Annotated in this window: 53 protein-coding genes; 16 read left to right on the forward strand and 37 right to left on the reverse strand. The window is 70.2% G+C overall.

The genetic code is table 11. The features are described 5' to 3' along the window. A partial coding sequence (locus C466_RS14805; protein WP_152420192.1) for a DUF7846 domain-containing protein occupies window positions 1–882 on the forward strand: 882 nt, incomplete at its 5' end. A 181-nt stretch (window positions 883–1,063) separates the two neighbouring features. Next, entirely contained in the window at window positions 1,064–1,345 is a 282-nt protein-coding gene (locus C466_RS14810) for a hypothetical protein (protein WP_004598672.1), read from the forward strand. A 175-nt stretch (window positions 1,346–1,520) separates the two neighbouring features. On the opposite strand, the gene C466_RS14815 is transcribed toward C466_RS14810, so the two are convergent. The 3 genes from C466_RS14815 to C466_RS14825 all read right to left on the reverse strand — a co-directional run bounded on the left by C466_RS14815 (window position 1,521) and on the right by C466_RS14825 (window position 4,593). Beyond that, complete coding sequence (locus tag C466_RS14815; protein WP_239641234.1) at window positions 1,521–2,174, reverse strand: dolichyl-phosphate hexose transferase; 654 nt, start codon at window positions 2,172–2,174, stop codon at window positions 1,521–1,523. A 212-nt stretch (window positions 2,175–2,386) separates the two neighbouring features. Continuing rightward, a complete protein-coding gene (locus C466_RS14820; protein ID WP_004598674.1) occupies window positions 2,387–4,027 on the reverse strand; it encodes a GMC family oxidoreductase in 1,641 nt (546 codons plus the stop codon). Continuing rightward, the gene (locus C466_RS14825; protein ID WP_004598675.1) at window positions 4,024–4,593 is read right to left on the reverse strand and encodes a gluconate 2-dehydrogenase subunit 3 family protein; all 570 of its coding nucleotides are present in this window, start codon (window positions 4,591–4,593) and stop codon (window positions 4,024–4,026) included. The genes C466_RS14820 and C466_RS14825 overlap by 4 nt, the downstream gene beginning before the upstream one ends. A 116-nt stretch (window positions 4,594–4,709) precedes the next feature. On the opposite strand from C466_RS14825, the gene C466_RS14830 reads away from it, so the two are divergent. Continuing rightward, window positions 4,710–6,320: an ABC transporter permease gene (locus C466_RS14830; protein ID WP_004598676.1), complete on the forward strand. Its 1,611-nt coding sequence runs from the start codon at window positions 4,710–4,712 to the stop codon at window positions 6,318–6,320. Window positions 6,321–6,396: 76 nt separating this feature from the next. Here C466_RS14830 and C466_RS14835 read toward each other — a convergent pair whose 3' ends face one another. Both C466_RS14835 and C466_RS17065 read right to left on the reverse strand, forming a co-directional pair. Further along, entirely contained in the window at window positions 6,397–7,455 is a 1,059-nt protein-coding gene (locus C466_RS14835; RefSeq protein WP_004598677.1) for a sulfite exporter TauE/SafE family protein, read from the reverse strand. Further along, window positions 7,445–7,609 carry a DUF7512 family protein gene (locus C466_RS17065; RefSeq protein WP_004598678.1) on the reverse strand — a complete coding sequence of 55 codons (165 nt, stop codon included), beginning with the start codon at window positions 7,607–7,609 and terminating at the stop codon, window positions 7,445–7,447. The genes C466_RS14835 and C466_RS17065 overlap by 11 nt, the downstream gene beginning before the upstream one ends. Window positions 7,610–7,831: 222 nt before the next feature. Between C466_RS17065 and C466_RS14840 the strand changes: the two genes are divergently transcribed. Continuing rightward, entirely contained in the window at window positions 7,832–8,677 is an 846-nt protein-coding gene (locus tag C466_RS14840; protein ID WP_004598679.1) for a universal stress protein, read from the forward strand. A 555-nt stretch (window positions 8,678–9,232) separates the two neighbouring features. Here the strand turns inward: C466_RS14840 and C466_RS14845 are convergent. Genes C466_RS14845 through C466_RS14860 form a run of 4 tightly spaced genes read right to left on the reverse strand, consistent with a single transcriptional unit; the run spans window position 9,233 to window position 12,639 of the window. Then, window positions 9,233–10,408 carry an inorganic phosphate transporter gene (locus C466_RS14845; protein WP_004598680.1) on the reverse strand — a complete coding sequence of 392 codons (1,176 nt, stop codon included), beginning with the start codon at window positions 10,406–10,408 and terminating at the stop codon, window positions 9,233–9,235. A 12-nt stretch (window positions 10,409–10,420) separates the two neighbouring features. Then, a complete protein-coding gene (locus C466_RS14850; RefSeq protein WP_004598681.1) occupies window positions 10,421–10,879 on the reverse strand; it encodes a YeeE/YedE family protein in 459 nt (152 codons plus the stop codon). Then, complete coding sequence (locus C466_RS14855; protein WP_004598682.1) at window positions 10,880–11,437, reverse strand: YeeE/YedE family protein; 558 nt, start codon at window positions 11,435–11,437, stop codon at window positions 10,880–10,882. It abuts the gene before it with no gap. A gap of 8 nt (window positions 11,438–11,445) precedes the next feature. Further along, window positions 11,446–12,639 carry an MBL fold metallo-hydrolase gene (locus C466_RS14860; RefSeq protein ID WP_004598683.1) on the reverse strand — a complete coding sequence of 398 codons (1,194 nt, stop codon included), beginning with the start codon at window positions 12,637–12,639 and terminating at the stop codon, window positions 11,446–11,448. 248 nt (window positions 12,640–12,887) lie between these two features. Here C466_RS14860 and C466_RS14865 point away from each other — a divergent pair, with 248 nt between their 5' ends. Together C466_RS14865 and C466_RS14870 are read left to right on the forward strand one after the other, a co-directional pair. After that, entirely contained in the window at window positions 12,888–13,133 is a 246-nt protein-coding gene (locus C466_RS14865; RefSeq protein WP_004598684.1) for a sulfurtransferase TusA family protein, read from the forward strand. A gap of 2 nt (window positions 13,134–13,135) precedes the next feature. After that, the gene (locus tag C466_RS14870) at window positions 13,136–13,762 is read left to right on the forward strand and encodes a DsrE/DsrF/DrsH-like family protein (protein WP_004598685.1); all 627 of its coding nucleotides are present in this window, start codon (window positions 13,136–13,138) and stop codon (window positions 13,760–13,762) included. 204 nt (window positions 13,763–13,966) lie between these two features. On the opposite strand, the gene C466_RS14875 is transcribed toward C466_RS14870, so the two are convergent. From C466_RS14875 to C466_RS14900, 6 genes are all read right to left on the reverse strand, one after another. Further along, window positions 13,967–14,593, reverse strand: a complete 627-nt coding sequence (locus C466_RS14875) for a DUF1641 domain-containing protein (RefSeq protein ID WP_004598686.1) — start codon at window positions 14,591–14,593, stop codon at window positions 13,967–13,969. 2 nt (window positions 14,594–14,595) lie between these two features. After that, on the reverse strand, window positions 14,596–15,747 hold the full coding sequence (locus C466_RS14880) for an NAD(P)/FAD-dependent oxidoreductase (protein WP_004598687.1): 1,152 nt from the start codon (window positions 15,745–15,747) through the stop codon (window positions 14,596–14,598). Beyond that, window positions 15,744–15,980: a sulfurtransferase TusA family protein gene (locus C466_RS14885; protein ID WP_004598688.1), complete on the reverse strand. Its 237-nt coding sequence runs from the start codon at window positions 15,978–15,980 to the stop codon at window positions 15,744–15,746. The genes C466_RS14880 and C466_RS14885 overlap by 4 nt, the downstream gene beginning before the upstream one ends. Window positions 15,981–16,102: 122 nt before the next feature. Further along, window positions 16,103–16,696 (reverse strand): class I SAM-dependent methyltransferase, encoded by a 594-nt coding sequence (locus C466_RS14890; RefSeq protein WP_004598689.1) that lies wholly within the window; start codon window positions 16,694–16,696, stop codon window positions 16,103–16,105. Window positions 16,697–16,917: 221 nt separating this feature from the next. Further along, on the reverse strand, window positions 16,918–18,201 hold the full coding sequence (locus C466_RS14895) for a M20 family metallopeptidase (protein WP_004598690.1): 1,284 nt from the start codon (window positions 18,199–18,201) through the stop codon (window positions 16,918–16,920). Between the two features lie 105 nt (window positions 18,202–18,306). After that, window positions 18,307–18,723, reverse strand: a complete 417-nt coding sequence (locus tag C466_RS14900; RefSeq protein WP_049908407.1) for a helix-turn-helix domain-containing protein — start codon at window positions 18,721–18,723, stop codon at window positions 18,307–18,309. A gap of 162 nt (window positions 18,724–18,885) precedes the next feature. Between C466_RS14900 and C466_RS14905 the strand changes: the two genes are divergently transcribed. The 4 genes from C466_RS14905 to prf1 all read left to right on the forward strand — a co-directional run bounded on the left by C466_RS14905 (window position 18,886) and on the right by prf1 (window position 24,712). Next, a complete protein-coding gene (locus tag C466_RS14905) occupies window positions 18,886–19,326 on the forward strand; it encodes a DUF302 domain-containing protein (RefSeq protein WP_004598692.1) in 441 nt (146 codons plus the stop codon). A gap of 78 nt (window positions 19,327–19,404) precedes the next feature. Then, window positions 19,405–20,340, forward strand: coding sequence for an NAD-dependent epimerase/dehydratase family protein (locus C466_RS14910; RefSeq protein WP_004598693.1), 936 nt, complete (start codon window positions 19,405–19,407; stop codon window positions 20,338–20,340). Between the two features lie 666 nt (window positions 20,341–21,006). After that, window positions 21,007–22,815, forward strand: a complete 1,809-nt coding sequence (gene argS / locus C466_RS14915; protein WP_004598694.1) for an arginine--tRNA ligase — start codon at window positions 21,007–21,009, stop codon at window positions 22,813–22,815. A 646-nt stretch (window positions 22,816–23,461) separates the two neighbouring features. Further along, complete coding sequence (gene prf1 / locus C466_RS14920; protein ID WP_004598695.1) at window positions 23,462–24,712, forward strand: peptide chain release factor aRF-1; 1,251 nt, start codon at window positions 23,462–23,464, stop codon at window positions 24,710–24,712. Between the two features lie 34 nt (window positions 24,713–24,746). On the opposite strand, the gene C466_RS14925 is transcribed toward prf1, so the two are convergent. The 6 genes from C466_RS14925 to C466_RS14950 form a co-directional block, all read right to left on the reverse strand. Next, window positions 24,747–25,190 (reverse strand): metal-dependent transcriptional regulator, encoded by a 444-nt coding sequence (locus C466_RS14925; protein ID WP_004598696.1) that lies wholly within the window; start codon window positions 25,188–25,190, stop codon window positions 24,747–24,749. 43 nt (window positions 25,191–25,233) lie between these two features. After that, window positions 25,234–25,719, reverse strand: coding sequence for a ferritin family protein (locus C466_RS14930; protein ID WP_004598697.1), 486 nt, complete (start codon window positions 25,717–25,719; stop codon window positions 25,234–25,236). A 143-nt stretch (window positions 25,720–25,862) separates the two neighbouring features. Then, a complete protein-coding gene (gene sufD, locus C466_RS14935; protein ID WP_004598698.1) occupies window positions 25,863–27,077 on the reverse strand; it encodes a Fe-S cluster assembly protein SufD in 1,215 nt (404 codons plus the stop codon). 1 nt (window position 27,078) lies between these two features. After that, entirely contained in the window at window positions 27,079–28,509 is a 1,431-nt protein-coding gene (gene sufB / locus C466_RS14940; RefSeq protein WP_004598699.1) for a Fe-S cluster assembly protein SufB, read from the reverse strand. A gap of 52 nt (window positions 28,510–28,561) precedes the next feature. Next, window positions 28,562–29,479: an ABC transporter ATP-binding protein gene (locus tag C466_RS14945; RefSeq protein WP_004598700.1), complete on the reverse strand. Its 918-nt coding sequence runs from the start codon at window positions 29,477–29,479 to the stop codon at window positions 28,562–28,564. A gap of 146 nt (window positions 29,480–29,625) precedes the next feature. Then, a complete protein-coding gene (locus tag C466_RS14950; protein WP_004598701.1) occupies window positions 29,626–33,654 on the reverse strand; it encodes an intein-containing DNA polymerase II in 4,029 nt (1,342 codons plus the stop codon). Between the two features lie 102 nt (window positions 33,655–33,756). Between C466_RS14950 and C466_RS17070 the strand changes: the two genes are divergently transcribed. The 3 genes from C466_RS17070 (at window position 33,757) to C466_RS14960 (ending at window position 35,009) form a co-directional block, all read left to right on the forward strand. Next, on the forward strand, window positions 33,757–33,930 hold the full coding sequence (locus C466_RS17070) for a DUF7331 family protein (RefSeq protein ID WP_004599863.1): 174 nt from the start codon (window positions 33,757–33,759) through the stop codon (window positions 33,928–33,930). 111 nt (window positions 33,931–34,041) lie between these two features. Further along, a complete protein-coding gene (locus tag C466_RS14955) occupies window positions 34,042–34,512 on the forward strand; it encodes a DUF7322 domain-containing protein (RefSeq protein WP_004598703.1) in 471 nt (156 codons plus the stop codon). A gap of 26 nt (window positions 34,513–34,538) precedes the next feature. Continuing rightward, window positions 34,539–35,009 (forward strand): DUF7346 family protein, encoded by a 471-nt coding sequence (locus C466_RS14960; protein WP_004598704.1) that lies wholly within the window; start codon window positions 34,539–34,541, stop codon window positions 35,007–35,009. Between the two features lie 373 nt (window positions 35,010–35,382). Here C466_RS14960 and rad50 read toward each other — a convergent pair whose 3' ends face one another. The 4 genes from rad50 to C466_RS14980 all read right to left on the reverse strand — a co-directional run bounded on the left by rad50 (window position 35,383) and on the right by C466_RS14980 (window position 40,200). After that, window positions 35,383–38,076 (reverse strand): DNA double-strand break repair ATPase Rad50, encoded by a 2,694-nt coding sequence (gene rad50, locus C466_RS14965; RefSeq protein WP_004598705.1) that lies wholly within the window; start codon window positions 38,074–38,076, stop codon window positions 35,383–35,385. After that, on the reverse strand, window positions 38,073–39,509 hold the full coding sequence (gene mre11 / locus C466_RS14970) for a DNA double-strand break repair protein Mre11 (RefSeq protein ID WP_004598706.1): 1,437 nt from the start codon (window positions 39,507–39,509) through the stop codon (window positions 38,073–38,075). Before mre11 ends, rad50 begins: the two co-directional genes overlap by 4 nt. Continuing rightward, the gene (locus tag C466_RS14975) at window positions 39,506–39,859 is read right to left on the reverse strand and encodes a hypothetical protein (RefSeq protein WP_004599865.1); all 354 of its coding nucleotides are present in this window, start codon (window positions 39,857–39,859) and stop codon (window positions 39,506–39,508) included. Before C466_RS14975 ends, mre11 begins: the two co-directional genes overlap by 4 nt. A 77-nt stretch (window positions 39,860–39,936) precedes the next feature. Continuing rightward, a complete protein-coding gene (locus tag C466_RS14980) occupies window positions 39,937–40,200 on the reverse strand; it encodes a helix-turn-helix domain-containing protein (protein ID WP_004598708.1) in 264 nt (87 codons plus the stop codon). Between the two features lie 193 nt (window positions 40,201–40,393). On the opposite strand from C466_RS14980, the gene C466_RS14985 reads away from it, so the two are divergent. Beyond that, window positions 40,394–41,701, forward strand: a complete 1,308-nt coding sequence (locus C466_RS14985; RefSeq protein WP_004599866.1) for a proteasome-activating nucleotidase — start codon at window positions 40,394–40,396, stop codon at window positions 41,699–41,701. A gap of 57 nt (window positions 41,702–41,758) precedes the next feature. Here the strand turns inward: C466_RS14985 and C466_RS17485 are convergent, their stop codons facing one another. The 12 genes from C466_RS17485 to C466_RS15040 all read right to left on the reverse strand — a co-directional run bounded on the left by C466_RS17485 (window position 41,759) and on the right by C466_RS15040 (window position 54,694). Next, a complete protein-coding gene (locus tag C466_RS17485) occupies window positions 41,759–41,890 on the reverse strand; it encodes a hypothetical protein (protein ID WP_004598711.1) in 132 nt (43 codons plus the stop codon). A gap of 89 nt (window positions 41,891–41,979) precedes the next feature. Beyond that, window positions 41,980–43,155, reverse strand: coding sequence for a DHH family phosphoesterase (locus tag C466_RS14990; protein WP_004598712.1), 1,176 nt, complete (start codon window positions 43,153–43,155; stop codon window positions 41,980–41,982). 125 nt (window positions 43,156–43,280) lie between these two features. Continuing rightward, complete coding sequence (locus C466_RS14995; protein WP_004598713.1) at window positions 43,281–44,183, reverse strand: SDR family oxidoreductase; 903 nt, start codon at window positions 44,181–44,183, stop codon at window positions 43,281–43,283. Next, complete coding sequence (locus tag C466_RS15000; RefSeq protein ID WP_004598714.1) at window positions 44,180–44,632, reverse strand: DUF5791 family protein; 453 nt, start codon at window positions 44,630–44,632, stop codon at window positions 44,180–44,182. The genes C466_RS14995 and C466_RS15000 overlap by 4 nt, the downstream gene beginning before the upstream one ends. An 80-nt stretch (window positions 44,633–44,712) precedes the next feature. Next, window positions 44,713–47,943, reverse strand: coding sequence for a DUF7286 family protein (locus tag C466_RS15005; protein WP_004598715.1), 3,231 nt, complete (start codon window positions 47,941–47,943; stop codon window positions 44,713–44,715). Next, window positions 47,937–48,605: a DUF7284 family protein gene (locus tag C466_RS15010; protein ID WP_004598716.1), complete on the reverse strand. Its 669-nt coding sequence runs from the start codon at window positions 48,603–48,605 to the stop codon at window positions 47,937–47,939. Before C466_RS15010 ends, C466_RS15005 begins: the two co-directional genes overlap by 7 nt. Then, entirely contained in the window at window positions 48,596–49,069 is a 474-nt protein-coding gene (locus C466_RS15015; RefSeq protein WP_004598717.1) for a DUF7285 family protein, read from the reverse strand. The genes C466_RS15010 and C466_RS15015 overlap by 10 nt, the downstream gene beginning before the upstream one ends. Before the next feature lie 6 nt (window positions 49,070–49,075). Further along, window positions 49,076–49,576: a DUF7283 family protein gene (locus C466_RS15020; RefSeq protein ID WP_004598718.1), complete on the reverse strand. Its 501-nt coding sequence runs from the start codon at window positions 49,574–49,576 to the stop codon at window positions 49,076–49,078. A gap of 83 nt (window positions 49,577–49,659) precedes the next feature. Further along, window positions 49,660–51,492 (reverse strand): hypothetical protein, encoded by a 1,833-nt coding sequence (locus C466_RS15025; RefSeq protein WP_004598719.1) that lies wholly within the window; start codon window positions 51,490–51,492, stop codon window positions 49,660–49,662. Then, window positions 51,489–53,429 carry an ATPase, T2SS/T4P/T4SS family gene (locus C466_RS15030; RefSeq protein ID WP_004598720.1) on the reverse strand — a complete coding sequence of 647 codons (1,941 nt, stop codon included), beginning with the start codon at window positions 53,427–53,429 and terminating at the stop codon, window positions 51,489–51,491. Before C466_RS15030 ends, C466_RS15025 begins: the two co-directional genes overlap by 4 nt. Before the next feature lie 73 nt (window positions 53,430–53,502). Beyond that, complete coding sequence (locus C466_RS15035; protein ID WP_004598721.1) at window positions 53,503–53,967, reverse strand: DUF7311 family protein; 465 nt, start codon at window positions 53,965–53,967, stop codon at window positions 53,503–53,505. Window positions 53,968–53,974: 7 nt separating this feature from the next. Continuing rightward, window positions 53,975–54,694 carry a DUF7310 family coiled-coil domain-containing protein gene (locus C466_RS15040; protein WP_004598722.1) on the reverse strand — a complete coding sequence of 240 codons (720 nt, stop codon included), beginning with the start codon at window positions 54,692–54,694 and terminating at the stop codon, window positions 53,975–53,977. A gap of 74 nt (window positions 54,695–54,768) precedes the next feature. On the opposite strand from C466_RS15040, the gene C466_RS15045 reads away from it, so the two are divergent. Then, on the forward strand, window positions 54,769–55,848 hold the full coding sequence (locus C466_RS15045; RefSeq protein WP_004598723.1) for a tubulin/FtsZ family protein: 1,080 nt from the start codon (window positions 54,769–54,771) through the stop codon (window positions 55,846–55,848). Between the two features lie 90 nt (window positions 55,849–55,938). Further along, window positions 55,939–56,646 carry a phosphoglycerol geranylgeranyltransferase gene (locus C466_RS15050; RefSeq protein ID WP_004598724.1) on the forward strand — a complete coding sequence of 236 codons (708 nt, stop codon included), beginning with the start codon at window positions 55,939–55,941 and terminating at the stop codon, window positions 56,644–56,646. The last annotated feature ends 85 nt before the right edge of the window (window positions 56,647–56,731 follow it).

Consider the following 56,731-nt stretch of genomic DNA (forward strand, 5'->3'; position numbering starts at 1 on the left):
TTGCCAGCCCGCTCAGAGATGTGTATAAGAGACAGCGTCGACGCGGCCGCGGACCCGATGGAGCGGAACGCCGCCGTCGACGAGAAACACGAGATGGCGTACGCGCCGTTCGACGAGGCGACGTTCGAGGACGGACTGGTGTTCCTCCCCACGCCATACGGCGAGTGGCAGAACCACCCGTTCCAGTACCTCCGGAACGGGCCGGGGCTCGACGGCGAGGTCGTGTACGCGCTCGACCGCGACCCGGTCGAGAACTTCGCGGTGCTCGACGCGTATCCGAACCGCACCTTGTACCGGTACGGCTACCAGGGTGTCTGGACCGCAGACCCGGAGACCCGCGTCACGCCGAAGCTGGAGGCGCTGGACCGCCGGTCGGGGCCCAGGATCGACGCGGAGACGACCGTCGGCGTCCCCGACCGCGTCGCCCGCGCGCAGGTCCGCGTCGACCCGCGACGCGGCGCTCCGGGCGGTCCCGACCACGCTTCCTACACGGTGAGCGACCTCGGCGACTCGCTCGCGGTCGACTGGGCGGTGACGCCCGAGGGCGTCCGGCTGCCCGGCGCGGCGGCCGCGGGCGACGCCGACGCGGCCGAACCCGTCCCCTTCGACCCCGAGGGCGACGTGGTCGCCGTGACCGTGACGCTCGTCGACCCCGCGGGCGCGACGTTCACCTACCGGCAGGAGGTGACGGTTCGGGTGACCGAGGGCGGCGAGGCCGGAGCCGACGGCGAGCGCGTCGAGGCCGTCTGGCCGCCCGAGCGCTCGACCTGCCGGCTCGTCACGGAGTGCGGCAACGAGGGGACGTACCTTCCGGACGAGCCCGACGCCCACCCCGACTGGGTCGTCTTCGAGACGGCCGCCACAGGGACCGGCGACCGCTGAACCGCCGCTGCTCCTCTGTACGCGGCCAAACCGGCCGCTGACGGGGTGCGAGTATCGGTATCCCTGTCTCGCTCGCGATCGGTCCGGCAACGGACTCCGCCCGTCGCCTGTCACCGCCTCTTCGCGGCAAGTGACACTGGGTTAATTATAAATGGATTCCAGGTATACCGCGAGATGTGTTATGAGAAAACAAGGAAGGGTCCGCGGTGAGTACGAAGGCGTCGTTACCGCCCAACCGTTCAGGGGCGAAATACACGGAGAGGTCTCCGGGGAGTTCGACGGCATCTTCCGGGGCAACGGCGAGATTCAGACGGAGGTCGGCAATGAAGTCCTGGACGGTCAGGAGACACACCTCCGAGGGCAGGTCGAGGGAGTTCTCGAAGGTGAGTTCGAGGGAGAGTTCCGCACCGAGTTCGTCGGAGAGTTAAACGGAGAGATGGACGGGGAGATCCAACCGTTCTAACCCCCGGCCACCCCTCTACCTCGCCTCGCTGTTTTCCGAGACGCGTCTCGACCCGTCTCGTGGCCGCTCTCGGTCCGGCGCAGTTATGACCCCACTCCTGCCGAACCGTCGTGCGGTCCGTTCTTTCCCACCGTCCGGAACCGGCGACGCGCCACTGCGTCCCCGGTTCGGTCCATCAGAAGCGCCGCAGTTGCTCTTCGAGACAGACGGTGACGATCGACTTCGCGATGGCGGCGCCGCCGCCGATCGGGTCGAGCTTCGTCTCGCCGAGGCGCTCGGCGTAGCGGATCGGGCGCTCTCGCACGTCGTAACCCCGCATCAGCGGACGGATGAGGAGTTCCGCGGAGAGGCCAGTGTTCTCGGTCCAGCCGATGTCTTGGACGACGTCGCGGCGGTACGCGCGCATCCCCGTGGTGGTGTCGTGGACGCGCTCGCCCATGAGCAGGCTCGCGAGCGCCGCGAACGCGTGGTTGCCGAAGCGGTTGAACGCCGGCATCGCCTCGGCGCCGTGATAGAGCCGGTCGCCGCTCACCACGTCGGCGCCGTCGTTGACCTCTTCGAGGAACTCCGGCAGCGCCTCCATCGGGTAGGTGTCGTCGCAGTCGGTCGTGACGACGACGGGGCGGTCGGGGGTCAAGATCGCCTCGCTGACGGCGACGCCGTACCCCTGCGGCTCCTGTTCGATGACCCGCGCGCCGTGTTCGCGGGCGATCTCCGGGGTTCGGTCCGAGGAGCCGTCGACGCAGACGACCTCCGCCTTCCCGTCGGTCACCTCGTCGATGTCCTCCAGCACCGTCGCGATCGCCTCCTCCTCGTTGTACGTCCCCATCACGACGCTGAGGTCGTCGAAGGTGTACTCGCCGGTCGCGTCCGTGTCGCCCTCGACGGCCGCCTCGTCCGCCGCGGTCGTCTCGTTCGTTTCGTCGCGCTCCACCGCGGCGGCGGACCCGTTCGTCGCGTGCGCTGAGTCGCTCATTACCCGCATCTCCGTTCGCACGCACTTGAGTTTTTAGGTTTGCCTAAAATAATGGCAGTCGCCCGTCAGGAACCGCCGGCGAGCCAGCTCGCCACGTCGTCGCCGACGCGGAGCGCGAGCGCGGCGATGGTGAGCGTCGGGTTCATCGCGCCGCTCGTCGGGAAGACGGAGCTGGAGGCGATCCAGCAGTTGTCGAGGTCGTGGGTCCGGCAGTCGGCGTCGACGACGCCCGAATCGGGGTCGTCGCTCATCCGCGTCGTCCCCATGTGATGGTAGGCGGGGCCGGTGGCGTCCGGCCCGGCGACCCACTCGACGTCGGCGCCGAGCTCCTCGAGGATCGACACCTGGATCTCGTTGGCGCGTTCGATCGTGTCGAGCGCGCGGTCGCCGACGGTCCACTCGATCCGGGGGACCGGATTCCCGCGGTCGTCGGTCCGGTCGTCGGCGAGCGTCACGCGGCTCTCGGCGTCCGGGAGCTGCTCGACGAGCCCGCCCATCGCGACGTGGTCGCCGTACCCGTCGCGGAGCCGGTCGAGGAGCGCGTCGCCCCAGTCGTCGCCGGTGAGGGCCATCTCCACCGGCGAGGGGCCGGCGTAGTTGAAGAACTCCAGCTTGAACGGCGCCTGCTCGGCGTCGGCCTCGTCGTAGAACTGGTCGCAGGCGCTGGTGTAGAAGCCGACGTGGTTCTGTCTCGTCGGCTCGTCGAGCGTGCCGCCCGCGCCCGCGAACAGGTGGTCCATGAAGAACTCGCCGACGTGGCCGCTCCCGTTCGCGAGCCCGTCGGGGTAGCGGTCGGACGCGGACATGAGGAGGAGCCGCGGCGTCTCCACGCCCCCGGCGGCGACGACGAACGCGTCCGCCTCCTGCCGGTGTCGCTCCCCGTCCGGGGTCGCGTAGACGGCGGCGGTCACCCGGTCGTCGCCGTCGTGTTCGAGGCGCTCTACCGGCGCGCGGTCGATGACCGTCGCGCCCGCGGCCTCGGCGCGCTCGACGTGGACCGTCGCGTCGTACTTCGCGCCGCTCGGGCAGACGGGCTGGCAGGTGCCGTAGCCGACGCAGGGCGACCGGTCGTCGTACGGCTCGGAGTTGCGCGCGTTCGGCACGGAGTGCATGTCGATCCCCAGCTCCTCGCAGGCCTCGGCGAAAAGCGAGTCGCTGTAGGAGGGCTCGAACGCCGGCATCGGGTGGGGTTCCTCGCGCGGCGGGGCGTAGGGGTTGTCCGACGCGCCCGCGACGCCCAGCTCCTTCTCCGCCTCGGCGTAGTACGGCCGGAGGTCCGCGTAGTCGATCGGCCAGTCCGGGCCGACACCGCGGGCCGTCCCGGAGTTGAAGTCGTCCTCGTGGAGCCGCATCACCATTCCCTGCCAGTGCAGCGTCGACCCGCCGACGCCCTTCACGCGGGCGTGGTTGAGGGGGTACGAGCGGTCGCCGGCGTTCTCGTGGGCGTCGCGCGCGCCGCCGACGCCCCAGACGTCCGGCCGCCCGTAGGAGGGCCGGATCGCCCGCTCCTGTCTGGCGAGGCGGTCGGCCGGGTCGAACCGCGGCCCGGCGTCGAGGATCACCACCTCGCGGTCGCCGGCGAGCCGGTCGGCGACGAGCGCTCCCGCGGGCCCGGCACCGACGACGCAGACGTCCGCGTCGGGGACGGGAGTCCGATCGATGTCGGCCGCCGACCGCTCGTCGCCGACGCTCTCGGCGCCGCTCATCGCGGTCCCCGCCGATAGCTCTCCGCGCCCCCCGGGTGGCCCTGCGGGTTCTCGATGCCGACGAGCTCGCCGCCGGTCGGCGAGGAGTACAGCGCGAGCAGCAGCTCGTTCACGACGTAGTAGCGCACCCGCTCCGCGGTCGTTCCGCCGGGATTCTCTCCGGCCACGTCGGCGCCGAGCTCCCGGAGCAGCTCGTCCCGGTCGGCGGGCGGGAGGTCGGCGATCGGCGCGTCGTACCACGACCGCGCCGCCGACTCGGCCTCGGCGACCGCCGCGCGGATCCCCTCGCCGTGGGGCGACCCGTCGAGCCGGCCGTCGAGAAACGCCTCGACGAACGCGTCGATGCCGGAGACTGCGTCCGGGTACACGGTCCGCGCGACCGCGGTCATCGCGGTCCGGACCGCCTCGTCGCCGGGGAGCCCCTCGCCGTCCCACGCGGGGTCGACCTCCTCGCCCCCCGGTCCGCCGCTCCGCTCGTCGGCCGCCCGACGGACGCCGAGCGCGACACCGCCGGTCGCGCCGATCGCGGCCAGCGCGGCCGCCGCGTCGCGTCGCGTCAGTTCCATGGAAGAGTTTAGGTGGCCCTAAATTCATATATCCGTCGGAGCGCGCTCGCCGGGCGATCGGAACCCCTAACGCTCGGCGCGCCCTCGCGTCGACAACTCGACTTCATCCCCGCACAATGTCCCTGCGAACCCGGATCCGCGACCGGCTGACAGACGGCGACGACAGGCTCCCGATCGGGCTCACGCTGCTCTGCGCGGCGATCGCCGCCACACTCGTGTTCCCGCTCGTCTGGCTCGTCATCGAGGCGGTCGCCGTCGAGCGCGAGCGCGCCGTCGACCTCCTCTTCAGCGCCGGGACCGCCGACGTGCTCGTCAACAGCCTCCTCCTGATGGCCGGCGTCACCGGCCTCTCGATCGCGATCGGCGTGCCGCTCGCGTATCTCACCGCCCGGACCGACCTCCCGTTCCGCCGCTTCTGGTCGGTCGCGGCCGCGCTCCCGCTCGTCGTCCCGAGCTACGTCGGCGCCTTCTCGTTCGTCTCCGCGTTCGGGCCGCAGGGAGAGTTCCACGAGGTGCTCGCCCCGCTCGGCGTCGAGCGCGTCCCGGAGGTCTCCGGCCTTTCCGGGTCGATCCTCGTCATCACGCTGTACACGTACCCGTACGTCTACCTGACGACCCGGGCCGCGCTGCTGTCGTTCGACACGACCCTCCTGGAGGCCGCCCGAACGCTGAACCACGGCCGGCTCGCGGCGTTCCGCCGCGTGACTCTCCCGACGATCCGGCCCGCGATCGCCGCGGGCTCGCTGCTCGCCGCGCTGTACGCGGTCTCCGACTTCGGCACCCCGTCGATCATGCGGCTCCCCGTGTTCACCCAGCAGATCTACGTCGAGTACAACGCGTTCGGCCGGGACTACGCCGCGCTGCTCTCCCTCCAGCTGCTCGTCGTGGTGGTCCTCGTGCTCGCCCTGGAGTGGGCGGTCCGCTCGGACCGGGAGACGAGCGGCGACGACGCGGGCCGGACCGAGGACCGGGTGTCGCTCGGGCGGTGGCGGTGGCCGGCGACGCTGCTCCCCGCCGGCGTGTCCGCGTTGGCGCTCTTGGTGCCGCTGTGGATCCTCGGGCTGTGGCTGGTCAACTCGGAGGCCGGGCGTCGCCCCTCGCTCGCGTTCGAGCCGATACAGGTGCTCAACTCGGTGTCGGTCTCGGCGGCCGCCGCGGTCGTCGCCGCGCTCGCCGCCATCCCCATCGCGTACTTCGCCGCGAACCACGACTCGCCGCTCGCGGTCGTCTTCGAGCGCGCGACGTACGTCGGCTTCGCGGTGCCCGGCATCGTGCTGGCGCTCGCGCTGGTGTACTTCGGCTCCGGGTACGCGCCGTGGATCTACCAGACGCTGCCGCTACTGATCTTCGCGTACGTCGTCCGGTTCCTCCCGCAGGCGGTCGGCTCCACTCGGACGTCGATCCTCCAGGTCGACCGACGGCTCGTCGAGGCCGGGCGCACGCTCGGCGAGTCGCCGACCGGCGCGTTCCGCCGCGTCACGTTCCCGCTCACCCGGTCCGGGATCGTCGCCGGGGCCGCGCTCGTGTTCCTCACGACGATGAAGGAGCTCCCCGTCACCCTCGTCCTCCGTCCGTCCGGCTTCGACACGATCGTCACCCAGATCTGGCGCGCGCAGTCGACCGCGCTCTACCAGTACGCGGTCGTGCCGACGCTCATCTTACTCCTCATCTCCGGGCTCTCGATGGTCGTCATCCTCACGCAGGAGGGCGGCGAAGAGGGGCTGTGAGGGACGACGGCGACCGGACTCGCGATACTGTTGTAGAATAAACACAATTCCGCTCTCGCGGACCGAGCGGGACGTTTCAGTCCGCGGTGGACGTCTGCTGTTGCCGCGTCACGCGGAGCGAGGTGACCGTCGTGTAGAGGACCGCGAACGCGACGACGACCGCCGCGCCGATGACGAGCACCAGTCCGATCAGTTCGAGCGTCGGGTTGCCGAGGTACGAGCCCACTTCGCCGATGCCTACGGCGATGGAGCCGACCAGCAGCATCCCGCCGAAGTACACCTTGATCTCGTCGGAGTCGACGACGGCGGTCGCCGCGGAGCCGACCCGCGCGCCGAGGGCGCTTCCGAACAGCAGCGGCGCGACGATGCCGAGGTTCACGCCGCCGCCCTGTCCGTAGAGGTAGCTCCCGAGGCCGCCGGAGAAGACGATCTCGAAGAGGTCGGTCCCGACCGCGACGGGCACCGGGACGCCGATCGCGTAGATCATCGCGGGCATCCGGATGAACCCGCCGCCGACGCCGAGGAATCCGGACAGGACGCCGGTCGAGAAGGCGACGGCCGTGATGACCCACACGGAGACGCTGACGTCGCCGCGGAGCGTCACCATCGGCGGGATCCGGACGGTCCGTTGGATCTTCTTCGCGATCTCGGGGATCTCGTACTCGTCGAGGTCCTTGTCGGCGGCCTCGTGGTCAACGCCGCCCCCGCCGTCGCCCTTGAGGGCGTCGCGGGTGACCATCGCCCCGACGCCGCCGAGCAGGACGACGTAGGCGACGCTGATGACGCCGCCGGCGAGCCCCATCGACTCGAGGTAGTAGACGCTGGCGCGGCCGGCCTCGATGCCGATGGTCGTCCCGGTGATCATGATCACGCCGAGCTTGTAGTCGACCTGCCCGAGGTCGTGGTGTTTCAGCGTCGCGATGACTGCCGTCCCGAAGACGAACGCCATCCCGCTCCCGACCGCGACGGGCGCCGGGTAGTCCAACATGAGCAGGGCCGGCGTGACGAGGAACGACCCTCCCATGCCGAAGAACCCGAACAGGACGCCGACGACGAGGCCGAACCCGGCGAACAGGGCGAGCATCTCGGGGCTCGTCCCCAGGAAGCCGGGGCCGCTGAGGAGGCTACCGAGCACTCGCGTCACCCCCGACGATGATGTCCATTAGGTACGGCCCGACGAGCCGTTCGAGGCCCCCGTAGCCCACGTACAGCACGAACGCTTCGAGGAGGATCGCGCCGATAAGCAGGGCCGTCTCCGGGTCCCAGCTCGGGATCTCTAGTCCTGCCATCGACTCACCCTCCGACTTCCGAACGCGGAAATTCGCTTTTGGCACATTTCTGCTCACTCTCCCCTACCCGCTTCGTGCCTATAACGGTTTTGGGCTGACTGTACAATACTATATTCCGGTAACCTCGGCCGGAGTACCGATAACTTACAGCGAGGTTTTCGAGCGGGCGCATCCGCCGAACCGAGCGCAACCGTGTTGTCGCCGCTCGCCGTAGGCGTCGCCATGAGGGCCCTGTGCGCGACCGACCTGTCGGCCGCCAGCGAGGCGACGATAGCGAACGAGACCTGCCTCGACTGCTTGGGCCGTATCGGCGTTCGGGCGGTCCACCTCGTCACGGTCGTCCCGGCGAACGTCCACACCGGGACACCCGGCGTCGACTTCGAGGCGCGCCGGCGGCGCGGACTCGACAGGTACCGAGCGGTGATCGAGGCCGCGGGGTTCGACGTCGAGACCCACGTCGTCCGCGGGACGCCGCACCGCCGTCTCAACGACATCGCCGAGACCGTCCACGCGGACCTCGCGGTCGTCGGGTCGCGGGGACGGAGCCCGCTGGAGAACCGGGTCATCGGCTCGACCGCGCGCAACCTCGCGCGGACCACCGTCGTCCCGCTGCTGGTCAACCGCGTCGAGCGCGCGGCCGACGACCCCGAGGTCCGCCGCGAGCACCTCTTTCGGCGGATACTCTTCGCGACGGACTTCTCCGAGCACGCCGCGCGCGCGTTCGACGCCTTCTCGTACCTCCGTCACGCGACCGACGAGGCGACGCTCGTCCACGTCCGGTCGCCGAAAGACGCGGGGGCCGACGACGGCGTCGGCCCGGCGGAGCGGCTGGCCGAGCGAGCGCGCACGCTGGAGGAGTGGGGGATCGCAACGCGGACCGAGGTCCGCCGCGGCGACCCCGCCGAGGAGATCCTCGCCGCCGAGGCGGCGGTCACGCCGTCGACGGTCCTCGTCGGGTCGAAGGGGCGGAGCCGCATCCGGCGGCTCCTGCTGGGGAGCGTCTCCGGGGAGATCGTCGCGCGGGCGAGCGGGAACGTCTTCCTCGTCCCGCCGCCCCGAGCAACTTAAAAAAGCACCCGTCTTGATGAGCAGATCGTCACGCCGCGGTGACGCGATCGCTGCCGTGGCGGCTACGTCAGTAGCTCCTGCCGATCGTTTATAAACAGATGCCAGTGAGTCGCCTGCGAACACCGCCACAGAGCCCCAGCCGCTTGTTTATAAATAGTTACTGACGGCTCGGTGACGGACACCTCCAAAGCCCCAGTCGCTCGCTTATAAATCATCAGTGACGAATCAGCGGGGAACACCTCCAAAGCCCCAGCCGCGAGGACTCGCGCGACTCGCTGTGCGCTTCACTCGGTCGCTCACTGCGCTCGCTCCCTCGTTCCAGTGCTTGCGTCGTCGTGCTTCGTCCTCGCGGCTGCCCCTTTGAGTCCCGCCCGGCACAGCACCGCGACCGCACCTCACGCCTCCCCAGCCTCGTCGGCCGCCCTCCGCTTCGCTCCGGGCGCCCGACTCCCTCGCGCGTACTGGCTCGCGGCCGCCGGTGGCGGCCGCTCGCAGGCACGCGCCGCTGCTACCGCTTCGGGTATTATAAAGATACGCCGCCGCGGCGTGGGTCGCTTATAACGCGAGCGCCGCGACGGCGTACGCGAGCGCGAACGAGACGGCGAACGAGCCCGCCCACGCGCCCACCGTCGTCAGGATCTTCTCGGCGTCCACCGCGTCGCGGCCGCCGACGGCCGCGCCGCTCCCGATGATCGCGCTCACGACGATCTCGTTGAACGAGACCGGCACGCCGAGCAGCACGGCCAGCTGCGCGATCAAAAAGGACGGGACGAGCGCGGAGATGGAGCGGCGCGGCCCGAGCGAGGAGTAGTCCTGCGCGAGCGACTTGATCATCCGGGGCGCGCCGGTCCACGAGCCGACCAGCATCCCGAACCCGCCGCCGACGAGGACGGCGGTCGCCGACACCATCTCGACTTCGTCGAGCAGCGGGAGCAGCGGCCCGACCGCCAGCCCGACCTGACTCCCGCCCGCGGAGAAGGCGACGAGCGACCCGAGCGCCAGCAGCACGCGCCGCAGCCCGCCCGCTTCGTCGCGGCTCACGTCCCACCAGACGACGGTCGCGATCGCCAGCGCGGCGAGGCCGGTGATCGCGGCCGCCGCCGCGAGGCCGTCGACCGAGAGGGTCCGCTGCGCGAGGCCGCGGACGGTGCCCGGCGCGGCCCCCTCGCCGAGGAAGCTGAACTGGACGTTCACGAGAACGGCGCTGACGAGGCCCGCGAGCGCCGCGACGCTGTATCGCTCGGGCACCCCGGGCCGCGGGAGGACGCCGGCGATGGCGAACGCGACGCCGCCGCCGACGAACGGGGTCAGGACCCAGACGGCACCGATCTGCTGGTACTTCGCCCAGACCGGCGTCCCGCCGAGCGCGAGGCCGACGCCGATGACGGCGCCGGTCACGGTGAACGCGGTCGCGATCGGGATCCCGGTGGTGATACCGATCGCCATCAGCCCGGCGCCCAGCAAGAGCACGAGGATGACGCCGGCGACCGGCAGGCTGATCCCGCCGACGAGGCCGCTGCCGACGGCCTCCGAGACGTTGCCGCCCTGCGTCACGGCGCCGGCGAAGCCGAAGACGCCGACCAGCAGGGCCGCGCGCATCGTCCCGATGGCGTTCGCGCCGACGGCAGGGGCGAACGGGGTCGCGCCGCTCGACCCGGCGCCGATCACCCACGCCATGAACAGGCTGGCGAGCGCGGCGCCGACGAAGAGGGCGATGAGAGCGGGGTCCATGGAGGGGGCGTGTCAGTCCGCGCCCGCCGGGGCGGCGTCGCGGGCCTCGCTCCGACTCCGCCAGTACCCCTGTGCGTACGCGCCGACGAACATGCCGCCGAGCGCCCAGAGGATGGTGACGTTACCGACCCCGAGGCTGGCGTACGCCGCGCCCGGGCAGATGCCGGAGAGCCCCCAGCCGACGCCGAAGACGGCCCCGCCGATGAGGACGTTCCGATCGAACGGCTTCAGGCGCCGCTCGTAGGGGTCGCCCGTGAGGGGCGCGGCGTCTCGGATCCGGGGCAGCAGCGCGAACGCGATTCCCGAGACGATCGCGGCCCCGAACATCACGAACGGGAGGCCGAGGTCCTCGAACAGGAGGAAGTTCACCACGACCTCCGGCCGCGCCATGTGGCTGAACCCGAGCCCGAACCCGAATATCAGGCCGCCGACGAAGACCAGCGGCTTGAACAGGGGATGTCGGTCTCCCATTTAGGGACTCACCCCCAACGCCGCGACGACCTGCGCGGTCCCGATCGCCACGGTCAGGAACGTCGCGACGCCGACCAGCGACGTCTTCGACGCCGAGCCCACGCCGCAGACGCCGTGGCCGGACGTACACCCCTTGCCGATCCGGGTCCCGATACCGACCAGGATCCCGCCGAAGAACAGCCGCCACGGCTGGACGTCCGTCGTCCAGAGCGTCACGCCGGCGACCTCGTACAGCTGACCGGTCGTCCCGGGCTCGTACAGCGAGGTCGTGACCACGCCGGACTGGACCGTCGCGGCGAACGCGAGCGCGCCCAGGACGATCCCGGCCGTGAACACGAGCCGCCAGTCCCGCGAGCCGACGTACCGCTGGAACCGCGACTGGTCGGAGACGTACGACAGCGTCGACTCGAGGAACGTGCTCGCCCCGGCCGGGATACCGGTCCCGACGTAGATGACGACGGTCCCGAGCCCGACGAGCAGCCCGCCGACGGCGTACCGGCTGATCCCGTTGGGGAAGAGGTCGGCGACGGCCTGAAGCAGTACTGGGTCAGCGACCATGGGCGTCGTCAGTCACCCGCGAGCGAGTCCTGACTGGCGGCGCAGTTGTTCGGCCCGAGCTCGAGGGTGAACGCCTCCTCGTCGTCGACGGCGTTCTGCCCGAGGTTCGTCGCGATGATGTCCTCGTAGTTGGCCGGCCGCGGCGGCATGTCCGAGAGGATCAGGTCGACGAAGTCGTCCTCCTCCATGGTGAGCGCGTCCATCTCCGCGACGAGCTCGCCGATCGGCGCCGTGTAGGTGCCGTCCTCGGCCGGGACGGCCGCGTCGCTGAAGTGCGCGCCGCCGATCAGGGTGTCGTCGGGCAGCGTGAGGACGCGCTCCTGAAGCGACTCGTACAGCATGCGCGCTGCGTCGGGCGCGCCCTCGTCGCCTTCCTCGAGGTCCGGACGGGCGACGCTCTCGATGAACAGCCCGTCGCCGGTCGCGAGGAGGCTCTCGTCGACGAGGTAGGAGGTCATCCCGGTCGTGTGGCCGGGCGTGTGGACGGTCTCGATGGTGGCGTCGCCGACTTCGAAGGTGTCGCCGTCCTCGGCCGTAGTCAGCTCGTCGGCGTAGGTGACGCCGCGGTCGACGGCGGCCTCGGGGATGACGCCCTCCACGCCCTCGGCGTCGAGGTCGCGCACGCCCGAGATGTGGTCGGCGTGGATGTGCGTGTCGATGGCGTACGTCAGGTCGACGCCGAGCTCGTCGGCGTCGTCGAGGTAGCGGTCGGTGAAGGCCCGGAGCGGGTCGATGATCGCGGCCTCGTCGTCGTCGTAGAGGAGGTAGCCGAGACAGCCCGAGGAGGGGCGCTGGTACTGGAGGAGCGTGCCGGCGCCGTCGTAGCGGTCGACCTCGACGGCCTCGTAGATGCTCGCCCAGCCGTTCATCCCGTCCTCGAGGTGGTCGACGTCGTAGCCGCGCTCCGCGAGCGTGCCCGCGACGTACTCGCTGGCGCCGCCCTTCGCGCAGAGGACTGTCACCTCGCGGTCGTCGGGAATCCGATCGAGGACGTCGTCGTCGACCTCGTCCTCGAGGAACTCGAAGTACGGGACGTTGATCGACGTGACGTTCTCGCCGTCGATGCGCCACTCGTCGTAGTCGGACCCCATACGCGTGTCGAGGATCGTGACGTCCTCGCCCGCGTCGATTCGGTCTTTGAGCGATTCCGGGTCGACGGAGTCGACGTCGACGTCCGGAGTCGGGAAGTCGTCGGCATTCATGTTTCGCACTCGGTTGTACCGGGTCGACGCACAAAAGCATTTTCATAGTATTTCCTTTTTTGGACAATACTACTGTCGGCGATATTCGCTCACGAGCCCCCGCTCGACCGAGTATGAGGGTTATAGAACAGCTTAACCGGTTTCGTCTTATACAGTAGTCGGCACTCTCCACAAGAACCGACAATCTTTTACTCGGTCGGGGGGTATTGTGCGATAGCTCCAATACAGACAACCGGAGCAGATATCCAATGAGTGCTGAATTCGACATCGCGGAGACGCTCGACGTGAAAGGCGCATCGTGCCCCATGCCGGTGGTAAAGACGAAGTCTGCCATCGACGGCCTCGCCGCGGGCGAGGTCCTCGAAGTGCTGGCGACGGACCCCGGAAGCATGAGCGACATCGACGGCTGGGCCGACGGCACCGAGGGTGTCGAGCTCGTCGACCAGACCGAGGGCGACGACGTGTACACACACTACGTCCGCAAGACCGAGTAACGATGGGCACGGACACATCCGACGCGTCGGCCGGGGAGGCGCAGACCGAGGACGTGCCGGCCGACGAGGCGTCGGCCGAGGATATGCCGGCCGACGAGGCGCCCTCGCGCGCCGAGCTGGCCGCGCGCGTCGACGAGCTCGAGGACGCCCTCGCCGAGGCCGACGACGGGGGGAAGAAGATGAGCATCATCGCCACGAAGGGGACGCTCGACATGGCGTACCCGCCGCTCATCCTCGCCAGCACCGCGGCCGCGTTCGGCTACGAGGTGACCGTCTTCCACACGTTCTGGGGGCTCGAGATCCTCCACGAGGAGCGCTCGAAGGACCTCAAGCTCAGCTCCGTCGGCAACCCCAACATGCCCGTCCCGAACGCGGTCGCCGCGCTCCCCGGCATGGACCGCGTGACGACGAAGATGATGGAGAAGAAGATCGCGGACAACGACACCGCCACGATCGAGGAGCTCCTCGAAACGAGCCTCGACATGGGCGTCGAGTTCCAGGCCTGTCAGATGACAATCGACCTGATGGGCTACGACGAGGACGACTTCTACGACGGCGTCACCACGGGCGTCGGCGCCGCGACCGCCCTCCAAGACATGGCCGAGGCGGACATCCAGCTCCTCGTCTGACCGCCGAGGAAACGGACCCGTGGGTCGGAATCTCGACCGGCGGGCCCCGACACGGCGGGCGTCGCGCTTCTCGACACGGCGGACGTCGCGCCGGTCGGGACGGCAGACGTCGCTCCGGCTGTCGTCGATACTTTATCAGGTACAAGGGACGGCGATAGCGACCCGTTCGATCGACCGGCGGAGCGGCGCGAACCGCCGCGGGCGCTACTCGGACTCTGCGGCGGTGCGTTCGCGGCCGATCGCGCTCGCCACCGCCAGCAGGTAGCCCAGCCCGTACTGGACCTCCGGGTCGCGCACGCCGCGGAGCAGCCCGACCGCGCCGACCCGCTCGGGCGGTTCGCGCTCCGCCTCGCCGACGCCCTTCAGCAGGGTCTCGACGCCGTCGCGCGTGTCGTCGTCGGCCGCGGTCTGTGCCACCTCGCCGAGCGCGGCGCCCGTCCCGGCCAGCGACGCGACCATCTCGTCGTCGAGGGCCGCGGTCGCCAGCGACCCGACCTCGGCGATCTCGGCCAGCTCGTCGAGGGTGCCGCTCCGCTGGAGCGTGACCAGCGTGTCGAGCGCCGCCCGCAGCTCGTCGCCGTTCTCGCCGACCGCCGCGGCCAGCGCCACGGTCTCGTCGGTCGCGAGGCCGTCGGCGGACTCCGCGAGCGTCGACCCGGTGGCCGAGAGCTCGCGGACCATCTCGTCGGAGAGCGCGCCCTCGCCCAGGGAGAGCACGTCCAGCAGCTCGTTGACCGCGTCGAGCCGCTCCACGAACGCGGCGACCGCCTCCGGGTTCTCCGCGATCGCCGCCTCGAGGTCGGTCGGTTCGGAGGCTTCCGTCTCGGACATGGTCAGAGCAGCCCCCGCGCGGTGAGCCAGTAGGACTCGTTGTACGCCAGCTTCGACCAGTGGAGCTTCTCCGAGGGCGGCGCGGGCGACGGCGGGTTCTCGTAGTCGAACTCGACGAACGAGGCCGAATCCATCCCGGTCTCGATGAAGCACAGGGTCTTGCCGTCGTACGTCGCCGTCGCCGGCCGACCTCGGATCTCGCTCGCGAGGCGCTGCCCGACGACGCCGGCCTGGTAGTGGGCGACGCTGCCCGCGTTCGGGACGCCGGTGTCGGCGGTGTCCCCGAGCGCGTACACGTTCTCCGCGGCCTCGGCCTCGGCCTCCAGCGTGTGCTTGTCGACGTCGACCCAGCCGCCGTCGCCGAGCCCGGCCTCCTCGATCAGGTCGACGCCGCCGTGGGGCGGGATCGACACGAGGAGGTCGTAGTCGAGTTCGGTCCCCTCCATCGACGTGATCGTCTCCGCGTCGGGGTCGACCGACTCCGCGTTGAAGAACGTCTCCACGTTGATGTTGCGCTCCTCCATGATGGGACGGGCCCACTCGGCGATGTGGGGATTCCCGTGGACGCGCTGGATCGGGTACGTGTAGGTGACCTCGACGTCCTCGCGCAGGCCGCGCTCGCGGAACCAGTCGTCGACCATGAAGACGAACTCCAGCGGCGCCGCCGGACACATGTGCGGCGTCCCGATGACGCTCAACACGATCTCGCCCTCGGTGAATTCCAGCAGCTCCTCGCGCAGGGCGGTCGCGCCGGACTCGCTGTAGTAGTCGTGTCCGCCCTCGACGAGCCCGGGGATCTGCTCGGGCTCCAGCGTCGACCCGGTCGCCAACACGAGGTGGTCGTACTCCATCGGCGCTCCGCCGCCGTCGAACCGGAGCCGCCGGGAGTCGGTGTCGATCTCGGACACGCGGTCGATCCGGAGGTCGACCGCGTCGTCGACGAGCTCGTCGAGCGCGCGGCGCCCGTCCGCCGGCTCCCGCTGGCCGAACGGCACGTACAGCCAGACCGGCTTGTACACGTGGTCGGGGCCGTCGTTGATCAGGGTGACCTCGACGTCGCCCGCGTCGAGCTCGGGTTCGAGCCGGTCGGCGAGGTCGTTGGCGAGCACCGACCCGCCGGTCCCGCCGCCCACGATGACGATGCGCTCGGTCATGCTTTCTCCACGTAGAACGCGTTGTGGTCGTCGAGCTCCTCGACGGCGAGCAGCTCGTTGCCGGCCTCCTCGGCCCACTCGGGGACGTCGGTGAGCGACCCCTCGCTGTCGCTCAGGAGTCGGACGACGTCCCCGGACTCGGCGCCTCGGATCGCTCCGATGAGGTCCATCAGGGGGCCGGGGCACGCCGCGCCTCTGGCGTCGACGGTGTTGTCGGGTTCGATCTCGGTCATGGCAGTCTCACACGCGACAGTTGCGGGGGCGGCCTATTAGTCTTGTGCGAGAATTCCACTATTCTAAAATCCGACCGCTGCGAGCGCGTCGGTCGCGACCGCGACGCGAGCGCGCCGGTGCGCTACCGGCGGAACACAAGCGCGTAGTGGTACGGCGGCAGATCGATCCGCCGGTCGAGTTCGAACGCCGCGGCCCGACTGACGGCGCCCTCCGTTTCCTCGGGGGGCATCCGCAGCTCCGTCGGCGGGCCCCGGGGCTCGCCCCCGACGGTCGTCGCCTCGCGCGGGCGGTCGTGCCAGTTGACGACGATCAGGCTGCCGCCGGGCGCGATCGCGTCGAACGCCTCCGCGACGAACGCGGCGCGGTCGTCGACGCCGTGGAAGGTGTTCGCCACGACGAGCGCGTCGACCGGGTCCGGGAGGAGTTCGGTCAGATCTCGGGCGTCGCCGTGGACCGAAACGACGTTTTCGACCGCCTGTCGCTCGGCGAGCGAGCCCAGCTCGTCGAGCAGTGCCTCGTCCAAGTCGACCGCGTACACGGGCGCGGGCTCGACGATCCGAGCGGCGGGGAGCGCGAAGTAGCCGCTCCCGCAGCCGACCTCGGCGACCGACTGCCCGGCCTCGATACCGAGGTCTCGGAGTGTCGCGCCCGGAGTCGGCCAGAGCTTCCCCCACCAGTCCCAGTCGGGCTGGCCGGTGTTCTGAAACCGCTCCATCGTCAGCGGCCACCCGACACGCCGACTCGCGGGGGTCGGTGCGGAACGGCGACTCGGTCGATTCCGCCGACTACGGAACCGCGCTCGTCGCTCCCGCGAGGCCGTTCGTGCGCCGAGTTAGTATTGTTTTTCATGCCCATAAATAACCAATTTTACTATCTAAGCCTTTCTGACCCGCTCCGGGCCGGCGGTGAGCGAGTCCTCCCGCCCGTCGCGGTCCGCTACCGGTCCGTTTCCGCCCGCCACGCCGACGGAAGTCGAGCGTAGACGACCGCGTTGTCGACGAGCGCGTCGACCGGGACGTACTCGTCCGGGGCGTGGAGCGTGTCGGTCCCGAGCGCGAACTCGACGGTCGAGATCCCGGCGTTCCGGAGCTTCTTAGCGTCGCCGCCGCCCGTGGCGCTCCGCCTGAAGATGCGGTCTCCCGTCACGGCCGTCGCCGTCGACGCGACGGCCTCGACGAGCGGGCCGTCCGGGTCCTCCGCGGTGCCGACGCTCCACGAGACGTCGGCGATCGCGACTCCCTCGCAGTCGGCGACGCACTCGCGGATCCGCGCGAGCACGTCGGGCGTGTGGACGCCCGCGGTCAGCCGCACGTCGACCTCGGCGCGCGCGGACCCCGGGACGGCGTTTATCGCGTCGCCCCCTTCGAAGACGCCGAGGTTGATCGACGGGTATCGGAACAGGTCCCGCGCGGTGCTCTCGCCCATCGACGGGGCGTAGTACTCGATCGACTCCTCGACGATCGGCTCCATCTCGGCGTCGACGTCGAGCCGCTCGGAACCGAAGCGTCGGCGCATCGTCTCGATGGCGTCGTAGAGCCGGTCGACGGCGTTGACGCCGAGCGTCGGTCGAGAGCCGTGGGCGCTCTCGCCGCTCGCCTCGAGCGTCAGCCAGATGCTGCCCCGGTCCGCGACCGTGACGGAGTGGCGTCCCTCCTCGCAGGTCGGCTCGCCGATCACGCACGCGTCCGCGTCGAGCGTATCCGCGTCGAGCAGCGCCGGGAGGCCCGCGTCGCCGCCCACCTCCTCGTCGCTCACGAAGGCGAACAGGAGGTCGACGGGCGGCTCCGTCTCGGTCGCGGCGACGGCCCGGATCGCGAACAGCAATGACGCCACGGCGCCCTTCATGTCGGTCGCGCCCCGGCCGTAGACGCGGTCGGCGGCGCGTTCGCCGAGCGGGTCGCGCGTCCACGCGTCGGCGTCGAACGGCACGGTGTCGAGGTGTCCGTTGTACAGCAGCGTGCGGTCTGACGCGCCGGGGACCCGCACGAGCAGGTTCGGCTTCGTCGGGTCGACGGCGAACCGCTCGACCGCGACCGGAAGCGGATCGAGGAACCGCTCGATCTCGGCGACGATCTCCCGCGTGTCGCCGGGCGGATTCGACGTGTCGACCGCGAGCAGATCGAGGGTCAGCGAGACCAGCTCCTCGCGGTTGGCCCGCACGTATTCGGCGGGAGCGTCGTCGGTCGCGGGCGGTCGAGACGCTCCCGTGTCTTCGGCCATACCCGTCCGTTCGATCCCCAGCGATTTATTTATTTGTACGCTTCTCACAATATCGCGGCGGGTTGCGTGGGTACCGCCGCGCCGAGCGGTGCGGTCGCCCGCGCGTCAGGTCCCGGGCCGAATCGGACGGTCCTCGCGTTCGTCCGTCTCTCGGCCGTACCGGTACTCGAACTCCTGAACGAGCTGACCGACGGTCGCGTACCAGCTGTTGAGCAGCCGTTGCATCTCGCGGGCGACCTCCTCGGGCGCTCGCAACCGGTACACGTAGTAGTACCCGCCCTGATCGTAGTTGACTTGCCGTTGGACGACGACGCCGGCCTCGACGAGCCGGGAGATAGACCGGTACGCCGTCGACCGCTCGCAGTCCAGCCGGTCCGCCACGTCGTCGACGGTGAGCCCCTCGTTCTCTCCGTGGAGCGCCTGAAACACCGCCTGATCCCGCTCGTTGAGCCCGTGAACGCACTCTAAGAGCTCGAGGCACTCCATGTCGCGTTCGAGATCGTCACGCACTGACGCGGTCATCGTACCGGACAATAGGGCGGCAGAATGGGTTAAAGTTGTTCCCGAAACGCACAATACTATCGGGGCGCCGGTCGCTCCGATGAGGTTCAACAGGTTGGTTCTCGGCTCTCTCCGCGTGCTATCCGAAGAGCCTTTGTTACGTAGGTCCAAGACAGTACACGAATGACGCTCCCAATCGACCCGAGTCAGATCGACCCGGACGACATCGGCGAACAGCAGACCACCCTCGAGATGGGTCACGAGGAGGCGATCGAACACGTCCGCGAGGTGTTCACCGATGCCGGCTTCGGCGTCCCCGTCGAGTTCTCCCCGTCGGAGATGCTCAACGAGAAGGCCGACGCGGGCCGCGACCCCTACTACGTGCTGGGCGCGTGCAACCCCGAGGTGGCCGACCGCGCGCTCGACGCGACCGACAACACGCTCGGCGCGCTGATGCCGTGTAACGTCGTGGTCTGGGAGGAGGAGCCCGGCGTCCAGCGCGTCTACCACGTCTCCATCATGCGCATCGCCCGGCTCGCGGGCATGGCGCCCGACGACGACGTGATGGCGGACATCGTCGCCGACACCGGCGAGATGGTCGACGAGGCGTTCGAGAGCCTGTAGTCGCGTCCGCTCCGTTCCCGCCCCGCCGCCCTCGCTCCGATTCCACACCTACTTATCCGCGACCGCCGACGGACCGGTATGAACCTCGCCGATTCGCGCGTCCTCGTCACCGGGGGCGCCGGCCTCGTCGGGAGCCACCTCGCCGCCGCGCTGCTCGACCGCGGCGCGACCGTCCGCGTCGCCGACGACCTCTCGAAGGGCACGCGCGACCGGGTCCCCGACGGCGCCGAGTTCGTCGAAGCGGACGTGACCGACTCGGACGACGTCGCCCGCGCGGTCACCGAGGACCTCGACGCCGTCTTCCACTTCGCGGCGTACACCGACACGAACTACGACGACGACCGCGTCCTCTTCGAGGAGAACACCGAGATGACGTACACCGTCTTAGAGCGGATGCGCGAGGTCGGCGTCGACCGCTTCGCGTTCACCTCCTCGTCGACGGTGTACGGCGAGGCGCCGCGGCCGACGGCCGAGGACTACGCGCCGCTCGAACCCATTTCGATCTACGGTTCATCGAAGCTCGCGGACGAGGCGCTGATCTCGACGTTCGCGCACTCGTACGGGGTCCAGTCGTGGGTGTTCCGCTTCGCGAACATCGTCGGCCCGCGCCAGCGCGGCAACGTGATCCCGGACTTCATCGAGAAGCTGGACGAGGACCCGACGGAGCTGGAGATCCTCGGCGACGGCCGCCAGGAGAAGTCGTACATGCACGTCTCCGAGTGCGTCGACGCCATCCAGCACGTCGTCGAACACGCCGACGACGCGTACAACGTGTACAACCTCGGCACGCGGACGACCACCTCCGTCACAGACATCGCCGACATCGTGAGCGAGGAGCTGGGCGTGGAGCCGGAGTACGCCTACACCGGCGGCGACCGCGGCTGGACCGGCGACGTGCCGAAGATGCGGCTGTCGATCGAGAAGCTCGCCGACTTGGGGTGGGAACCCTCGATCGAGAGCGACGCGGCGGTCCGGCGGAGCGCGCGCGAGCTGATCGACGAGATCGTCTCATAAGTAGCGGCTGACGGATGCCGTGACCTCCCGAATTGCCGTTCAGAGTGATTATTTATAAATCGTTGATTGCGGTCGACCGTGGTCGCCTCCGAAACTCCAGCCGGCCGCTTATAAATGGTTGCTGACGGATCGGCGGTGAACAGCTTCAAAGCCCCAGCCGCTTGTTTATAAATAACTGAGAACAGATCGGCGGTGAATGCCTCCAAAGCCCCAGCCGTGAGGACGGCGCACGCTCGTTGCGCGCTTCAGTCGCTCGCGGTGCTCGCTCCCTCCAGTGTGTCCGTCGCCTGCGCTGTCCTCACGGCTGCCCCTTTGAGTCCCGCCCTGCCCCGCCCCGCACCTCACACCTCCCCAGCCTCGTCGCCGGACTACGTCCGGCTGTAAGCGAGAGCTTCGCTCTCGCCCTGTCAGTCGCCTCNCCCCAGCCTCGTCGCCGGACTACGTCCGGCTGTAAGCGAGAGCTTCGCTCTCGCCCTGTCAGTCGCCTCCGCTTCGCTCCGGCGACTGACTCCCTCGCACGGTGCTGACTCGCGGCCGCCCTCGGCGGCCGCTCGCAGGCACGCGCCACCGCAGTCCCGAATGTCTCAACTTCGTCCGTTCGATCCCACGCCTCGCCCGCCGAGCCGCTTCGGAAGGGCCTTTTAACCCGCCCGTCGAACGGACGGTATGTTCAGGCAGTTCCGGTCGGAGGTCGAGGCGGCGCTCGCGGACGCGCTCGGCTCGCTCGACCTCCCGACCGACGACCTCGGCATCGAACGCCCGCCCGACGACATGGACGCGACGCTCGCCTCCAGCGTCGCCTTCCGGCTCGCGGGCGAGGTCGGCGCGCCCCCGCCGCAGGTGGCGGGCGAGGTCGCCGAGGCGGTGTCGGTCGCGGACGCCGACTACGTCGCGAGCGTCGACACCGCGGGGCCGTACGTCAACTTCCACGCGAACGAGCGCTACCTCGCGGACACCCTCGACGCGGCCGCCGTCGACGACGACTACGGTGCGCTCCCCGACCGGGACACCTCGGTCGTGGTCGAGCACACCAGCGCGAACCCGACCGGCCCGGTCCACGTCGGCCGCGCGCGCAACCCCATCGTCGGGGACGCCGTGGCGAACCTCTTGGAGTACGCGGGCTACGACGTCGACCGCCACTACTACGTCAACGACGCGGGCCGGCAGATGGCGGTGTTCACGTGGGCGTACGAGCGGTTCGACGAGTCCGACCTCGACGCCGACCCCGCCCGCGACCGCGCGGAGTACGACCTCGTGCGCTACTACCGGAAGGGGAACGCCTTCTTAGAGGAGGCCGACGCCGACGCGGTCGAGGCCGCGGAGGCGGAGATCCAGTCGATCCTCCAGGGGCTCGAAGCCGGCGACGAGGAGACCTACGAGCGCGTGGGCGAGGTCGTCGACACCGTCCTCGGCGGGATGAAGGATTGTTTGGCGCGCCTCCCCGCCGAGTTCGACGAGTTCGTCAAGGAGACGCGGTTCATGCGCGACGGCTCCACCGACGACATCGCCGGCCGCCTGAAGGAGACCGACCACGCGGTCTACGAGGAGGACGCCTGGCAGCTGGAGCTCGACGAGTGGGGGATCGAGAAGAACCTCGTCTTCCTGCGCTCGGACGACACGAGCCTCTACACCACCCGCGACTTGGCCCACCACGAGTGGAAGTTCGACAACTACGACCGCGCCGTCACCGTCCTCGGCGAGGACCACAAGCTCCAGGCCGACCAGCTGGACGCGACCCTCGAACTGCTCGGCAACGACGCCGACCGGCTCGGCCACGTCATCTACTCGTACGTCAACCTTCCCGACGGGAAGATGTCGACGCGGAAGGGAACGGGCGTGATGCTCGACGACCTGCTCGACGAGGCGATCGACCGCGCCCGCGACGCCGTCGAGTCCCGGATGGACGACCGCATCCGCGACGACGACCTCACCGACGCGGACGTCGAGCGCATCGCCCATCAGGTCGGGATCGGCGCCGTGCGGTACGACATCGTCTCCAAACAGCCCGCGAAGGCGATCACCTTCGAGTGGGAGGACGCGCTCGACTTCGAGGCGCAGTCGGCCCCGTTCGTCCAGTACGTCCACGCGCGCTGCGCCGGCATCCTCGGCGAGGCCGCGGCGGAGGGCGTGGACGTACCCGGCGTGACCGCGGACGCCGACGGCGAGGTCGACCTCGACGCGCTCGACGTGGACGCGGGCGCCCTCGAAACCGACGCAGCCCGCGACCTCCTCCGCGAGGTCGCGCGGTTCCCGGCCGCGATCGAGGCGGCGGCGGACGACCTCGAACCCCACACGATCGCGACGTTCACCCGCGAGTTCGCGGACGCGTACAACGCCTTCTACCGCGAGTGCCCGGTCGTGACCGCCGAGACCGACGAGCTGCGGGACGCCCGGCTCGCGGTCGTCGCGGCCGCGAAGCACACGATGGCGAACGCGCTCGACGTGCTGGGCGTCGAGGCGCCGGAGTCGATGTAGGATCGGTGCCGTCGAGTTCGGCCTTCTTCGGGTACTGACCGGAAATCGGCGGCGAACACCAAAGCCCCAACCGCTCGTTTATAAATAGCTGCTAGCGGACCGGCGGCGAACACCTCCAAAGCCCCAGCCGCGAGGACAGCGCACGCTCGCTGCGGTCCTCGGTCGCTCGCGCTGCTCGCTCCCTGTGGTCCTTGCGTCGCCTGCGCTGTCCTCGCGGCTGCCCCTTTGAGTTCCGCCCCACACAGCACCGCCCCGCACCTCACACCTCCCCAGCCTCGTCGCCGGACTACGTCCGGCTGTAAGCGAGAGCTTCGCTCTCGCCCTGTCAGTCGCCTCNCCCCAGCCTCGTCGCCGGACTACGTCCGGCTGTAAGCGAGAGCTTCGCTCTCGCCCTGTCAGTCGCCTCCGCTTCGCTCCGGCGACTGATTCCAGCGAGAATCGGAGATTCTCTGGCAGCCGGCGCGTAGCGCCGGCGACCTCGCGCGTGCTGTCTCGCGGCCTCCGCTTCGCTCCGGCCGCTCGCAGGCACACGCCACCGCAGTCCATTTATAAACGAACGTGCGTTCGACGACCCGTACGACCCGCTATCGACGCGCCGGCCGGGAGGTCAAAGATTACTTACACGCACGCGACCGTATTTCAGGCAATGAGTAGCGACGCACAGGAGGCGAACGAGGACCGCCGGAAGTACGAGTTCCGCAAGGTCATCGAGGAGCTCAAAGACTTCGAGGGCTCCGGCACCCAGCTCGTCACCATCTACATCCCCGAGGACCGGCAGATCTCCGACGTGGTGGCCCACGTCACGCAGGAACACAGCGAGGCGTCCAACATCAAGTCGAAGCAGACTCGGACCGCCGTCCAGGACGCGCTGACGTCTATCAAGGACCGACTGCGCTACTACGACACCTTCCCGCCCGACAACGGGATCGTGATCTTCTCGGGCGCCATCGACGCGGGCGGCGGCCAGACCGACATGGTCACCCGGACGCTGGAGTCGCCCCCGCAGCCCGTCGAGTCGTTCCGGTACCACTGCGACTCGGAGTTCCTCACCGAGCCGCTCGAACACATGCTCGAAGACTCCGGGCTGTTCGGGCTCATCGTCTTGGACCGCCGCGAGGCGAACGTCGGCTGGCTCAAGGGGAAACGCGTCGAGCCCGTCAAGTCCGCCTCCTCGCTGGTCCCCGGCAAACAGCGGAAGGGGGGGCAGTCCGCACAGCGGTTCGCCCGCCTGCGCCTGGAGGCCATCGACAACTTCTACCAGGAGGTCGCGGGGATGGCCAACGACCTGTTCGTCGACAAGCGCCACGAGCTCGACGGCATCCTCGTCGGCGGTCCCTCGCCGACCAAAGACGAGTTCCTCGACGGCGACTACCTCCACCACGAGCTCCAAGACAAGGTGCTCGGCAAGTTCGACGTCGCCTATACCGACGAGTCCGGGCTGAAGGACCTCGTCGACGCGGGCCAGGAGGCGCTCGCCGACCAGGAGATCGTTCAGGACAAAAACGACATGGAGGAGTTCTTCGAGAAGCTCAACACCGGCCAGGAGGCCACCTACGGGTTCGAACAGACCCGCCGGAACCTGATCATGGGCTCCGTCGACCGGCTGCTCATCTCCGAGGACCTCCGCTCGGACGTCGTCGTCTACGAGTGCCCGAACGGCCACGAGGAGTACGAGGTGGTCGACGCCCGCCACTCGACGCCGGACCACGAGTGTAGCGAGTGCGGCGAGGAGGCGGCCGTCGAGGAGCGCGAGGACGTCATCGAACACCTGATGGCGATCGCGGAGCAGCGCGGCACCGAGACCCGGTTCATCTCCACGGACTTCGAGAAGGGCGAGCAGCTCCTCGACGCGTTCGGCGGAATCGCGGGCATCTTGCGCTACTCCACCGGCGTCTAAGACCGAGAACCCGCTCCGCGACCGTTTACCGTTTTTACTGCTGCTCCGGTTCGACCGGCTCCGGAGCGATCTCTAAGCACGCGCAGGCGTCGGACTCGGGGTCGAAGCAGTCCGGGCACTCCGGCTGGCGGTCGATGATCGTGTCGAGCCGCTCCGCCACCGTGTCGTCGATGACGGCCTCCAGCTCGCGGGCCTCCGCCTGGAAGTCCTCGACCGCGAGGACGTTCGCGAGGAAGCGCTCGATGATACAGTAGGTCTGGAGCGCGTCGCGGGCGCGGACGATACCGTCGTCGGTGAGCGTGACGCCCTTGTACTTCTCGTGCTCCGCGAGGCCGCGCTCTTCGAGCTTGCCGATCATCTCGTTGGCGCTGGCCGGGCTGACGCCGAGCGAGTCGGCGATCGACCCGGTCGAGGCGGGACCGTCTTCGCTGTCCTGTACGACGTATATCGTCTTGAGGTACTGATCTGCGGTGTTCACGGCTGTCCTCCGTCGGCGCTCGTCGGCGACTCGTCTGCCCGGTTCATCGGCGCTCCATGACCTCCGTGACCTCGCGTACTCCCTCGGCCTCCTCGTCGCGGATCGTCGTCAGGGTGGCGAGCAGCTCCCCGCGGTCGATCGAGAACGTCGCTTCGGAGTCCTCGATCGCCTCGATGAGGTCGTCGTAGAACTTGTACGCCGTCTCCTCGTTGCACAGCTGGTCGTACAGCACGTCGTCGAAGTCCTCCGGCCGCGTCCGCCCGTAGCGGGCGTCGACCAGCGATTCGATCTCGCCGAACGGGACGCTGTCGACGCCGAGCCCCTCGACGAGCGACTCAAGCCGCTCGCGGTGGTCGGCGGATTCCTCGGCGGCGTCCGCGAGCAGCGTCTCCACCTCCTCGTCGAGCTCGGCGTCAAGCTGCTGGTAGTGGCGGTGCGTTCGCGCTTCGACGACCTCCTCGAGCACGATTCCGATCTGGAGCAGCCGCGCGAGCTGGTCGTCGGAGGCGACCCGCTGGCTCACACTCACCGCGACCACCCGAGACGGCGCGATACGCGGGTTCGCATACCTCCGACTCGGGCGTCGTCGGTCTTAAGAGATTCCCCTCGCTGGCCGGTCACTCCGCGCCGCGACCACGCCGGAATAAAAAACCGCCAGTCCGCGTCGACGGCCTACTGAAGCCGTTCCAAGACGAGCTCCTCGACGTCGTCGCGGAACTCGTCGACCGCGATCTCTTCGAGGACGGGCACGAAGAAGCCCTCGACGAGCATGTTCCGGGCCGTCCGCGAATCGATCGACCGGCTCTCGAGGTAGAACAGGTCCTCGGCGTCGACCTGCCCGACCGTCGCGGAGTGGGAGGCCTCGGTGTCGTGGTTGTGGATGATCAGCTTCGGCGACGCGTCGGCCTCGGCGTCGTCCGACAGCATCAGCGTGTTCTCGCGCTGGTAGCTGGAGGTGTTCCACGCGTCCTCGCCGACGTCCTGGACCCCCTCGTAGACGGAGCGGGCGACGTCGTCGAGCACGCCGCGGGTGACGAGGTCGGCGGTCGTCTGCTCCGCCTGGTGCCACACGCGGGCGTTGATGTCGAAGTGCTGGTCGTCCGTGCCGAAGAACGTCCCGACGATCTGGCTCTCGGAGCCGTCGCCGTTGAGCTCGGTCTCGATGTCCGAGCGGGTGAGCTTCGACCCGAAGTTGCTCTCGATCCAGTCGACCGTCGCGTACGTGTCGGTCACGCCGCGCTTCAGCGAGTAGGTGTACGCGTCGTCGTCGAGGTTCTGGAGCGAGCCGAACTGGACGTTCGCGTTCTCGCCCGCGACGACCTCGACGAGGTTCGAGAAGTAGCGGTCGTCGGCGACCTCGGCGTCACCCGTCTCGATCGACTCGAGGATCGTCACCGACGACGACTCCTCGGCGACGACGAGCGTCTGACTGAACAGCGAGCGGGAGTTCATCTCCGCGCGCACCGTCACGTCTTCGACGTCGACGCCCTCGGGGACGTAGACGAACGTGCCGGTGGTGAACAGCGCGACCGACAGCGCCGTGAGGTAGTTGTGTTCGGGGTCGAGGACGGAACCGAAGTTCGCCTCGATGACGTCGCCGTACTCGGCGAGCGCCTCGGTGAACGGCAGCACGACGACCTCGTCGTCGCCCGCGGTCCGCTCGGTCTCGTCCGCCTGGTTCAGCGGGTCGACGAGCGACTCGAAGTCCAGCGCCTCGAGGTCGGTCCAGCGACGGCCCGGCGTCTGGATGACGTCGGGCAGCTCGGCCGTCTCCAGCGCGGAGAGCGCGTTCAGGCGGGTCTCCACGAGCCACTCGGGCTCGTCGCGTTCGTCGGCGATGCGTCGTACCGTGTCCTCCGAGAGGCTCTCGATTGCTTGCGTGCTCATGTTATCCGAGCGAACCCTCCATCTCGAGCTCGACGAGCCGGTTCAGCTCGACGGCGTACTCGATCGGCAGCTCCTCCGTGATCGGCTCGATGAACCCGGAGACGATCATCTGCTTGGCGTCGTCGTCGTCGAGACCGCGCGACTGGAGGTAGAAGATGTCCTCGTCGCCGATCTTGCCGACGGTCGCCTCGTGGGCGACGTCGACCTTCGACTCGTTGATCTCCATGTACGGCATCGTGTCCGACGTCGACTCGTTGTCGAACATCAGCGCGTCGCACTCCACGGCCGTCGAGGAGTTCTCGGCGCCGTCCGCGATGTGGACGAGGCCGCGGTAGTTGGTGCGGCCGCCGTCCTTCGCGATCGACTTCGACTCGACGGTGGACTTCGTGTCCGGCGCGTTGTGGTACACCTTCGCGCCGGTGTCGATGTCCTGGCCCTCGCCCGCGAAGGCGATGGTGATGTGGTTGTCGGAGGCGCCGCGGCCCTTCAGGATCGTCGAGGGGTACAGCATCGTCGCCTTCGAGCCCATCGAGCCGGAGATCCACTCCATGCGCCCGCCCTTCTCGGCGATGGCGCGCTTCGTGTTGAGGTTGTACGTGTTCTTCGACCAGTTCTGGACGGTCGAGTACTGGACGTGGGCGTCCTCGCCGACGAACACTTCCACGCCGCCGGAGTGGAGGTTAAACGCCGAGTACTTCGGGGCGGAACAGCCCTCGATGTAGTGGACCTCGGAGCCCTCCTCCGCGATGATGAGCGTGTGCTCGAACTGGCCCATCCCCTCGGAGTTCATCCGGAAGTACGCCTGGACCGGCATCTCCACGGTGGTGTTCTCCGGGACGTAGACGAACGAGCCGCCGGACCAGATGGCGCCGTGAAGCGCCGCGAACTTGTTGTCGCTCGGGGGGACGCACTTCGTCATGAAGTGCTCGCGGACGATCTCCTCGTGCTCTTGGACGGCCTTGTCCATGTCACAGAAGATGACGCCCTTCTCCTCCCACCGCTCCTGCATGTTCTGATAGACGATCTCGGACTCGTACTGCGCGCCGACGCCCGAGAGCGCGTTCTTCTCCGCCTCCGGGATGCCGAGCTTGTCGAAGGTGTCCTGGATCTCCTCCGGGAGGTCCTCCCAGCTGTCGGCGCCGCCGCGCTTGTCGATGTCCGGCCGGATGTACGGCACGATCTCGTTGATGTCGACCTCCGAGAGGTCCGGCTGGCCGGGCCAGTCGGTCGGCATCGGCATCTCTTGGAACTGCTCGAGCGCGCGCAGGCGCCGCTCCAGCATCCACTCCGGTTCGTCCTTGTCCTCCGAGATGACGCGGACCGTCTCCTCGGTGAGACCCTTTTCGCTCTTGAAGGCGGACTTCTCCTCCTTCTTGAACTCGAAGCGGGCCTCGGTGTCTGTCTCCTTAAGATCGTCCTGTTGTGAACTCATAGTGTATTGTTACGGATTCCCGTGTTTACGTGTGTCGCGTGCCCGCATTTGGTTACGCCGCCTCGAAGGCGTCCTCTCGGACCCAGTCGTACCCCTCGTCCTCGAGCTTCTCGGCGAGCTCCGCGCCGCCGCTCTTGACGACTTCGCCGTCGAGCATGACGTGAACGTGGTCGGGCTCGACGTAGTCGAGGATGCGCTGGTAGTGGGTGATCTGGAGGATACCCGTGCCCTGCTCGTCGCGGAGCGCGTTGATCCCCTTCGAGACGTCCTTCAGGCGGTCGATGTCCAGCCCCGAGTCGATCTCGTCGAGCACGGCGACGCTCGGCTCCAACATCGCGGCCTGGAGGACCTCGTTCTGCTTCTTCTCGCCGCCGGAGAAGCCGGCGTTGAGGTAGCGCTGCATGAACTTCTCGTCCATGTCGAGCAGCTCCATCTTCTCGGAGAGGATCTCCTGGAACTCGGCGACGCCGATCTCGCCGTCGTCCGCGGGCCCCTCCATCGGGGAGGTCTCGTAGCCCTCGTCGTCGTCGGCCTCGGCTTCCGCCTCGTCTTCGTCCTCGAACAGCTCCTCTCGCTCGTCCGCCTTCGCGTTGAGGGCCTGGCGGAGGAAGTTCGTCATGGTGACGCCCTCGATCTCGGCGGGGTACTGGAAGCCGAGGAAGATGCCGAGCGCGGCGCGCTCGTTCGGCTCCAACTCGAGCAGCTCCCAGTGATAGTCCTCGTCGTCCAGATCGACGTCGACGTCGGCGACGTCCTCCTCGCTGAGGTGGAGCAGGATCTCGCCGCCGGTGACCTCGTAGGCGGGATGGCCGGCGATGACCTTCGCGAGCGTCGACTTACCGGAGCCGTTCGGCCCCATCAGCGCGTGGATGTCGCCGGACTCGACGGTCAGGTCGACCCCGAGAAGGATGCGTTCGCCGCCCTCTTCCGCCACTCGTGCGTGAAGATCGTTGATTTCGAGAGTAGCCATGTGTATTCTCGTGCCTCGTACGTTGACGGTGGGGGTTGAGGGGGTTAATGGTTACGCATCTCCCCGTCAAAAGTCGCAAATCAACCAAGAAATTTTCTTTCGATCGAAAACTGCTTTCGACGGTCGGCGTTCACCCTCACCGACGGTCACATGAACGAGCCGAGTCCGGTCTGTTCCTGGCCGGTCTTCACCTCCTCCCACGACATCCCCAGCGCCTCTATCACGCGCTCTATCGGTCCTTTGAGCGTCTTGTCCAGCATCTTCTCCCAGTCGACCTCGAACTCCTCGGGGACTTGGTCCGCGTACTCGAAGCAGATCACGTCCGGATCGCGTTTAAACTCCCCGTACAGGTGATCGCGCTGCGGGTCGAGCCCCTCCTCGTCTTCCATCCGCGCCCAGAAGTCGGGGTGGACCTTCTCGATGTACAGCCGCTTCGGCTTCGACCCGCTCCCGAAGTTGGTGCCGAGCATCAGGTTTGCGTACTTTGCCCCCCGGACCTGCGCCGTCGGCGTGTCGTAGGCGTCCAGCTTCTTCCCGATCCCGCCCGGGATCCCGATCTCGTCGAGGTCCATGTCGCCGTCGAGCACCCGCGCGATGACGTCGACGAGGTACTCTTTCACCTCCTCCATGTCCTCGTCGATGTCGTCGCCCGTGACGATCGTCTCGATGACGTTCTGTTGGACCTCCTTCGTGATCCCGGCGATGTCGGAGCGCTTGTACTCGAAGCCGGTGATGTCGATGTCGTCGACGTCTTTCCCCTCCTTCCAGACGATGTGGCCCGCGTACCGCTTCTTCTTGCCCGCCTGGAAGAAGCGCCGGTAGAGCTTCTCGAACTCGATCTCGAAGCGGTGGAACTCGGCGTTGAGTTCGTCGCGCGCGAAGTCGTCATAGCGCTCATTGATGTGGTCCTCTATCTCGAAGGAGGTCTCGATCGCCTCCTCCTTCGCCATGTCAGAAAGGGATAACATAACGCTGTCGGTGTCTCCATAAGATACTTGATAGTTAAGCTCTTCTGCGGCCTCCTCGGTAAAGTCGATGACCTCGCGACCGGTCGCTGTGACGGCTGCTGCGCCCTCTTTGTCGTAAAGCCGGAACCGATCCCATCCCGTAACTCCGTATAGTGATTGGCCGACGAACTGGAACTTCCCGTTCCGCCCCGCGAGGAGCGTGTGATTGTCCTCAACGGTCACGCAGTAGACGCCGTCCTCGGCTTCGCTCCGAGACCCGCTCCGGTGTATCCGAAGCGTGTTCTTCGCGTCTTCCGTGACGTAAATCCGCCAGCTCCCGCTGTCACGGTTGTAGCTCGCGGTGAGCCCGAGGTGAGCACACAGGCGGAGCACGTCGTCCCGAAGCCGTTCGCTCGACGTCGTGTACCTCCACGACCCGGACTGCCGGTCGCCATCGCCGTCGATCAGCGTCTCCAAGAACGCGCGCTTCTGCGTCCTCGTCGCCTCGAAGACGCGGTCCGGGATCCGCTTCTTGAAGCTCCCGTCGCCGCAGCGGTCCCGGATGAGGTCGCCGAGCAGCGCCGAGGTGAACTGATAGCTGCGGTCGTCGACGTAGTAGTCCAGCCCCATCCGATCGAGAAGATCCCCGATCGTCTCGTGGTCGGAGTCGCCGCCGTCCGCCACGGCGTCCTGCGCGATCTGTATCGTGGTCGCGGAGCCGCGGAGATTGTCGCCGAACCGCTTCTCCTCGGAGGTGTACACGTTCCCTTCCGTGACGTACCACGCGAGCAGTTCGAGGAAGTCGTCGCCGTCGAACGTCCGCGGGATCCACTTCCGACCGGACTCGCGGTGGACGAAGCTCGTCTCGCACACCGATTCGACGTACTCGCGGTGTTCCTCGAACTCGGCAGCCGTGAACACGTAGCCGGTCTCGCCGACGTCCGCCTTCGGCACGCGCCGCGGCGTCCAGCCGAGTTCGGCCGTGAACGTGTGACCGTGGACGCTCGGCCGGACCCACACCTCGTACTCGCCGTCGACGAGTTCGGTCAGATCGACCTCATCGATCCGTTCCCCGTCCGGTCCGTCCCAATCGTGAGGCAGTTCGTAGTTCGTCGCCCGGTCGAGGTCGCCCGCCTCCACGAAACTGTACCCGTCTTCGGTGATCCCGTTCGTCTCGTTCTTTCGGACGAGCATCCGGTGGTTCGGCGTCACCCGGAAGTCGATCTTCGACGTTTCGATGTCGACGAGTTCGTCTCGGTAGTCCGGGTACGCGTGGGTCTCTTCGACGGTCTTCAGCTCCATCTCCTCCGTATCGGGATCGAGCGAGTACACGGCGTCGCCGACCTCCAAGTCCGTAATCGACCGAACGCCGTCGGGGGTTACGACCTCGGTGTCCGGCGTGAAGCAGTTCATAATAACCTTCACAGAAGCCTGCTGACGGTCGTACTGTTCGTACGGCTCGGTACCGGGGTCGTGGTCGTTCCGGAGCGCCTTCTTCTCCTCGCGCTCGGAGAGGAGCTCGTCGACCATCTCGCGCATGATCCCGTCCGGCTCCTTCTGGAAGTGGGTCCCGTTGGGCGCGACGTACGTCTCGCCGTCGTACTCGTCGGGGTCGACCTTCGTCTCCGGGCCGGCGTTGATCGTCACCATACACATCGGGTAGAGGCTCTTCAGGTCTTGGACCGTCACCATCTCCTTGACGCCGGTGATCGGGTCGAAGACGGCGCCGCCCTCGAAGTCTTCCGACTCCTGTTGGCCCTTCGTCGGGAGCGCGAACTTCCCGAACGCCTTGTGGAGGACGTACATGTCGACGGTGTCGCCGGGCGTCGGCGCGTCCTCGATCTTACAACCGACGAAGGTGCGCACCTCGTCCCAGAAGGCGATCACGTCCTGTTTCCGGTCGATCTCGACGCACAGCTCCACGTCGCGGATGCTGTACTCCAGCAGGCGCTCGGGGTCCTGCTCCCAGAGGTCGCCGATGTCGCCGGTGTAGCGCTCCTTGCCGACGCCGAGCTCGCGCTCGCCGACCGCGTCGAGGCGGTACGACTCCAGCTCGGTGAACATCGTGCGCTTGTAGGCGTACAGCAGGTCGAAGACGACCCGGCCCTTCACGTCGGGGCCGCCCCAGCCGGAGCGCCACACCTCGCCGATCCGGGAGAGCCGGTCGACGTCGAGGTCGTACTGGCTCCCGTCGTCGAGCACCTCCAGCCGGTCGAGGACGTACGGCGCGTCGAAGTCCTCGAAGTTCCACCCGGTCAGGAGGTCCGGGTCCGTCTCGTCGATGTACTCGACGAACGCGTCGAGCATCGCGGCCTCCTCCTCGAAGGTGCGGACCCGGAAGTCGAGCTCCCCGTCGCCGTCGACGATCCCCTCGTAGTCGGGGAGGTCTTCGGGCGGGGGGATCTCGGCCTCGGGCGCATCGTACAGCCAGACGACGTACTCGTCGTCGTAGGAGTCGTGGCTGGTGAGACAGATGATCGGCTCCTCGCCGTCCTCGGGGAACCCCCGCCGGTCGTCCACCTCGATGTCGAAGGTGTTCACACGGAGGTCGGCGTCGACGTCCGCGGGCTCCAACATCCCCTCGTGGACCTGGATCGTCCCCTCGCCGTCGTCGAGGCGCCGCTCCTCGACGCGGATCCCGCCGTTGATCCCGTTGTCGATCAGGAACCGGTTCGGGAAGAGGATGTCAGCCTCGAAGCTGGTCTCGAAGTCGTCGCGGATGTTCCCCACGTCGCGGGGCGTCCGGGTGACGATCCGGGTGAGCGGCTCGCCGCGGATGCTCTCGTAGGGTTCGCCGTCGGGGTTCTCCTCGCGGGTCCCGATCACCACGTCGTACTCCTCGACCGGGTCGCGGTCGAGGTCGGCCGTGGGGACGTAGAAGTACGGCTCGACGCCCAGGACGCGGAGGTGTTCGACGACGTCGTGGTCGGCGTCCTCGACGTGTGCCGCCGGCCGGCGGCCGAACACGTGGACGACCGGGTACTCGTCGCTGCCGTACCCCTCGACGGCGTAGTCGATCTGCGTGATCATCAGCTCGACGGTCCCGGTCGACTCCGGGAACTTCGCCTCGTCGACGTCGACCACGTCGCTGACGTGGCCGCGTCCGCCGCCGGCGACGGCGGCCGCCTCTTGGGCGGCCAGCTCCTCCCGTTCGGTGTCCGTGTCGCCGTCGGCCCCGTCGCCCGCGTCTCCGGTCGACGAGAAGTCCGACAGCCCCGACTGAGTCATATCCGCCCTTCGGCGTCACCCGGCTAAAAAACTCGGCTTTCGGGTGCGGCGAGGTATCCCGCCACGGAAAGGCATATATTGTGTGACGACTTACCATGGTCTATGTCTTCGGACCCACGTTCCGAACCCCAGGCGGCTCGCCCGGCCGATTCCGACGCGGTCGACGCCGAGGTGGAGGCGTACGAAGACGACGGGAACGTGGTGCTTTTCGACGCCACGAACCCCCTCGCGTGGGTCGAAGCGAGCCGAACCGTGCGGCTCGCCGACGCGGTCTGAAGCGGCTCTCGGCCTCGATCCTCCGTTCCGTCGCAGCGCGCCTGTTCCACCGTAGCCGCGGCGCCGCGTCCGGACGGAACCCCTTTGCCCCGGCGCGGCGTACGCCCGGGCGTGTTCAGCCTCGACGAGGACGACGAGGGCGAGATCTCCGTCGGCGAGAGCTCCGACGCCGAGCGGGAGATGACGCCCGACATCCCGAAGGCGCCCTCGGTGAAGTCGTTCGACGACGGCGGCGACTTCGAGGGCGCGAGCGACGTGGACCAGGGGACCCTCCGCGCGTTCGTCGTCGCCGTCATCTACGCCAACGCCGCCGTCCTCCTCGTCGCGCTCGGCCCGATGGTGTGGTTCTTCGAGGGCTGGTCGCGGATCGGTCCGGCGCTGTTCGTCGGGGGACTCTTGGCGGGCGTCCGGACCTACCAGACGTACCGGGCGTGGCAGCGCTCTCGGGACGAGGCGGACGAAGCCGCCGAGGGCGAAGCAGACGCTGAAGCCGCCGAGGGCGACGAGAACGCCGAGACGGACGGAGACGCCGAACCCGACGAGGACGACTTCGACCCCGACGCGGCGCCCCCGGAAGCGTAATGTCCGCGGGCCTCTCCGCTTCCACTATGCAGACGGTCCGCGACGGCGACGGCGAGACGTACCTCCTCGTGAAACGCTCCGCGGAGTCCAGCCGCGTTCGGGACCCGCTCACCGGCGCGGAGCGGTACGTCGACAACGAGGAGCTCAGCGTCGTGGACGGCGAGTCACCGCTCGCGACCGCGGCCTCCGGCGTGCCGGAACCGGTCCGCCGGACGCTCGGCGCGGTCCGCGACGACCGGTCGCTCGGCCTGCTCGCCGTGGTCGTCGACGAGGGACCGATCGCCGCGATCGACCTCCTCGACGCGGCCGACATGTGCGAGTCCGACCTCCACGGGACGCTCACGGAGTTCCGTGCGGCGGGACTGGTCGACGAGGCCGAGGTCGCCGGGCGACGCGGCTACGAGGCGACCGCGGTCGCGGTCGAGGCGCTCGAACTGTTGCGGGACGGATCGGCGGAGGAGGGCGACGGATCGGCGGAGGAGGGCGACGGCGACTGATACCTCGCTTATAACCGCTATCTGCGGCCGGCTGCGGCTGTTCGTTTATAAATAGTTGATTCTAGATCGACGACGAACAGCTCCAAAGCCCCAGCCTCGCGGCTGCCCCTTTGAGCCCCACCCGACCGCGACCGCACGGCACCTCACGCCTCCCCAGCCTCGTCGGGCGCGTCCGTCGGGCTCCCTTCGGTCGCCCTCNCTCCCTCGCGCGTGCTCCTCGCGGCCGCCAGTGGCGGCCGCTCGCAGGCACGCGCCGACGTGGAGGGGCGGGCTGACGTCGCCGCCGTCCCTCTCAGCGGCGGTGTCCCCGCGGGCTTCCACCGCTCCTGCCGTCGTCGGATATTTATAAAGGAAACAGTCGCATCGGTGGCGCTCAGTCGTCCACGAGTTCGGCGACGTCGAGGTCCGCCGCGTCCTCCCGGCGGACGGTCGAGCGGTTCGAGCGCGGGTCCTTCTCGACGGTGACCAGCTCGTCGGCCGCGCCGACCAGCTCGTCGTCGTGGCTCACGATGACGATCTGGCGCACGCCGAAGCCGCGCATCTCCTCGACGAGCCGGACGAGCCGCGAGACGTGGCCGGAGTCGAGGAACACCGTCGGCTCGTCGAGGATGAGCGGCGGGGTCGGCGCGGCGCCCTCGATCCCCTCCGAGAGCAGCCGGTAGATCGCACAGCGCAGCGAGAGGTTGAACAGAGCGCGCTCACCGCCGGAGAGCTGCTCGGGGTCGAGCGGCTCGCCGTCCTTCTGGTAGACGGTGAGGACGTACTCGCCGTCGAGTTCGATGTGCGAGTAGGCGTCGTTGCCGTAGACGAGCTCGAACGTCTCGTTGAGGGTGCGCTCCAGCTCGGTGACGTTGCGCTGGCGGAGCTCCGCACGCAGGTCGCCGTACATCGACTCCAGCTCGCTCGTCTCCTCGTGGAGCGTTTCGAGCGCTTCGACGCGCTCGCCGAGCGCCTCGCGCTCCTCGCGGAGCGCCTCCAGCTCGCTGAGCTCGCCTTTCACCCCGCCGATCGCGTTCTGAAGCTCCTCCCGCCGTTCGTTGAGACGGTCGAGCTCCTCGGCGACCTGTTCGAGGTACTGCTCGGCGTCGGCTTTCCGCTCCTTCGCGTTCTCGACCGCGTCCTCGTCGACGGCGTCCGCGAGCTCGTCGCGGCGCTCGCGCTTGTCGGCGAGCCGGTCGCGCCGCTCGTCGTTCACCTCGTCGAGGTTCTCCCGCTTCTCGCGGCGGCGCTCGATCTCGTCTTCCGCCTCCGCGATCGCGGACAGGCGCTCCTCGACAGCCGTCACCGCCTCGTGGGCGGCGTCGACCGCCGACAGCGACGCCTCCAGCTCGTCGACGCGCTCCGCGGCCGCCTCCGCCTCCTCGCGCTTCTGGGCGGCGACCTCACGGGTCTCTTCGGCCTCCTCCCTGAGGTCGGCCGCGCGCTCGCGCTTCTCCTCGGCCGTCTCCCGCTTCCGGTCCGCCGCCTCTCGCTTCTCTTCGACCCGCGCTTCGAGGGTCTCGACCCGCTCGTCGATCTCGTCGAGCCGGTCCGCGGCGCTCGCGAGCTCGTCCAGCTCCGCGATCCGCTCGTCGAGGTCGTCCTCGCGCTCGCGGGCGTCCTCCAGCTCCGCTTCGAGCTCCGCGACCCGCTCGCGATCCTCGTCGATCCCGCTGGCGTGCGGCGAGTCCTCGACCGGCTGGCCGCACTCCGGGCACTTTCCCGCCGCGAGCAGCTCCTCGGCCTCTTCGACCCGCTCGCGGGCGTTCTTCAGCTCCGCCGACAGCTCGGCGATCCGCTCGCGGACCTCGCCGCGCCCGTCGCGCAGCGCGTCCCGCTCGTCGGCGACGCCGTCGCGGTCGACGTCCGCGTCGGCGGCCGCGAACCGGTCGTAGAGCCCGTCTGCCTCATCGCGGAGCTCCTCGATCGACGCTTGGGCGTCCTCGGCGTCCTCGGCCGCCGCCTCCGCTTCGTCGGCGAGGTCGTCGGCCTCGGACTCGATCTCCGCGGCGCGCTCGGTCCGATCGTCGGCCTTCCCGGCGAGGTTCGTCGCCTGATTCCGGAACGCCTCGGCGCTCACCCGCTCGTCGTCGAGCTCCTCGCGGACCTCCGCCTCCCGGTCGTCGAGCTCCGCGCGCCGGTCGGCGATCGCTGTCTCGGTCGCCGCGTCGAGCCCGGCGTCGTCGAGCCGGTCGTCGATCGCGGCCTCGATCTCGTCGATCCGCTCGCGCGTCTCGCGGATCGCGTCGCGGTGCTCGTCGCGCTCGCGCTCGGCCTCCCGGATCGACGCCTCGATCGCGTCGATCTCCGACTCCACCGACTCCAACTCCTCCCGCTTCTCGGCGTGGGTCTCGAGCGTCTCGGCGGCCGCGTCGCGCGTCTCTTTCGCCTGCTCCCGCTGCGTCTCGTACCGGTCGATCTCGTCGCTGACGTCGCCCAATTCGCTCTCCAACTCGTTGAGCCGCCCGTGGAGGTCGCGGTCCTCCTTCGCGGCGATCTGCTCGTCGAGCTGGTCGAGCCGCCCGCGACGGTTCTCCAGCACGTCCTCGACGCCGAGCCGAGCGTCGCCGGCGCGATCGCGGTACTCCTCGAGCCTTCCCAGCTGGAGCAGGTCGTCGATCGTGTCCTGCCGCTCCCGCGGGGTGGCGTTGATCAGCTTGTTCACCTCTCCCTGCCGGACGTACGCGCAGTTGACGAACGCCTCGGCGTCCATCCGTAGCAGCTCGGTGACGAACTCGCGGACCGCCCGCGCGCCGTCGCGCGTCACGTCGCTCCCGTCGGTCGACTCGAGCGTACACTGGTGGTCGATCCGGTCGTCGTAGGCTCTGAGCCGCCTCTCGACCCGGTAGGAGACGCCGTCGTGGGTGAACCACAGCTCGACCTCCGTCTCCGCCTCGCCGTTCGTGATGACGTCTTCGAGGGTGCCGTCGAGCGCCTTCGACCCGTACAGCGCGAAGAAACAGGCCTCCAACAGCGACGACTTCCCGCTGCCGTTGAGCCCGTGGATGACCGTCACGCCCTCGGTCAGCCGCAGGTCGGCGTCGCCGTACGGCTTGAAGTTCGCGAGGCGGACGCGGTCGAACTTCACAGGTAGTCCTCCATGGAGACTTGGCCGTCGTTCGACGCCGGATCGGGGTCCGTCGCCTCCACGCGATCGGACTCGGCGTCCGGCTCGTCAGTGGTCGATTCGTCCGGGTCTGTGTCGGCCGCGTCTGATTCGTCCGACTCGGATCCGTCGGCGTCTGCTTCCTCGGTGCCTGCCTCCTCGCCGTCGTCCGCCTCCTCGCCGTCGTCCGCCTCCTCGCCGTCGTTCACCTCTTCGCCGTCGTTCACCTCTTCGCCGTCGTCCGCCTCCTCGCCCTCGACCGCCTCCGCGTCCGACTCGACCGGCTCGAACGCGCCGAGGTCCGCCTCCTCGTCGAGCCGCTCCTCGATCCGCCGCTTCACCGTCTCGCGGACGTTGGCGTCGGGGACCGTGTCCTCTCGGACCGCGCGCTCGACGTCGCGCGCGGCGGTCGACAGCGCCATCTCGTCGAGCCGGTCGCGGACGGCGTCTTCGGGGTCGGCGAAGCTCACGTCCACCTCGCCGTCGGCGTCGACCTCGCGTCTGTCCGTGACGCGCGCGATGAGCGCGCCCTCGTCGGTGGCGAACTCCTCGACGGCCGCGGGCGTCACCGGGTCGCCCTCGCCGGTGATCTCGACGTGGACGACCGCCTCGGCGAGGTCGTACTCGCGCACGCGCTCGCGGACTCGGGACTCGCCTTCGCCCTCGCGCAGTTCGACCGAGACGAAGACGAACGGACGGGTGTCGAGCGCGCGGCGTCGGATCTCGACGCGGTCGTCGCCCCCGGCCGCGTCGGCGTCGAAGACGACGAGGTTGTAGCCGCGCCCCTCACGCTCGCTCGCGCTCGCGCGCTCGGTCGAGCCCGGGTACGTGACCCACGTGTCCGCGACCTCGGCGGTGTCGGGCTTGTGGTTGTCGCCGAGCAGCATGGCGTCGAACGCGACGTCGCTCTCGGTCAGCACGGTCTCCGTGTCCCAGTCGGCGTAGCCGAACGGCTCGAAGAGGCCGTGCGCGACGAGTGCCGCGTACTCGGCGTCGTGGTCGGCGAACGCGTAGTCGAGGTCGTCGCGCCGCGAGACGGGGACGTGGTCGAGGCCGTAGAAGGCGGTGTCGCCCACGACGACCGGCTCGTCGCCGAGCCGGGTCGCGAGGCCGAGGCGCTCGAAGAGGTCGAGCCACTGCCCCCCCCGCGTCGACTCGTGGTTGCCGACGACCGCGAGGAAGGGGATCCCGGCGTCGTCGAGCCGGCGGAGGACGGAGATGGTCCCCATCAGATCGTCGAGTTCGGGCCGGCGGTCGTGGAAGAGGTCGCCGGCGTGGACGACGGCGTCGACGCCGTCGTCGACCGCGTCGTCGACCACGGCCTCGAACGCGTCGAGGAAGTCCTGGCGCCTGACCGGCGAGTGGTACTGCGAGTACCCGATGTGGGTGTCGCCGGTGTGGATCACCCGTGTCATCTGTTCGCGTCTTGGCCGGTGTCCGGCTTAGGGATTCCGGGGCCGGAGCGGAAGTGGTCGGAGTCGCAGTTGTCGCCTTCTTTGACCGCTGCGGCCCGCCGGTACCCTCGGTACGCGGCGAGGGCGTCACGGCCCCGTTCTGCGGTCGCCTCGTCGCCCGCGCGCTCCGCGGCATCGACCGCGTCCGCCAGCCGGTCCAACCCGACGGCGTCGACGAACCCCGCCGCGCGCCGGAGGTCGGCGCGCGCGGCGTCCGCCTCGTCGATCACTGCGGCGTACGGGCGCCTCGCGGTGTCGGTGCGTGTCGCGAGCGCGGCCAGAGCGCGCTTGACGGCGGTAGTCGAGACCACGGGCCCACTGGCGCGGTATCGGATATAAATCGTCGCGGACGGTCGTCTCCGACGCTCAGGTGCCCGGAGTCAGACGCTCAGATGCCCAGCGAGTACAGGCGCTTTCGCGCGTCCGTGAAGGAGAACCGCGAGTCGACGACGCCCTCCTCTTCGAGCCGCGACAGCGCGTAGCGGACGGTCCGGGGCGGGAGCAGCGTCTCCTCGGCCAGTTCGCTCTGGGTCAGCGTGTCGTTGTAATCCAGCACCTTCGCGACCAGCTTCGCGCTCGGGGGGAGGTCGCGAACGGCCGCCCAGCGGTCCGCGGTCCCGTCGTCGGCGGTGACGGCATCGGTCGTGCTCATGCGTGGTCCGATCGTCGTCATGCCGATTAATAATATTTACTATCCATTTTAATTATTTCAGGTTATATCTTGGCGGTCAACGGTATCGATAGTCGCGGGCGCAGACCGCCGTCGCTCGCCGTCTCGCTGGCGGAACGCCCCCATCGTGCCCCCACCCGAAGCCTCTTATCCGCGAGACGCTTTAATAAACACAATGAGCGATACGGTCGACGACGTCGATATGCCCTACGACGAGGGAGCGGCGTCGAAACAAGAGAAAATCGACTCCCTTCAGGAGCGGCTCGACGTCCTCGAGTCCCAAAACGAGGAGATGCGCGACAAGCTCCTCGACGCCAACGCGGAGAACAACAAGTACCAGCAGAAGCTCGAGCGGCTCACCCACGAGAACAAGAAGCTGAAGCAGTCCCCGCTGTTCGTGGCGACGGTACAGGAGATCACGCCCGACGGCGCCGTGATCAAACAGCACGGGAACAACCAGGAGGCGCTCACGGAGATCACCGACGAGATGCGCGAGAAGCTCGACCCCGACGACCGCGTCGCGGTCAACAACTCCCTGTCCGTGGTCAAGAAGCTGGAGAAGGAGACCGACGTCCGCGCCCGCGTGATGCAGGTCGAACACTCCCCGGACGTCACCTACGCCGACATCGGCGGGCTCGAAGACCAGATGCAGGAGGTCCGGGAGACCGTCGAGATGCCGCTGGAACACCCCGACATGTTCGAGGACGTGGGCATCACGCCCCCGAGCGGCGTCCTGCTGTACGGCCCGCCGGGCACCGGGAAGACGATGCTCGCGAAGGCCGTCGCCAACGAGACGGACGCGACGTTCATCAAGATGGCCGGCTCCGAGCTCGTCCACAAGTTCATCGGCGAGGGCGCCAAGCTGGTCCGGGACCTCTTCGAGGTCGCCCGCGAGAACCAGCCCGCCGTCCTCTTCATCGACGAGATCGACGCCATCGCCTCGAAGCGGACGGACTCGAAGACCTCGGGCGACGCCGAGGTCCAGCGGACGATGATGCAGCTGCTCTCCGAGATGGACGGCTTCGACGANTCGAAGCGGACGGACTCGAAGACCTCGGGCGACGCCGAGGTCCAGCGGACGATGATGCAGCTGCTCTCCGAGATGGACGGCTTCGACGAGCGCGGCGAGGTCCGCATCATCGCCGCGACCAACCGCTTCGACATGCTCGACCCCGCCATCCTCCGCCCCGGTCGCTTCGACCGCCTCATCGAGGTTCCCAAGCCGGAGACCGAGGGCCGCGAGATCATCTTCCAGATCCACACCCGCAACATGAACCTCGCCGACGGCGTCGACTTCGCCGAGCTGGCCGAGCTGACCCCGGACGCCTCCGGCGCCGACATCAAGGCGATGTGTACCGAGGCCGGGATGTTCGCCATCCGCGACGACCGCACGGAGGTCACGCTCGACGACTTCCTCGAGGCCCACGAGAAGCTCAGCAAAGACGAGGAGACGAGCGCCGACGACTCGCTGGCGTTCGCCTAATCGGGCCGCGCCCCGATTCGGGAGCCGCCGTCGACTCGCTTTTTCCCGCGACCGTCCTCACAGCGCCGCGACCGCGAGGTACGGGAGCACGAACACGAGCAGGAACACCAGTCCGACCGCGAGCGCGTAGCCGGCGCCGACGCCGGCGAGCGCGAGCCATCCGTCGTCGAGCGCGTCAGCGACGTTCATGTCGGACGCACCGCGGCTCGGAACTTAAATCCGGGCGCTCGCGTCACCGCGGACGCCTGTCGCGCGCGGCCGCACCGCGTCGGCCCCGGTCACACGTCGCCCGCCATCGCCCGGAACAGCCCGTCTGCGAGGGCGTCGCGGTCGACGGTCTCGGGCTCTCCCTCCCCGGTGGGGTCGACGCTCGGTTGGATCGTCCCGCCGCCCATCCGGGAATGGCCCCCGCCGTTCCCGTTGTCGACGTCGTCTAACACCGCCGCAATCGCGTTGCCCATGTGGACCCGATCGTCGCGCGACCGCCCCGAGAGGTGGACGGTCCCGTCGCGCTCGCCGATCACCACGACGGCGCTGACCCCTTCGAGCTGGATCAGCTCGTCCGCCGCCTGCGGGATCGCGTCGACGTTGTTCACGCCGCCGACGTCGGCGACCCCGAACGACCCCTCGATGCGGCGTCCCGCGATCGCCCGCGCCTTCACCTCCAGCACCTCCGCGTCGACCGCGGGGTTCGCGATGCGGTCGAGCCGGTCCTGGTCGACGCCGGGGTAGAGGTAGGCGGCCGCCGCGAAGTCGGGCTCGCTGGCGCCGACGGTGAGGTGCTTCGTGTCGGCCAAGATCCCGTACAGCAGCCCGGTCGCCGTGTCAGTCGACAGCGTCAGGGCACTCGCCGTCTCGCTCGCGTGCTTGTCGGGGGGCACGGGGACGGCGTCGTTGTCTTGGAAGTACTCGGCGACGACCGACGCGGTCGCGCCGTAGTCGGTCCGCACGTCGGTGAACGACTCGCCGGCGCCGTCTCCCGGGTGGTGGTCGACGACCGCCGTCGGCAACACGCCGTCGGCGCCGGCGAACCCCCGCGGCTCGTTGTGGTCGACCAGGACCACCGACTCCGCCGCGAGGTCGCTCACGTGTTCGATCGGCTCCAGTTCGAGGTCGAGAACGGTCCGGAACGCCCGGTTCTCCTGGTGACGGATCTGGCCGGGGTACTGGACGGTCGCGTCGACGTCCACCTGGGCGGCGAGCGAGGCGACCCCGACCGCGGCCGACATCGCGTCCGGGTCCGGGTTCGGGTGCATCAACACCGTTATCTCGTCTTCGTCGGCCAGCAGTCGGCGGAACCGCACCCCCGGCGTCCGCCGGGACCGCAGCACCACCACTCCGGCCGCGACGGCGATCAGGACGACGAGCGCCACGGCGACGGCGAGCTCGGGATTCTCTCGGGCCATGGCCTCCGCCTGCGAGAACCGGTCGCCGACAGCGCTCATCGCTCGCATGGGTTGTGCCGAATCGCTCCCGACACATGAAGGTTCGTTACCGTTCTGACGGAGTGAAATCGACGGAAACCGGCCGCATTCGGGCAACTACCCACCGAACTGACCGACCGTCCGGTCGAGGCGTGCTACTCGGTCCGCGCCCGGTACGCACGCACGGCGTCGCGGTACCCCGACCGGAACGTCGGGTGGACGAGCTCGTAGCCGAGTTCGCGGAGCAGCGCGTTCGAACACCGCTTGCTCGTTCGAATCCGGCGCTCGGCGGCCGCGGAGAGGTCGCCAGCCGCGATCCGCTCCTCTTTCGACAGCTTCTCCGGCCGCGGGACGCCGCAGGCGTCGGCGAGCCAGTCGGCGAACGCGTGTTTGTCGACCGGTTCGTCGTCGACGACGAGGACGACGCGGTCCCGTGCGCGGTCCGTCTCCAAGAGGTGTCGGATCGACCCCGCGGCGTCCGCGCGGTGGACCATGTTCAGGTAGCCGGCCGTCACCGGTCCCTCCACGTACCGCTCCAGTCGGTATCGGTCGGGGCCGTACAACCCCGCGAACCGGACGACGGTCCCGTCCACCCCGGCGTCGCCCGCGCGCTCGGTCGCGATCCGCTCGGCCTCGGCGAGGACGCGGGTCTTCTCGGTGGTCGGCTCGACCGGCGTCTCCTCGTCCACCCAGCCGCCGTCGTGGTCGCCGTACACGCCGGTCGAGGAGGTGTACACCAGCCGGTCCGGCGGCGAGGGGCGCGACCCGTACTCGTCGACGACGTTCGCCAGCCCGTCGACGTACACCTCCCGCGCCGCGTCGGCGCCGCGGCCGCCGGAACTGGCCGCGAAGACGACCGCGTCGGCGTCCGGCAGCGCCGAGAGCGACGCCGGGTCGGTCGCGTCCGCGCGCACGGCCTCGACGTCGGGTGCGACGGCGTCGACCGCGTCGAGCCCGGCGTCCGACCGCCGGACGCCGGTCACCGCGTGGCCGCGGGCGTCGAGTTGGCGTGCCAGCGCCAGCCCCACGTAGCCGCAGCCGACGATGACGACCCTCATGGCTTCCGACGCTCGATGACCGCGAGGATCTCGGCGAGCTGTCCGAGCGTCATCGCGGTCCGTCCTTCCAGTGCCTGCTGGACCTCCTGGCCGGTGAGGTCGGCGTCGATCTTCGCGGCGATCGCGTCGACGTCGAGGACGGCGGTCGCCATCCCCATCAGCAGGTGATCGCGCACCTCCGCCACCATCGCGTCGGCGTCGCGGTCCGGGTTCGCCGCCGCGAGGACGGCCGCTCCGTCCGCGAGCGAGAGCGCCGTGACGTCCCCGTCGTGGACGGCGTTCGCGTCCGCCTCGCTCAGTCCGACCTCGTCGACGAGCGGGTCGGCATCGACGCTCGCCGCCGCATCCGACACCATCGCTTCGAAGGCGGCGAGCAACTCCGGCGCCGTCGGCTCATCGGCGTCGACGTGGGGTCCATCGCCGCGACCGTCGACGACCTCGTGGAACATACCGTCACTCGATCGCCGCGTCTCAAAACGCCTGCGGTCGGCGGCCTTCCGACCGTTCGACGCTTCGATCGACGGGTTCCTCACGCCCCCGTACAGTCGTCGCCCTCCCCCGGAGTCGCGCTCAGGGGACCCGGACACGGCCAGCCGGCGGACGTCTCCTCGCGCGTTCCGTCGACGTCGCCGACGCCCGGCGGCCCGGCGGGGACGGCGACGACGACGACCGTCCGCGTCTCGAACGCGACCGGCTCGGTCCTCCCGAGCGCGACCGACTCGCCGTCCACCTCGACGCTGACCGCGCCGGGTTCTCGGACGTACTCGAACGGGCGGTCTGGCGTCCCGACGTTCGCGCGGAGGGCGAACCGGGGGTACTCGCCGCGCACCTCGACGTTCCACGCGTTGACCGTCGCCACCCAGTAGCCGGGGACGGGCGCGACCGGAAGTCCCGCCCCCACGGTCCGAACTGGCTTCGGGACCCGCTCGTCCGGGACCGACGCGACCGCCTTCTGGGCGCGGGATTCGATCTTCGACTCGACCTTCTTCCGGCGAATCGCACGGGACGCGGCCGTCGTCTCGTCGACGAACCGGGCCGGAACGCGGACCGCGTTCCGCCCCGCCTCCTCGCGCGCCTCGACGCGGAGGTGCGCGGCGAGCCCGAGCCGCTCGGCCGACGAAAGGGAGCCGACCCGCGCCGCCTCGCTCGCGACGCGATCCGGATACCCGCCGTCGCCGACCGCGACGGCCCGCTCGCCGAGCGAGTCGTACTCGGCCGCAGTGTCCTCCAACACCGCGTTCCGCTCTTCGCGCGAGAGGTCGGTCCGCTCCGCGAGCCGGTCAGCCAGCGCGTCGTCGACGCGTCGCAGCGAGGCGTCGACCCGGCCGGCGAGCGCGCGTCGGTCGGCGCGCAGGTCGTCGTCGTCACCCGCCGCGAGCGCCTCGTCGGCCGCGAGGAGCGACCGCCCGGCGACGCCGAGACGGACCGTGTCGTCGGTGCCGAGGATTCGGTCGGCGATGCCGCCAGAGACGTCGCTGTACGGGAGCGTGACGTAGTTCACGTTCCGGGTCGCGAGCGGGCGCGTCGTCGTGCCGTCGACGCCCTCGACGCGCTCACCGTCGACCGCCGTCCGCGGGAGGTACCCGGGCGACCCCTCCGGGGCGAACGTGACGGCGCCGCCCGGCCCCTCGTCGCCGACGCTGTAAGTCCCCGGGTCGCGGGCGGCCTCGCGGCTGGCGATCACCTCGCCGACTGGCGGCCCTCCGAACGCGTCGTTCACGCGTCCGAGAACCCCCTCCGTCGCGGCCTCCCTGTCTTCGGACGCCGATTCGAGCTCCGCGATCACGGCGTCGAGATACGCGACGCGGGCGGCGACGCGCCCCCGGTCGACCGCGCCGTCGTACCTCGGCGGGGCGTCGCGGAGCGCGTCCCGGCGGTCGCGCACGGTCGCGGCGAGGTCTCGGTACGGGGTCGACTTCCCGGCCGCGGTGTCCGCCATCGACGCCTCGGTCTCGATCTCGCGGACGCGCTCCGACAGCGACGAAACGTCCCTCGCGATCCGGTCTACGTCCGCGTCCGACCGGTCGCCGTACACGACCGTCGACCGCGTCTCGTCGCCCCCTTCGACGGCGTCGCGCGCCAGTCGGTCGACGTCGCCGTCGGTTTGGACGTTCAGGGCCGCCCTCGCGGCCGCAGGCGTGTCCGCGAGGTCCGGCCCGTCGACGTCGCCGCCCTCGGCGGCGCCGAACGTCGCCGTCGGCCTGTCGGGCGCGCCGTCGCGGGGCGCGTACGTCCCGGTCACTGACACGCGGACGCGGTATCGGTCCGTCGCCTCGTCGCTCGTCACGGCGCGGTCGACGCGCACGTTCTGTACCGTCCCGTTCGGCCCCCGCTCGACGACTCGCCGCTCCCACGTTGCGGTCGCCTCGCGCTCGACGAGGACCTCCCGCGTCGCGCCGCCGAAAGACACCGACTCGCCGGCCGACACCGTCTCGCCGTCGGTCCCGGTTCGGAGGTCGCTCCCGCCGACCACGCGGACGCGCTCCGTCCGCGACGCGTCGACCCGTTTCCACGGTTCGTCGAGCAGCGATCGGGGGCGGTCCGGCGTCACGGGGCCGCCGTCGGCCACCCGGGTCGTCTCCGTCTCCGCGGTCGCCTCGACCCGGTGGCTCGCCCGAACGATCGATTCGAGGTCGTCGTGGACGCGCGTTGCGGCCCGGTCGGCCGCGTGCCCGACCTCGACCGACGCGGTCTCGCTCGTCGCGTCCGAACCCGGGTCGAAGGCCGCGTCCTCGCTCGCCGTCGCGTCCCCGATCGAGGCCGAGGTTCCCCCCTCGCTGTCCCCCGCCCCCGTCGGCGTCGGCGCTCCGAGGACGGCGTCCGTCCACGAGGCCTCGTGGACGCCGGTCGGCGACAGCAGATCGGTCACGCCGGTCCGGGCGGCCGCGCGGGCGACGCCGCCGCGCGCGTCGGGGTCGCTGGTCCCGAACACGTCCCGCTGGACGCGGACGATCCCGGCGTTTGTCGACAGCTCGACGTGGCGGTTCGCGACGACGTTCTCGACCGGGGCGCCGGCGTACTGGCCGTACCCCCGGGCCCACGCCATCGCGTAGAGGCTGGCGGTGACCTGTCTGCCGAGTCCGGGCCCCTCGACGGGGCCGCGGTTGAGTCGGCGCTCGAACCGTTCGGTTCGCTCGTGAGCGGCCAGGGTCGGCACGGCGACCGTGACCGTCCGCGACCGCGTGCGGTTCACGACGGTCCGGCCGTCCCGCGTCGCGGTCGTCGCGACGCCCTCGAAGGTGACCCGCGTCGCGGTCCCGTTCGCGGCCGGTTCGACGCCGACCCGCTCGCGCGCCGCGACGAGGTCGTCGGCCGAGTCGACCGCCGGGAGCGAGGCGTTCGCCGTCACGCCGCCGACGTCGCTCTCGACCGCGCGCAGCGCCTCCGCCCCGGCGATAGCGAGCCGGACCCGGAACGCGTCCTCGAAGGCGGACCCCTCGCGGACCGCTTCGGCCCCCGGTTTCGTTCCTTCTGGCCCGTGCGTCACCGGCTCCGCGGCCGCGTCGTGAGCGGCTTCTCGGGCCGCGCTCCTGAGCGCGGCGGTGGCGTCGGCCTCGACCCGCTCGACCGCGCGTTCGACGCGGCGGTCCTCCCCGACCAGTCCCTGCTCGGCCAGCCCCGCGGCGTAGGCCGAGCTCGTCACGAGCAACAGCACGCCGACGAGCGCGAAGGGGACTCGCGCCCGCTCGTCGACGGTGAACGTCCGCGAGCGACCCCCGTCCGCGGCCCGACCGCGGCCTCGGTTCCCCACGATCACCACCTCCGGACGACGATCCGAACGACGCCGCCCGACGAGCGGCGCTCGCCCCTATCGCCGTCGAACCGGTCCGGAACCGGCTGTCGGACCACCGCGACGCCGACATCGGCGTTTCGCGGCGGTTCGGGGCCGACGGCGACTGCCACTCCGGCATCGCTCGTATCGTCCGCTCGGTCCCGCCCGCCGCGGCCGTCGACCCCTCCTACCGGAACCGCCTCACCGGCGATCGAGTGCGGAGACGCCGCCGCTCCGCCCCGGGTCCTCGGAGCGCCGGGCGCCCCATGCGATCCGCCGTCTCCCGTGGCGGCGACGGCGTCGTCCGCGTCGCTCTCGCCGCCGCGTCGGACCGTTACGTCGACCCGCGTCCGCGGACCGACTCCCGCGCGGACCGCCTCGACGGCCCCGCGGTCGAACGCCTCGTCCGCGTCACGGACGGCGACGAGCGCGAGCAGCTCCGCGCGGGTCGCGTGGGCGCGCCGCGTGCCGTTCGGGGCGCCCTCGTCGGGGTACGACACGGTCGCGGTCTCGGTGACGAGCCGGTCCGCGGCGTCGGTCGCGGTCGGGCCGTCGGGACCGCCGACGTCGCTCGCGCCGAGCGCGACGACGCTCGCGGAGACGCACAGCAGCAGCACGGTCACGTCGAGGACGGTGCTGGTCACCGCCACACCACCGCCCGGAGGGTCCCGCGCACGTTACGGCCGGGCGCGACGCGGACCGTCACCCGCCGCTCCGCGACCGCGACGGCGTCCGGCGACCGGACCTCCGGCGGTCCCGGTGCGTCCGGGCCCGACGCGGCCAGCCACCGCTCGCCGTCCGCTTCCAGTTCGATCGCGGTCGCGGTCCCCGGCGCCTCGACCCGCCGCATCCGGTTCGGATCGACGACGCCGCCGACGGTGACCGTCTCCTCGACGCGGTCGAGCGCCGCCCTCGCGGCCGATCGGTCGTCGTCGGGGGCAGCGTCTCCGAACGCGCCGGCGTACAGCCCCAACGCGAGTCCGACGACCACCACCGCGACGAGCGCGGCGGTCGGTTCGACGGCGGCACGGTCGGCGGTCGAGAACGTCGCAGTCTGTCGCTTCGACGCCCCCGTCGCATTCGACTCGTCCCGCCTTGCGGAGTCACGTACCACGTGCGATCACCCCACGAGCGTGACGCGGACGTCGCCGTAGTGGACCCGTCGAACCGTGATCCGCTCCGGTGCGGGCGTCCACGTCGCGTCCGCCGCTCGCGCGCGCTCGGCCGCCGCCGCGAGCGCCGCCGGATCGTCGAACGCGGCGTCCGGGGGAGCGCCGGCGAGGACGCGCCGAAGCCGCGCGTCCGTCGTCGCCGCCGGACTCACCCCCGCCGCCGGCCGGATCACCGGCGTGATCCGCGGGGCGTCGAGCGTCGCCCGCGCCGTCGCCCGATCGTCGCCGAGCGAGACGGATCCCTCCGCGAGCCGGAGCCGCTCCGCGGCGATCCCGTGTTCGGCTGTCACCGGGTACTCCCCGTCCGCGACCGAGTCGATCGTGTGCGCCACGCCGTCGGCGTCCGGCGGCGGCGAGGCCGGAAACGATGCGGCCACGCCGACGGCCGCGACGCTCACGACGGCCAGACCGAGCCACGCGTACGTGGCGTCGAGGTGCGTCTCGAACATGGCGCGGCTGGCCGCGGCTTGGCATATAAATGATCGGCGCGGAGGTCGGGTCCGAACGCGACCTCGTTCACCCGCCGGCCGACTCAAAACAGGAGTCCGGCGCCGGCGAACGCGACGAGGAACGTCGCGGTGGCCGTCGGCAGCGCGATGCCGATCCGGTACGCCACCAACGTCCGGTCGAACCCGCGCTCCAGGCCGGTCGCAAGCCCGGTGAGGAGCGCGGCGAGCAGCAGCACGTACGTCCCGACGATCCGTCCGAGGACCGGCACCGAGAGGGTCCCCGCACCGCCGCTCGCCTCCGCCGCGCCGCTCCCGCCGGCCGCACCGCCGGCGCCGGCGGTCGCTCCGCCTCCGGCGCTCAGCCCGCCGCCGCCAAGCGCGTCGGCCCCCGCGGCCGCCCCGGCGCCGAGACTGCCGACGTCGACCGCGTCGATCCCCGTCGCGAGCGCGACGGTCGCCCCGCCGACGAGCGGCGCGAACACCGCGGCGGTGTTCGAGAGCGTCCCCGTGACGGTCGCCAGTTGGCGGCGCGCGTCGCGTTCGAGATCGCGCAGGGACTCCAGTTGGTCCGCGAGCTCCAGCAGGACGTCGCCGGCCGGCCGCCCCTCGCGCGCGGCGACGGCGAGGAGCGCGATCGCGCCCCGGAGCCGGGGCGACGGGACGGCGGCCGCCGGCCCGCCCTGTCCGAGGAACGCCTCGCGGACGCCGACCCGCAGCGTGTCGCTCCGCCGTCCGGCGCGCTCGAACAGCTCGCCGGTCGCGCCGTCCAGCCGCTCGCCGGCGTTCGCGACCGCGGTCTCGACCGCGACGCCCTCCGCCACGTCGCCGCCGATCACGGTCATCGCGTCCGGGAGCCCTCGCTCGACGTCGCGCACGTCCGACAACACGGCCCGACGGGGTCTCGCGACGACGAACAGCGCGCTCCCGACGCCGACGCCGACCCCCGCGACAGGCCACGCCCACGGCGCGACGGCCCGCGCGGCGACGACGGCCGCCGCCGCCCCGAGTGCGCACCCGACGAGGAGGGCGTGGCCGCGTCGCTCCGGCACGTCCGGGTGGTCACCGTTGATTTCCGGCGGCGGGAACGCGACTGGGCGGCGAAAGAGCAGCCACGCCGAGGCGGCCAGCAGTCCGGCGGGAAGCGCGACGAGGTACAGGCCGGCGACGAGGCCGGGGCCGATCGCGACGCCGACGGCGGCGCCCGCGGGAAGCAGCGCGATGAGCGCCAGCGGGAGCAGCACGCCGAACGCGTACAGCGCGGAGACCGGCCCGCGGACCGCGCCGACGAACGACGCGAGTCGGTCGGTCGTCCCCGAGAGCGTCGCGTCGAGTGCGCGGTCCAGACACCGGCCGCGGCGTTCCGGCGGCGCGGTCGCCGCCGTCCGGACGAGCGCCGCGGCGCGGTCGATCGCCGGGAACCAGGGGCGCCACTCGCGGGCGAAGGCCCGAAGTCCGCTCGTCGGGCCGTCCGCGCACCCACGCTCGTGACGGGCGAGCGCCGCGGCCAGCGGCCCGTCCCCCGTCCGCCCGGCGAACCGCACCGCCCGCTCGGTCGAGGGGTCGAGCCGCATCCGCAACACGAGCCGCCCGACGAGCCCCGGCGCCGCGCCGAGCGCCCGCGTCCGCCGAAGCGACGCGAGCCACACGGGCGCCCGGTGGACGGCGTGAACCACGCCGACGAAGGCGGCCAGCCCCGCCGGTGCGGCGGCGACCGCGCCGGCGAGGAGCGCCGCAACAGCGGTGACGACCGCGCCCGCGACGGCGCCGACCCGATACCCCACGGTCACGATCCGCTCGGCGGAGACGTCCCATCCGAGGAACGCGACCGCCCGGCGCAGCTCCTCCGAAGCGGCCGAGTCGTCGTCCCCGGCGGATCGGAGGGTCCCGTCGGACGCTGTCGACCGGTGCTCCGTCATCGGTCGCCTCCGGCGTACCGCGTCGGCGCGATCCGTCCCGTTCGAACCGCGTCCCGGACTCGGTCGCTCCGCCGGTCGACGGCCGCTCGAACCGCCGCGTACGATTCGCTCGATCCCGCGAGGTCCTCGATCAGTCGGCTCTCGCCGCGGTCGATCCGGCCCGTCGCGACGAGTCCCTGCTCGGTCCGCTCGAAGAGCGGATCGAAGCTCACCCCGTCGCCCTGGTCGACGACCTCGACGATCGACTCGACGCGGTGGTCGTCGAGGACCGCGATCAGGTCGGTCGCGGCGAACGACGAGCGGGCGACCCCGAGATCGGTGACGACGCGCTCCTCGACGGCCGCCGGGTCCTCGCCGTGGATCGTTCCGAGAACCGTCTCGCCGGCGGCCCCGACGCGCATCGCCTCGTACAGCGCCCGCGCCTCCTCGCCGCGCACCTCGCCGACGCTTATGGCGCCGCCGCCCATGCGGAGCGCGGTCCGCACGGCGTCCGCGGGCGCGAGTTCGGCGCCGTCTCCGACGCGGAGTCGCTGGGCGTCCCGCCCGGCGTCGGCGAGCGCGTCCACCGGGAGCTCCGGCGTGTCCTCGATGACGATCGCCCGGGTTTCGGCGGGCAGTTCCCACAGCAGCGCCCCGAGCGCGGTCGTCTTGCCGGCCGCCCGGCCACCCGCGACCAGTCCGGTCACGCCGCGCTCGACGGCGACCGACAACAGCCCCGCCGCCGCGGGCGTGAGGGTGTCGACGGACACAAGTCGAGCGAGCGTCCACGCCTCCGGATCGCCGCGCCGGAACGTGAACGAGAGGCCGTCGCTCGCCGGCGCCGTGGCGGCGGCGACCCGGACCCGCCCGGTCTCGGATTCGATCGTCGCGTCCAGCGTCGGCGTCGCCCGCGAGAACGCCCGTCCGCTCTCTCGCCGGAGCCGCGACGCGAGCGTGGCGGCGCCCTCCGGCGGGAGCCGCACGTTCGTCCGGCACCGCTCGCCGTCGAGGACCACGCGGAGCGGGTTCTCCGCGACCGGCGCCGTCACCGTCGCGTCGCTCACCCGGTCGTCCGCGAAGACGTGTTCGAACGCGCCGTAGCCGTGGGTGTGCCGCCGCAGGACCTCGGTCAGGTCCGCGACCGGGTCGTCGCCGTCCGCCACGGCCCGCACCGCACGCCCGGGCGCCCTGTCGCCGCCGCGGGGATCGTCGAGCAGCCGGTCGCGCGCGGCGGCCAGCGTCGCCACGCTCTCGGCGTCTAGGTCGGCGCTCGGCGGCGTGAGGTGGTACGTCCTGAGGGAGCCGTCGCCCTCGTAGAGCCGGACCGTCGCCCCGGTCGAGACCGTCCAGCGGTCGACCAGCGTCGCGCCCGGCGGGGGAGCGGCCGCGACGCGCGCGGTGGCGGCCGTCGGCCCGACGTGCGCCCGCAGGCGCTCGTTCAGGTCGCGATCGCTCTCCGCTTCGTCCGCGTCACCGACGAGCTTCTCGGCGGCCGACAGCAGTCCCGTCTCGCTTGCGATCCGCTTCGCGGGACCCGCGCGTCCGGCCGCTTCCGCCGCCGCGCCGAGCGGGTCGCGGGCGACTCGCTCGGCGAGCCGCTCCTCGTGGAACTCTATCCGCTCGCGGAACCGTCCCGCGGCGATGAGAATCTCGGCTGCGCGGTCGGCGTAGGAGCGCTCTCGCCCGCGGTGTCGAGTCCTGATCACGTCCGCGTCCCGGTCGGTGAGCGTCGTGATAACGGTCGCGAGGCAGTCCGGGCTCGCGGCGAGGTCGCCGCGTCCGGGGCAGCCGTCGGCGTCGACGTCGAGGACGACCCGGTCCTCGACGCCCGTCCCCACGGGCTCGCGGAACGTCGGTTCGCATCGACACCCGCCGGCGTCGGCGTCGACCCACGGGAGCCGTCGGAGCGGCGTCTCGCCGTCGTCGCCGGCGATCCGCTCGTTGAGACCGAGGTTCATGGCGGGCGTGGCCGCGGTTTGGTATATAAATGATCGCTCGAACGTCCGCCCCCTTGAACCCGGTCGATCGGATCTATCCGACGCGACGGACCCGGACCGTCGGACCCCCGTCGTCGACGTACCGGATCCGGATCCGGTTCGTTCCGCCCGGCCGGAGTTCGATCGCTCCGCCGGCGAGGTCGACGGCCGTCTCCGCGGGCCCGGTGTCGACGCGGAGCATGCGTTCCGGCCGATCGTCGATCCGATACGCGAGCGCGAGGCCGCCCGGTCGGTCCGGCGACTCGACGAGCGCGACGCGATCGACGTCCGCTGCGGCGAACCCGGTCGGAACCCGGAGGAGCACCGTCGTCTGCGCCGCCATCGCGGGGTCGCTCACCGGGGTCGACCCGGCGACGACGCCGCCGATCGCCCGCTCCAGTCGGTCCGCCTCCGCGCCGATCCGCTCACCCGTCGTCGCGGTCCGGGCCGTCTCGACCGCGGGCATCGACGCCGCCAGCAGCGCGACCGCCACGAGGACGGTGAGGACCACGCGGATCACGGCGCGCTCACAGTGACTCCCGGAGCCGGTCCAGCGCGTCCGTCGCCCACGCGCCGTCGTCGCCGCCTCCGCCCTCCTCGGCGCTCTCGCTGTCGCCGGTACGCTGTCCGGACGTCGGCCGGTCGTCCGGCAGGGCGGCGTCGAGGGCGCTCTCCGACGGAACCGCATCGTCGGGGCCATCCCGGTCCCTCGCGCCTCGATCGGGCGCGCCGCTCCCGCCGTCTCGCTCGGTCTCGCCGCTGGCGCCCCGGCCGGCCCCGTCGCTGGCGCCCCGGCCGGCCCCGTTGCCGCCGCGGTCTCGCCCGCTCTCCCGTCCGGCCTCCGTCGCCCGCGCGAGCGCCAGATCGGCCCGTCGCTCGACCTCGCGGTTGACGGCCCTGACCGCCCCCGCGTAGCCGCGGATCGCCTGCGTCGCCGCCTCGAGCTCCGCGACGCGCTCCTCGAGGTCGTCGAGCCGCGATTCGAGCCGCTCGCGCTCGGCGGTCGCCTCCGCCCCCGCGGCGGCGTCCGCCGGGCGCGCGTCGCTCCCGGTCACCGCGCGCTCGACGGCGCTGAGGCGGGCCTCGATCCGGTCGTCCGCTTCGCTCGTCTCGGTCGTCGCCTCGTTCGCTCCGGTCGTCGCCTCGTTTGCCGCCGCCGTCCGCGTCACCTCCGTTCCCGCGCTCGGCGGCTCCGGGTTCGGCGGCTCCACGCTCGGCGGCTCCGCACCCCGCGTGTTGTCGGTCATGCGCGCCGTTGCCCGCGGCTCCACTCTTAAACCTCGGGGAAAGGGTATTGTCGCGGGGAGTGATACGTCCTCGCATGAAAGCAGTCCTCCTCGGCGTCGGACAGGCGGGCGGCAAGCTGACGACCGCCATCGCGGAGTTCGACGCCGACGCCGGCTACGGCGCGGTCCTCGACGCGCTCGCCGTCAACACGGCCGCGGCCGACCTCGACCCGCTCCCGCTCGAAACGGTCCTCGTCGGGCAGTCGCGCGTTAACGGCCACGGCGTCGGCGGCGACAACGAACTGGGCGCGGAAGTGATGGACGAGGACGCGGTCGAGGTGCTCGACGCGCTCGCGCCGAAGGTCACCGCGGAGGCCGAGGCCGTGTTCGTCGTCGCGGGCCTCGGCGGCGGAACTGGCTCCGGCGGCGCGCCGGTCCTCGTCCGCGAGCTGAACCGGGTCTACGACGTGCCCGTCTACGCGATCGGAATCTTACCGGGTCGCGACGAGGGCACGATGTACCAGGTGAACGCCGGGCGGTCGCTGAAGACCCTGGTCCGCGAGGCGGACGCGACGATCCTGCTGGACAACGACGCGTGGCGCTCTTCGGGGGAATCCATGGAGGGCGGCTACGAGGCGATCAACGCCTCGATGGCGAAGCGGATCGGCCTCATCTTGGCCGCCGGCGAGGCGGTCGAGGGCGTCGGCGAGTCCGTCGTCGACACGAGCGAGGTGATCAACACGCTCCGCGCGGGCGGGATGGCCGCGGTCGGGTTCGCCTCCGCGCCCGCGGCCGATGACCCGCAGGAGAACGTCACCACGGTGACGAGCGCGGTCCGCAGCGCGGTGATGACGGGCCTCTCGCTGCCGAGCGCCACCGACGCCGACGCCGCCCTCGTCGCGGTCGCCGGCGACCCGGACCGGATCTCGCGGAAGGGCGCGGAGAAGGCCCGGAAGTGGCTCCAAGAGGAGACAGGCTCGATGCAGGTCCGCGGCGGCGACTTCCCGCTCGACTCCGACCGGATCGCCGCCTTGGTCCTCCTCGCGGGCGTCGAGCGCTCGCAGCGCGTCGAGGCGTTCTTGGAGCGCGCCAGGCAGGCGGTCCGCGACGAGCGCGAGGAGAAGCCCGACCCGGCGGCCGCGTTCGAGAACGACGAGATCGACGACCTGCTCTGAGCGCGCTCCGCCGTCCGGAACCGGGCGACGCGCCCGGCCGACGGGACAGGTTCCGCACCTTTTTGTTCTCGCCCGGTGGAGTCTCGCCCGATGACCAACCCGTGGGACGACTGGGACCACGTGCTGAAGGTCGACCCCGACAAGGACCTCCGGCCGGGCGAGACCTTCGAGGACGTCTGCCGGACCGGGACGGACGCGATCGAGATCGGCGGCACCCTCGACGTCACCGCGGAGAAGATGACGCGCGTCGTCGACGCGGCCGCGGAGTACGACGTGCCGCTGTACCAGGAACCGTCGAACCCCGGGGTCGTGATCGACTCCCCGGCGCTCGACGGCTACCTGATCCCCACCGTGTTCAACGCGGGCGGCCCCTTCTGGATCACGGGCGCGCACAAGGAGTGGGTCCGCATCGACGACCTCGACTGGAGTCGGACCCACACCGAGGCGTACATCGTGCTGAACCCCGAGGCGTCGGTCGCTCAGCTGACGGAGGCCGACTGCGACCTCGCCGCGGACGACGTGGGGGCGTACGCGAAGATCGCGGAGCGCATGTTCGGCCAGGAGATCGTCTACGTCGAGTACTCGGGCACCTTCGGCGACACGGAGAAGGTCGCGGCCGCCCACGACGCCTTGGACGACGCGACCCTCTTCTACGGCGGCGGCATCCACGACTACGAGTCGGCCAACGAGATGGCCGCCCACAGCGACGTGATCGTCGTCGGCGACCTGCTCCACGACGAGGGCGTCGACGCCGTCCGCGAGACGGTGAAGGGCGCGAAGGACGCGCACGACGACTGACCACCTTTTTCTCGTCGGGTTCCCCCGCTCACTTCGTTCGCTCCGGGAACCGCTCGTTTCGCTCGCGGATGCTCTCTACGGGGAA

Origin of the sequence: Halorubrum distributum JCM 10118, assembly GCF_000337335.1 — an archaeon.
Taxonomy (GTDB): domain Archaea; phylum Halobacteriota; class Halobacteria; order Halobacteriales; family Haloferacaceae; genus Halorubrum; species Halorubrum distributum.

Excerpts from the sequence above, each read along its gene's own strand:
- C466_RS14960 (WP_004598704.1), top strand. The coding sequence starts at position 34,539 with ATGCAGACGGTCCGCGACGGCGACGGCGAGACGTACCTCCTCGTGAAA.
- sufD (WP_004598698.1), bottom strand. The coding sequence starts at position 27,077 with ATGAGCACGCAAGCAATCGAGAGCCTCTCGGAGGACACGGTACGACGC.
- C466_RS14875 (WP_004598686.1), bottom strand. The coding sequence starts at position 14,593 with ATGTCCGAGACGGAAGCCTCCGAACCGACCGACCTCGAGGCGGCGATC.
- C466_RS14855 (WP_004598682.1), bottom strand. The coding sequence starts at position 11,437 with ATGGTCGCTGACCCAGTACTGCTTCAGGCCGTCGCCGACCTCTTCCCC.
- C466_RS14860 (WP_004598683.1), bottom strand. The coding sequence starts at position 12,639 with ATGAATGCCGACGACTTCCCGACTCCGGACGTCGACGTCGACTCCGTC.
- prf1 (WP_004598695.1), top strand. The coding sequence starts at position 23,462 with ATGAGTAGCGACGCACAGGAGGCGAACGAGGACCGCCGGAAGTACGAG.
- C466_RS14825 (WP_004598675.1), bottom strand. The coding sequence starts at position 4,593 with ATGGAACTGACGCGACGCGACGCGGCGGCCGCGCTGGCCGCGATCGGC.
- argS (WP_004598694.1), top strand. The coding sequence starts at position 21,007 with ATGTTCAGGCAGTTCCGGTCGGAGGTCGAGGCGGCGCTCGCGGACGCG.
- C466_RS14950 (WP_004598701.1), bottom strand. The coding sequence starts at position 33,654 with ATGACTCAGTCGGGGCTGTCGGACTTCTCGTCGACCGGAGACGCGGGC.
- C466_RS15030 (WP_004598720.1), bottom strand. The coding sequence starts at position 53,429 with ATGAACCTCGGTCTCAACGAGCGGATCGCCGGCGACGACGGCGAGACG.
- mre11 (WP_004598706.1), bottom strand. The coding sequence starts at position 39,509 with ATGACACGGGTGATCCACACCGGCGACACCCACATCGGGTACTCGCAG.
- C466_RS14820 (WP_004598674.1), bottom strand. The coding sequence starts at position 4,027 with ATGAGCGGCGCCGAGAGCGTCGGCGACGAGCGGTCGGCGGCCGACATC.
- C466_RS14870 (WP_004598685.1), top strand. The coding sequence starts at position 13,136 with ATGGGCACGGACACATCCGACGCGTCGGCCGGGGAGGCGCAGACCGAG.
- C466_RS14810 (WP_004598672.1), top strand. The coding sequence starts at position 1,064 with ATGAGAAAACAAGGAAGGGTCCGCGGTGAGTACGAAGGCGTCGTTACC.
- C466_RS14895 (WP_004598690.1), bottom strand. The coding sequence starts at position 18,201 with ATGGCCGAAGACACGGGAGCGTCTCGACCGCCCGCGACCGACGACGCT.
- C466_RS14945 (WP_004598700.1), bottom strand. The coding sequence starts at position 29,479 with ATGGCTACTCTCGAAATCAACGATCTTCACGCACGAGTGGCGGAAGAG.
- C466_RS14980 (WP_004598708.1), bottom strand. The coding sequence starts at position 40,200 with ATGAGCACGACCGATGCCGTCACCGCCGACGACGGGACCGCGGACCGC.
- C466_RS15000 (WP_004598714.1), bottom strand. The coding sequence starts at position 44,632 with ATGTTCCACGAGGTCGTCGACGGTCGCGGCGATGGACCCCACGTCGAC.
- C466_RS17070 (WP_004599863.1), top strand. The coding sequence starts at position 33,757 with ATGTCTTCGGACCCACGTTCCGAACCCCAGGCGGCTCGCCCGGCCGAT.
- C466_RS14910 (WP_004598693.1), top strand. The coding sequence starts at position 19,405 with ATGAACCTCGCCGATTCGCGCGTCCTCGTCACCGGGGGCGCCGGCCTC.
- C466_RS14890 (WP_004598689.1), bottom strand. The coding sequence starts at position 16,696 with ATGGAGCGGTTTCAGAACACCGGCCAGCCCGACTGGGACTGGTGGGGG.
- C466_RS17065 (WP_004598678.1), bottom strand. The coding sequence starts at position 7,609 with ATGGCAGGACTAGAGATCCCGAGCTGGGACCCGGAGACGGCCCTGCTT.
- C466_RS14885 (WP_004598688.1), bottom strand. The coding sequence starts at position 15,980 with ATGACCGAGATCGAACCCGACAACACCGTCGACGCCAGAGGCGCGGCG.
- C466_RS14815 (WP_239641234.1), bottom strand. The coding sequence starts at position 2,174 with ATGGGGACGTACAACGAGGAGGAGGCGATCGCGACGGTGCTGGAGGAC.
- C466_RS14865 (WP_004598684.1), top strand. The coding sequence starts at position 12,888 with ATGAGTGCTGAATTCGACATCGCGGAGACGCTCGACGTGAAAGGCGCA.
- C466_RS14880 (WP_004598687.1), bottom strand. The coding sequence starts at position 15,747 with ATGACCGAGCGCATCGTCATCGTGGGCGGCGGGACCGGCGGGTCGGTG.
- C466_RS15025 (WP_004598719.1), bottom strand. The coding sequence starts at position 51,492 with ATGACGGAGCACCGGTCGACAGCGTCCGACGGGACCCTCCGATCCGCC.
- C466_RS15050 (WP_004598724.1), top strand. The coding sequence starts at position 55,939 with ATGACCAACCCGTGGGACGACTGGGACCACGTGCTGAAGGTCGACCCC.
- C466_RS15045 (WP_004598723.1), top strand. The coding sequence starts at position 54,769 with ATGAAAGCAGTCCTCCTCGGCGTCGGACAGGCGGGCGGCAAGCTGACG.
- C466_RS14845 (WP_004598680.1), bottom strand. The coding sequence starts at position 10,408 with ATGGACCCCGCTCTCATCGCCCTCTTCGTCGGCGCCGCGCTCGCCAGC.
- C466_RS14995 (WP_004598713.1), bottom strand. The coding sequence starts at position 44,183 with ATGAGGGTCGTCATCGTCGGCTGCGGCTACGTGGGGCTGGCGCTGGCA.
- C466_RS17485 (WP_004598711.1), bottom strand. The coding sequence starts at position 41,890 with ATGAACGTCGCTGACGCGCTCGACGACGGATGGCTCGCGCTCGCCGGC.
- sufB (WP_004598699.1), bottom strand. The coding sequence starts at position 28,509 with ATGAGTTCACAACAGGACGATCTTAAGGAGACAGACACCGAGGCCCGC.
- C466_RS14840 (WP_004598679.1), top strand. The coding sequence starts at position 7,832 with ATGAGGGCCCTGTGCGCGACCGACCTGTCGGCCGCCAGCGAGGCGACG.
- C466_RS14830 (WP_004598676.1), top strand. The coding sequence starts at position 4,710 with ATGTCCCTGCGAACCCGGATCCGCGACCGGCTGACAGACGGCGACGAC.
- C466_RS15020 (WP_004598718.1), bottom strand. The coding sequence starts at position 49,576 with ATGTTCGAGACGCACCTCGACGCCACGTACGCGTGGCTCGGTCTGGCC.
- C466_RS14990 (WP_004598712.1), bottom strand. The coding sequence starts at position 43,155 with ATGCGAGCGATGAGCGCTGTCGGCGACCGGTTCTCGCAGGCGGAGGCC.
- C466_RS14905 (WP_004598692.1), top strand. The coding sequence starts at position 18,886 with ATGACGCTCCCAATCGACCCGAGTCAGATCGACCCGGACGACATCGGC.
- C466_RS14850 (WP_004598681.1), bottom strand. The coding sequence starts at position 10,879 with ATGGGAGACCGACATCCCCTGTTCAAGCCGCTGGTCTTCGTCGGCGGC.
- C466_RS14900 (WP_049908407.1), bottom strand. The coding sequence starts at position 18,723 with ATGACCGCGTCAGTGCGTGACGATCTCGAACGCGACATGGAGTGCCTC.
- C466_RS15040 (WP_004598722.1), bottom strand. The coding sequence starts at position 54,694 with ATGACCGACAACACGCGGGGTGCGGAGCCGCCGAGCGTGGAGCCGCCG.